Origin of the sequence: Nakamurella sp. A5-74 (assembly GCF_040438885.1) — a bacterium.
Lineage (GTDB): Bacteria > Actinomycetota > Actinomycetes > Mycobacteriales > Nakamurellaceae > Nakamurella.
The window spans coordinates 918008-973932 of record NZ_CP159218.1 but is presented as its reverse complement, the minus strand read 5'-3'; the positions used below and the strand labels follow the sequence as shown (position 1 = coordinate 973932).

Genomic DNA, 55925 nt, shown 5'->3' with positions numbered 1-55925 from the left:
CCGACGGGTGCTGTTGATCGAGGTCGAGGAACGCCAGGGACTCGCGCAGCTGTTCGACCTCCCCCCGCTGCCCTACGAGGAGACCAGGATCGCCGTCACCTCCGGCGGCGGGGAGGTACGGGCACTGGCAGTCGATGTCGAGGCCGCCCTGCTCGAGTACTTCCAGCTGTTCTACAACCTGGGCATGGCCGGCCGGGCGCTGCGCAAGTTGGGTGCCGTCGAGTTCGCCACGACGCTGGCGCCGGGACTGCGCGACGTGTTGTTGACCGGGAAGGCCAAGGAGACAGTCACCCGCTCCCGGAGCGATGGCAGCCGGATCTACGACGCCGTCGTGATGGATGCCCCACCCACCGGACGGGTGGTCAGTTTCCTCGGCGTGACGGTGGCGATGGCCGACCTGGCCCAGCGCGGCCCGATCCGTAACCAGGCGGAAAGCGTTGCAGCACTGCTGCATTCGCCCAACACCGTGGTGCATCTGGTGACGCTGCTCGAGGAGATGCCGGTGACCGAGACGGTCGAGGCCATCGCCGATCTGCGGGCCGCCGGCCTACCGGTCGGCTCGGTGATCATCAACTCGGTCACCGACCCATTGTTGCCGGACACGGTCGTCGACGACGCTGCTGCCGACCGTCTCGATCCCGGACGGATCCGCGCAAGCTTGGCCGCAGCGGGTATCGCGGTCGACGAGGCGGTGGCCACCGGGCTGGCGGACGAGGGCGGCCAACACGCGCGCCGGCTGATCACCGAGTACGACCTGGAGGCGGAACTCGCCGCGACAGGCGCCCCGATGATGAACCTGCCGCGGCTCGTCGACGGCATCGATCTCGGTGGCCTGTACGAACTGTCCTCGATGCTCACCGGTCAGGGCGTCCGTCGCCAGGACCGGGACCCGGCGTCCGGGGCCGGAGCATGAGCGGCCACGTCGACCCCCCACCCCTCGACCTCCGTGCACTGGTCGTGGACCCGACCACCCGGGTCGTGGTGACCTGCGGGTCGGGTGGCGTCGGCAAGACCACGACCGCCGCCGCGATGGCACTCGCCGCAGCGGACGCAGGCCGCAAGGTCGCGGTGCTGACCATTGATCCGGCCAGACGACTTGCGCAGTCCCTGGGTCTCACGGAGCTCGACAACGTACCGAGGCAGGTCGACATCGGCGATCGCCCCGGTCAGCTGTGGGCGATGATGCTCGACACCAGCCGCACGTTCGACGAGATGGTGCAGACGCACTCCACGCCTGACCGTGCCGAGAAGATCCTGGCGAACCCGTTCTACCGCACCATCTCCACCTCGTTCTCCGGAACCCAGGAGTACATGGCGATGGAGAAGCTGGGCAGCCTGTCAGCTTCCGGCGAGTTCGACGTCGTCATCGTCGACACCCCGCCCAGTCGCTCCGCGCTGGACTTTCTCGATGCGCCACAACGACTTTCGTCGTTCCTGGACGGCCGGATGATCCGCCTGCTGGTGTCACCGGGACGCGGCGTGATGAAGATCGTCGGAGCCGGTCTGGCCCTGTTCACGAAAGCGGTGCGCGCAGTGATCGGCGGCCAGATGCTGACCGACGCGGCGCAGTTCGTCCAGCTCTTCGAAGATCTGTTCGGCGGGTTCCGTGAGCGGGCCGAGGCGACCCACCGGTTGTTGCGTCGTCAGGGAACGGCCTTCGTCGTGGTGGCGACCTGCGAGAGCGACGCGATCCGGGAGGCCTCCTACTTCGCCGACCGGCTGCGCGAGGAGTCGATGCCGTTGGCCGGGATCGTGCTGAACAGGATGCATCCGCCGCTGGTGACGATGCCGGGGATCTCGATGGCTGCGCTCGAGTCGGCCGCGGAGTCGATCCGCGGGACCGATGGCGTCACCGCCGGGCTGCTGGACGTCCACACCCGGCGGATGGCGACCCACGAGGGCGAGAAGCGGGCGGTGTCCAGGGTGGCCAGGACGCATCCAGGAGTGCCTGTGCTGCAGGTGCGGGCGCTCGCCACCGACGTGCACGATCTGGACGGGTTGCGCGCGCTGGATCTGTGAACGCACGCGGGTCAGGTGGGGGCAGACCCTTCCGGATCCGCAGACCTACGTGGACTGCGGCTCAGCCGGCGGCCCGGACACCCGTGTCGCGGCCGGTGCTGAGCACGTCGTACCAGTCCGTCACCTCGGGGTTGCGCCGCAGGATGGCTCGGCGCTGACGTTCGGTGAGACCGCCCCAGACACCGAACTCGACCCGGTTGTCGAGGGCGTCCGAGAGGCACTGAAGCTTGACGGGGCAGGTGTCGCACATCCGAGCGGCGTCCCGCTGGGCGGCGCCGGTGACGAACAGCAGATCGGGATCCTCAGTGGCGCAGACAGCTGCGGCGGTCCAGTCGTTCTCCCCGGCGATCCCGTCGGACACCCAGCCGCGATCGGCAGTGCGCGTATTCGTAGGAACCGTCATGGTCATCTCCCCTGGGTCCTGCGCTCGGTCCCGGGCCGGTGGGCTCGGTGTCCGAGGGCTGCGGGGCCGGTCTTGCGTACCGGCTCGGTGGTCGGACGCGGCAAGAACCTCCATCGTTCCCCCCGTTCGGCTGACGTGGCGACCTGCCGACCGACGTCGCAGGTCACCCGCTGTGACCGGGATGACCGGTACCCTGGGGACGTGCGTGTGATGAGCGGTGTCGGTCGACTGTTCCTGGCGACCCTGTTGGCCGGTGTGCTCACCGCCGGCCTGCTGATGCCGTACTTCCTCGGTGCCGGACTCGTCGCCAAGCAGGTGACCACCACGCTGGCCGGAGTGAACGAGGAGAACTTCGATCTCCCCGCGCCCCAGCGGACCGAGATCCTGGCCGCCAACGGCCGTCCGCTGACGTACCTGTACACCCAGAACCGGGTGTCGGTGCCCATCTCCGAGATCGCCAAGTCGCTGCAGCTCGGCGTCATCTCCATCGAGGACCGCCGCTTCATGGTCCACGGCGGCGTCGACGAGTGGGGAACGATCCGCGCGCTGCTGTCCAACAACGGCGGCGCGCCGACCCAGGGCGGATCGACGATCACCCAGCAGTACGTCAAGAACTACCTGTACCTGGTGAAGGCCAAGACCGAGGCGGAGAAGGCGGATGCGATCGAGCAGACGCCGATCCGCAAGCTCCGCGAGATGAAACTCGCCCTGCAGATCGATCGGCCGAGCGGTATGTCGAAGGACGAGATCCTCGAGCGGTACCTCAACACCGTCGCGTTCGGACCATCCACCTACGGCGCCGAGGCCGCAGCTCAGCGGTTCTTCGGCATGCACGCTGCCGAACTGGATGTCGGTCAGGCCGCGATGCTCGCCGGTATGGTCAACAACCCCAACAAGTTCAATCCGCTGCGGGATGCCACGGGAGAACAGGACACCATCAAGCGCAGGAACCTGGTGCTCAAGGCGATGGTCGTGAGCGGAGCGATCTCCCAGACCGTCGCCAACAAGTACATCAATGCGCCGCTGGGACTGAAGGTGTCCCGTCCGCCCAACGGATGCCTGGACGGGACGGACTCGACCACCAACGGTTTCTACTGCCAGTATGTGATCGACTACCTCGAAAAACACGGATTCACTTCACAGCAGCTCGCGACCGGCGGCTACACCATCCACACGAACCTCGACGTGGCCACGATGAGCACGGCCAAGGCGGCCGTGGTCGAGCAGGCGAACCCGACGGACAACAAGAAGATCGCCAACGTGATGGCCGTGGTCGAACCGGGCATGTCCACCCGGAAGGTGACCGCGCTGGTGGCCAACCGGCCCTACGGCCTGAAGGCCACCGCGCGGACCCCGGAGACGGTGCAGCGGCTGACCACGACCTTCGCCCCGTTGGGCGCCGGGTCGACGTTCAAGATCTTCACCGCCGCGGCCGCTCTCAAACTGGGCATGGGCACCCAGAGCCAGCTCGGCGTACCCGCGGAGTACAGCTCTCCGCTGGCCCCGACGCACGTGTTCAGGAACTCGGGCACGTTCCCGTCCCAGGTGAACATGCAGGAGGCGCTGGCCACCTCGCCGAACACCACCTTCGTCTCGCTGTCGGACCAGATCGGACTCGACAAGGTGGTGCAGATGTCCGTCGATCTCGGTCTGCGCGGGTACTCCCTGAACGCTGCCGACGTGTCGCCCCAGTTCGCCGGCTCCGACGTCGACTACGCGCAGGAAGTGCTGCGGCAGAAGGTGGCCTCGTACACACTGGGGGTGTCCCCCGTGAGCCCGCTCGAGCTGTCGAATGTCGGAGCCACCCTTGCCTCATCCGGCTTCTGGTGCCCGCCGACGCCGGTCGACACCGTCACCGACTCGACGGGCAAGCTGGTCGACTACGAGAGCGAAGCGTGCGAGCAGGTGGTTCCCGCGGGCCTGGCCAACACGCTCTCTCAGGCCATGACGAACGACCTGGTCAGCGGAACCTCCTCCGAGGCCGCCAAGGCTGCCGGCTGGACGCGCCTGGCCGCCGGCAAGACCGGCACCACCCAGGACTACAAGTCGTCAGCCTTCCTCGGCTTCACTCCCCAGCACTCGGCGGCAGTCATCGTCTGGGACTACCAGCCACGGCCTTCGCCGATCTGCAAGAACCCCTTGCGCACGTGCACCACCGAGGAGGCACAGGGCGGTCAGGGCATGAACGGCGGTTCCATTCCCGCTGCCACCTGGTTCCAGACGATGACGAAGCTCGAGGCGAACCAGCCCGAGAAGAGCTTCGGCGACCCCGACGTGGCGTACCAGACCGGTTCGTCCCAGGCGCAGGTGCCGTACGTCATCAACACCCTGGCGGACCAGGCCCAGGCGCAGCTGCAGCAACAGGGCTTCCAGGTCAAGATCAACCCGGACGCCAAGTCCACTGCCGCTCGCAACACCGTGATCGAGCAGAGCCCGCGCGAGGGTGAAGCGGCGTTGCCGGGATCGACCATCGTGCTGACGGTGTCGGCCGGCAGCTCGGGCAACTGATGCGCCGCACGACCGCGATCGCGGCCGGGATCGGTGCGACCGGAGCCGCTGTGTTGGGCTGGTCGACGCTGGTCGAACCTCGCTGGTTCACCCTGCGCCGCATCACCATCCCGGTGCTTGTCCGCGGCGCCTGGCCGATCCGCATCCTGCATCTGTCAGATCTGCACATCGTGCCGGGCCAGCGGATTAAGACGGCGTGGGTGTCTTCCCTGGCGGCGTTGCATCCGGACCTCGTGGTGAACACCGGCGACACGCTGTCCCACCGGGAGTCGGTACCGGCGGCGGTGGCCGCGTTCGGCGACCTGTTGGACACCCCCGGCGCATTCGTGATGGGCAACAACGACTACCTGGCGCCCATCTTCAAATTGCCGCACCACTACTTCCTGGGCGGCACTCCGCGTCGCGCCCGGACCCCGCTGCCCTGGGGCGATCTCGCTGCAGCGCAGCGGGAACGCGGCTGGCACGATCTCGACAACGCCAAGCGGACGGTGACCATCAGGGGTCAGCGCATCGCACTCGCCGGGGTCGACGATCCGTACACCCGCAAGGACCGCTACGACGCGATCGCCGGTGCCGCGGACGACGATGCGGTGGTGCGGATCGGCGTGATGCACGCCCCGGAGCCGCGCACCCTCGACCTGTTCGCGGCCGATGGCTACGACCTGCTGCTCGCCGGCCACACCCACGGTGGACAGATCCGGCTCCCCGGGATCGGCGCCTTCACCACGAACTGCTCGATCGACCGGTCGCGGGCCCGCGGGCTCTCCCGCTGGGGCGCGCACAGCCTGCTGCACGTCTCGGGCGGGCTCGGCCACAGCCCGTTCATGCCGTTCCGGCTCTGCTGCCGGCCCGAGGCCACGCTGATCACCCTGGTCACGCGCGCGGAGTAGGCGCTGCGAGTCCGGGAACGAAGATGGACCCCGGCCGCCAGGCCGGGGTCCATCTTCACGCTGTCGGGGTGACAGGATTTGAACCTGCGACCTCTTCGTCCCGAACGAAGCACGCTACCAAGCTGCGCCACACCCCGATCGCTGCAACTGCAGCGGACGAACCGGCTCCGGAGAGCCTCCAACACTCTATCGGATCTGCCGGGGTGGTTTCGACCGCGTGATCAGCCGAACCCGCGACTGTCCTGTTTGAGTGCCGTGTCCACGCACAGCGCGGCGGCGATGCAGAGCGATTTCAGCGGCTCGGTGAGGTGCGGGCTCAGATGGACCGAGTACGTGTCAGCGGTGGTGAACATCGTGGTGAGGATGCCCTCGAACGTCTTGGTGATGCGGCCGACCTCGGCACCGGCGTGGTCCTGGAGCTTGAAGTTCCAGGCGATCCAGTTCTCCGCACTCAACAGGCCGACCTGCTGCCCGCCCGCCTCGAGCGAGAAGCGGATCTTGCCGAACACGTTCTGCTGCACCAGCCGGCCCATCTCGGCGCCGTTGGGGTGGGTCACCACGAGCGTCGACTTCATGATCTTGGCCGGTCGCGTCAGGGTGAAGATCACCTGCGCCGCGGAGTCACGCACCTCGAGACGATGCGTCATGAACTGATCGAGGCTGGACAGGAACCGCGCTGCCTTCTTCAGCCCCGACTGGCCCACCTCCACTACCCTGCCGATCACCTGGCCGTCCGCGCCATAGATGTCGTACTCATTGGTGAGCTCGATGATCTTGCGCTTCTGCGACACCGCCATCGCGTTCTCGGTGTACGGCGAGCGCACCTGGCCGGTCGGCCCCTGCTGCCAGCTCTGCTGCTGCGGCTGGTGCTGCTGGGCGCCGTACTGCTGCTGCTGGGCGCCGTACTGCTGCTGGGGTTCGGCCGGCGGCTGGGGCGCCGTTCCGAAACCGGTGCGGCCGCCGTACTCGGAGCCCGGGATGTGGGTGGAGGTCTGCTGGCCGGCACCCGTCGCCGTCGAATGGGCCGCAACGGCCGGTTCCGCCGCTCGGAGGTGATCGGTCCATTGCGAACCATCCCACCACCGCAGCTGGGCCGGACCGGTGGACGAGGAGGACGCGGCGGGATCCGGATACCACCCGGCAGGAGTCGGTGCAGTCACGCCCCGAGTCTGCCACCCTCGACCGGCTTGGGATCATGTCAGGGACGAACTTCCGCATCAGCGCAGCGAAGAGGAGAACGACATGCAGTTGCAGCGTATCGGCGAGGTCGGCGCAGAACGGCCGGTTGCAGTCGTCGACGGCGTCGCCCGCGACCTCAGCAGCCTCACTGCCGACATCGACGGGCAGTTCCTGGCCGGCGGCGGGATCGCCAGGGTGCGGGATGCCTTCGAGTCGCTCCCGGTCGCCGACATCGCGGGTCGGCGGATCGGGGCCCCGATCGCCCGACCGCAGGCTGTCTGGTGCATCGGCATGAACTACGCCGCGCACGCAGCGGAGTCCGGTTCGGCACCGCCGTCGATCCCGATCCTGTTCTTCAAGACGCCGAACACGGTCGTCGGTCCGAACGACGACATCCTCGTCCCCCGCAACTCGCACAAGACCGACTGGGAGGTGGAGCTGGCGATCGTCATCGGGTCGCGCACCCAGTACCTCGACCGGGTCGAGGATGCCTGGCAGCACATCGCCGGCTACACGGTGTCCAATGATGTCTCCGAGCGCGCCTTCCAGCTGGAGGAGTCCGGCGGGCAGTGGTCGAAGGGCAAGTGCTGCGCGACCTTCAACCCGCTCGGTCCTTCGCTGGTCCCTGCCGACGAGTTGGACCCGTCTTCGCTGCGGCTCCGGTCGCGGGTGAACGGCGAGATCCGGCAGGACTCCAACACCGCCGATCTCATCTTCGACGTGCCGACGATCATTCATCACCTGTCGCAGTACGCCGTCCTCGAGCCGGGCGACGTCATCAACACCGGCACTCCGGAGGGCGTCGCGCTCTCCGGGCGGTTTCCCTACCTGCAGCCGGGGGATGTGGTCGAGGTGGAGATCGACGGGATCGGACTGGGGCGTCAGCAGGTTCGACAAGGCTGACCGTTTCCGTCTCCGTGACCCGGATGACTACGGTGACGTGACCACATCAGCGCCGCAACGACGCGAAAGGGGATCAGGATGGACCTGCGCCCGCCGGACGACGCTTCCGTCGCCACCCCCGATGCCGACCCGACCGCTCACCCGAAGCCCGTCGTTCCCGATGTCCTGTTCGACGACCAGGAGGCGGAGACCCGTTGGCGAGCGCGGTACTCAGCGCCCCGGATCGGGCTGCCCTCCCCGTCGAGGGACGACGAGCAGCGGGCCATCTACCTGTCGAACGAGAGCGGAACCTTCGAGCTGTACTGCTGGGACCTGAACTCCGACAAGCGTTTGCAGGTCACCGACCGACCCGACGGCACGATCAACGGCACCCTCTCGGCGAACGGCATGGGGGTGTGGTGGTTCGACGACACCTCCGGTGACGAGTTCGGCAGTTGGAAAGCGCAGCCCTTCGGCTCCTCACCCGGATCGGGTGACGACGCGATCCCCGGCGTCGCACCCGGATATCCCGCCGGCCTCGAGGTGGGCGTCGGGGTGGTGCTCGCCGGCTTCTCCGACGACGACGGATCGCGCATCCACCTGGTACGACAGGGATCCGAGCCCACCACCGTCTACCGGCACGAGACCGACGCGTCGGTCGGCGCACTCAGCGCGGACGAGACGATCTGGGTGCTGGAGCACACCGAGCACGGCGACTCCCGGTATCCGTCGCTGCGGGCCCTCTCTGTCGCCGACGGCACGACTCTCGGCGAGCTGGACGACAGCCCGGGACGCGGCTTGTCGGCGCTGGAGTTCTCACCGGTCGCCGGTGACCAGCGGGTGCTCGTCGGTCACGAACGGGACGGTCGCGACGAACTGCTGATCTGGGACCTGGCCACCGGAGCCGTCACCGAGATCAGCATCGACCTGCCGGGAGATCTGTCCGGCGGGTTCACCTGCGCAGCGGATGCGCTGCTGGTGCTGCAGGCGCACCACGGGCGCTCTGCCCTGTACCACCTGTCGCTGTCCTCGGGCGTCCTGACGCCGATACCGTCGGAGCTGGCGTCCATCGACGGGCTGGTCGCTCGCGACGACGGCAGCATCTGGGTGCGCGGGTCGAGCGCTGCGACCCCGTCGTCGCTCGTCTCCCTCAGCATCACGCTGCCGGAGGCGTCAGCGCAGGCCGACGCTCGCTCCGACGCGTCCGGTCCCGCCGAGATCGCCGCCGAACCGGATGCGATCGAGATCCTGCGGACCGAGCAGTCGCCGAACGCGGCGGCCGTCGTCAGCAGCGAGCTGTCGCTGAGCCCAGAGACCCGGGCGCCCGCGTCCGAACCCGTCCACGACGTGTGGGTTGACGGGCCGGGCGGCCGGATCCACGCGCTGCTTGCCGTTCCGGCCGGAGTACCGACGCCGCAGCTGGACGGCGGTACGAACGTCCCGGTGCGCACGGTGTTCCTGGTGCACGGTGGTCCGGATGCCGCTGATGACTACTCGTTCGACGCGGAACGCGCCCTGTGGCTCGATGCCGGATTCGCGGTGGTGCAGGTGAACTACCGCGGTTCGTCGGGTTACGGCTCGCAGTGGCGCGACGCACTCACCGCGCGGGTCGGGCACACCGAACTCGCCGACATCGCCGCCGTGCAGGACCACCTGATGTCCAGGGGTCTGATCGCCGACGACCAGTGCGTGATCGCCGGCGGTTCGTGGGGCGGATTCCTCACCCTGCTGGCGCTCGGTGCCCAGCCGAGTCGCTGGATCGCCGGCATCGCCGGGGTCCCGGTGGCCGACTATCCGGCGTCCTACGAGCAGGAGATGGAAGGCCTGCGCGCCTACGACCGGGCCCTGTTCGGCGGATCGCCGCAGGAGGTGGCGGAGAAGTACCTGGACTCCTCGCCGTTGACGTGGGTTTCATCCGTCCAGGCCCCGGTGCTGGTGCTCGCCGGGCGTAACGATCCCCGCTGCCCGTTCGGACAGATCGAGAACTACCTGCAGGAACTGTCGTTGCAGCACAAGGACTATGCGCTGTACAGCTACGATGCGGGACACTCCTCGATGGTGGTGCGGGAACGGATGCGACAGAAGGCGGTCGAGGTGCGCTTCGTCCTCGACGTCTTCGATGCCCGCGCCGCGCTGACCCCGTGACGCCCAGGACCGGGAAACCTGGGACCGCGACCCATGAGACCGCGACCCGCTGGGTCGCGCTGCTGCGCGGGGTCAACGTCGGCGGCGCCACCGTGCGCAGCGCCGACCTGGCAGCGCTGTTCACGGAGCTCGGCTTCGGCGCGGTGAAGACGGTGCTCGCCACCGGCAACGTGGTGTTCGACAGTGATGTCGAGGACAGCGACACCCGCGCCACCGCAGCGCTGCGATCGAAGATCCAGGACGCCCTGTCGACGCGGTTCGGCTACGACGCCTGGATCGTGCTGCTCACCCGAGACGCGCTGGCCGCCGCAGCTCAGGCGTACCCGTTCACCCGGCGGGACGACGTCGAACACCCGTATCTGGTGTTCGGATCGACCGACGCCGTCCTCGACGAGCTGCTCGAGGAGTCCACCGAGGCGATCCGAGGCGGCCGGTCCGGATCCTCGGCCGGCATCGAGGAGATCGCGCGAGGCGACGGGTGCCTGTACTGGCGGCTGCCTCGCGGGCATTCCACGGACACACCGGTCGCGAAGGTGACGGCGAAGAAGAAGTACCGCTCAGGCACCACCACCCGCAATCTGCGGACGGTGGAGAAGATCGCGGTGGCCTGAGCCGTTGCGGTTGTCAGGCCAGGTCCTCCCAGCGGAACTCGGTCGGGACGGTTGCGTCGTCGGTGTGCAGCTGTTCCTCCCGGGCGCGCAGTTCCACCCGACGGATCTTGCCGGAGATGGTCTTCGGCAGCTCGGCGAACTCCAGCCGACGGATCCATTTGTACGGCGCGAGATGCTCCCGCGCGTACTGCAGGATCTGCTTCGCCGTTGCGGCGTCTGCCGCAAAGCCTTGTGCCAGGACCACATAGGCCTTCGGTACCGCCAGCCGGAGTGCGTCCGGTGAGGGAACGACAGCGGCCTCTGCGACCGCCGGATGTTCGATCAACACCGACTCGAGCTCGAACGGCGAGATCCGGTAGTCGGAGGCCTTGAAGACGTCATCGGCCCGGCCGACGTAGGTGACGTACCCGTCGGCGTCCCGGGATCCGATGTCGCCGGTGTGATAGCGGCCGTCGCGCATGGCTTCTGCGTTGCGCTCGTCGTCACCCAGATACCCCACCATCAACCCGACCGGGCGATCGGCGAGGTCGATGCAGATCTCCCCCTCGTCGCCGGCGACACCGGTGGTCGGGTCGACCAGGATGATCGGGTAGCCCGGCAGAGCACGACCCATGGACCCGTCCTTGACCGGTTGACCCGGGGTGTTGGCGATCGCCAGGGTCATCTCCGTCTGACCGAAACCGTCCCGGATCGTGACGCCCCAGGCGGCCCGAACCTGTTCGATCACTTCAGGATTCAGCGGTTCGCCCGCGCCGATCACCTCCCGCGGCGGCGTGGGCAGCTGGGACAGATCGGCCTGGATCAGCATCCGCCAGACGGTGGGCGGAGCACAGAAGGTGGTGACCCGGTGCTCGTGCATCACGCGCATCAGCGCGGATGCGTCGAACCGCTGGTAGTTGTGGATGAAGACGGTGGCGCCGGCGAGCCAAGGGGCGAACACGTTGGACCAGGCATGCTTCGCCCAGCCGGGCGAGGAGATGTTGAGGTGGACGTCGCCGGGCTTCAACCCGATCCAGTAGACCGTCGAGAGATGTCCGATCGGGTAGGAGATGTGGTTGTGCTCCACCAGCTTCGGCAGCGCAGTGGTCCCCGAGGTGAAGTACAGCAACAAGGTCGAATCGGCCCGGGTCGGGCCGTCGGGAACGAAGACCGGATCCGCGTGATGGGAATCGGCCCAGTCGATCCACCCGGCTGCCGGAATGTCTTCGCCGACAGCGATGGTGGTGAGGTCTCCGCGCACGCCGGCGAAGGTGTCGCTGTCGCGGGACCGCGCGATCGCGAACCGAGCTGCGCCGCGGTCGACCCGGTCCTGAAGATCGGAACTGGCGAGCAGCGTGCTGGCCGGGATCACCACGGCACCGAGCTTGATGGCGGCCAGGATCGTCTCCCACAGCTCCACCTGGTTGGCCAGCATCAGGATGATCCGATCGCCGCGCGCGACGCCGAGGCCGCGCAGCCAGGTGGCCACCTGGTCCGATCGGGCTGACAGGCCGGCATAGGTCCAGCTGCCGACGGTGCCGTCGTCCTCGACGATGGTGAGTGCCGGTCGGTCGGGATGCTCGGTGGCGATCACGTCGAACCACTCGAGTCCCCAGTTGAACTCGGTGGGGCGGGGCCAGTGGAAGGTCGCCCTGGCAGCGTCGAGGTCGGTGCGGTGGCGCTCGAGCGTCCGGAGCGACTCCCGGATCTGTTCGGTGGCCAGGGTCTCCTGCGCTGCCATTTCTCGTCCCTTCACACATCGGGTGCGCACCGGCATCGGCGACGGTGCGCGATCTGTTCGCCATTCTGCGCTGCACCGCCGCCGGCGCATCCCCTGGCCTCCGCCCAGCTGCCGAGGTCGCCTTCGTAGGGTCGTCCGGATGGGACGGAGGGGGAAACGTAGAGCTGCGGGCGCAGGACTGATCGCGTTCGCAAACTCGCTCGTCACCGGGTGCAGCCCGCGGGAGCAGGGCAGCTCGTCGGCCGATTCCCGTCCCGCTGTGGGCTCCCTTCCCGCCGCCTCGTCCAGCGGTCCCAGCGTGTCCCGCTCCACCGCCCCGACCGGGCGCAGTTCCCCCGCGTCGACGCGGCCCCTCCAGTCGATACCCGAGGGAAATGTGGTGACGGACGCGGCCCTACAGGTCGGAGCCCGCCGGACCCGGGTCCTGGTGCAGTTCTACGACCAGGTGCTGCAGTACACGGCCCCGGGGCCGTCGTCCGATCCGGCGTTGTTCTTCCGCTGGTCACACGTGGCGCTGGACGACCCTGAGCTGATCCAGGCGGAAGGCATCGCTCCGCTGTCCGACGGATACGGGTTCGCGTCCATCTCAGAAGCAGGTCCCGGTGGCAGGGCGGCCGGTCTGTCGATCGCTCCCTGCCGGTGAGGCGCGAACTTGGGGCGTCCGCTCGTCACTCGCGACGGGTGAGGGCGGGCAGGCCGGTGGCCGATTGTCGTTCGCGGACGTAGCGATGCCCGGTCGGGGTGACGACCAGTGTCGATCCGTCGCCCTGGCGACGGGTCGACCAGCCCGGCATTTCCTTCATCTGGTTGCCCCGCAGGCACAGTCCCTGACCATTGACCAGCGTGGTCGGCCCGCCACGCGCGTAGGGCGTGACGTGGTCCGCATCGCGGATCGGTGCATCGCAGTAGGGCTGACGGCACTGCCGGTCGCGGATCATGATGTGTCGACGCATCGACTCGGGGAACAGCCGGGAGCGCGCGTCGACGTCGACCACCGATCCGTCCACCGGATCCGTGAAGAGCCGACGGATCCGCACCCTGGCGTCGGGAACACCTGTGCAGCAACACTTTTCGGCCGCCGACGACGTTGGCGTGGCGGTCGACCCGTCGTTGGCGGATGGGGCTGCCCGGCCGTGGTGCGTCCCGCTCCCGCGGGGAGGCTCGTCGTGGGGCGGGTCGCCCTGTGATGCGTGCTCGGGGCGCAGCGTGCGCTCGTGCGGCTCACCGCCGCAGCCGACCAACTCGCGCACCACCGCTGCCGGCACCGGTCCGTAGTTGTCCACCCAGCCGGGCGCCGCCCCATCGCCGAGCACCGAGTCGACCGGAAGGGTGACGCGTATCTCGACCGGGACCGCGTCCGCGGTGGCCTGACCGGTGCAGCGCTCGACCAGCAGGTCAGCCATCAGCTGGCCGATTCCGCGACCCTCCGACTCACTGGTGCCGTGCAGGGCGAGCGCTGCAGTCCGGAGGCCGGCGAACACCCCGACACCCTGTGCCATCGGCAGCAGGGCGGAGACGATCGCCATCGAATCGGGTGCGGGGCGTACCCACACCCGTCGATCCTGTTCTGCGGATGCCTTGCGGTCGACGCTGCCACGTGGGTCGAGGGAATAGGCGATGTGGTCGACTGCCTTCTCGGTGGCCGATGAGCTCCAGCCCTGCAGTCGGGGTGCGATGGCCGCGTCGACCAAGGCCGCATCGGTCTCGCTGAGGTGGCTGCTCCGGGTCACCGCGATGCGCGCCTGGATCTCCGAGATCCGGCCGGCGCGAAGCTCCTGGAAGGTCTGCGGCAGCCGCGCCACCAGCGCCTGCGCGAAGCCCAGCTGTCGCGCCGCCGAGTTCGGCGAGATGCGACGAGCGAACCCGATCTGCTCCGCCGTCCCGCGGCCCACGTCGCGGGATCTCACCTTCGCCGCGAGGTGGGCCGCGCGTTGACCGTCGGCGAAGGCAACTTCTTCAGCGGCGCGCAGTCCGCCCGCGGCGCTGATCAGTGCCTCGAGCGCGGCAATGCGGTCGATCGACACCTCAGGTGTCGATGCCGGGGCGGCGCTCGCCAGGACTGCCAGGGTCGACTCGAGAAGGACGAGAAGCTGATCGCCGGCCGGCTCCTGAACCACCGTCGGCTCGTTCACTGCTGGTGGCTCATGAACCGGCTCGTGATCCGCTGTCGGCTCGGATTCCGCGGCTCGCTCCAGCTGATCCAGCTGCTCGGGCGACGCCGCGTGGTCTGCCACCACGACGTCCGGGAGCACCGACAGCGCCGATCCGGTACCCGATGTCAGGAACTCCGATGCCACGAACTCCGATGCCACGAACTCGATCTCGGGGAACCATCCGACGGCTACGGCGGCGTCGTCCAGGATGCGCCGCAGCTCCGCCTCGAGCGCACTGGGAATCGCGGAGCCCCCTGCACCTGTGCGATCAACAACCCCCCAAGTCATTCCTCCATCATAGTCGTCCACTTGTTCGATTCACTGCTCTCATCAGGTGATCTTGTGATTGAACCATTCATCCGTTTGCGCTCCACCATCGGGCATCGGCGAGCGGCCGAGCCGTGGGGGCAGTGACCTGCGCGGGCCGGCACTCCCAGGTGATGCTCACCGGCAGGCAGCAGGACGCATGATGTTCGCGAGACAGCGAGAGGAGACCGGATGTCCGCGACGGGCCATGTCTTCGTGCTCCGGGAAGCCACCGACCCCGCTCGCGCGCCGCTGGTTCTCCTGCACGGCTCGGACGGAACCGAGCGTGACCTCCTCCCGCTGGCCGAGCGCGTGGCGCCGGGCGCGCCACAGCTCGGGGTGCGAGGAACGGTCGCCATGGCCGGCGGGTACGGGTTCTTCCGTCGGTGTCCCGACCGCACCATCGAAGGTGCAGACCTGGCGGAGCGGATTCCGGTACTGGCGCAGTTCGTGCGCGAGACCTGCGGTCACCGGTGGCCGGGTCGGCGACCGCTGGTTCTCGGCTATTCCAACGGAGCGATCATGGGCGCGGCTCTGCTGATGGCCGATCCGCGCTGCTGGCCGGAGCGGTCCTGCTGCGCCCGCTCCGGCCGCCTGTGAATGTGCCCGAGCTCCGGATCGACGGATTCCCGGTCCTCATCGTCGACGGCGAGCATGACGAGCGCAGATCACCCGGAGACGGTCTCGCGCTGGCGGATCAGCTAGGTCGACTCGGAGCAGACGTCACCCACCGCGTCCTGCCCGCCGGGCATCTCGTGTCCGATGCGGATCGCGCCGTCATCCGGGAGTGGCTGCGGTGCAACGGCTTCTGACCAACGATGGTGCCCGCGCCGACAGATCCGGGTGTTCAAGCACCTCCGACAGCCAGCCTCCCCTCTGCGACGGTGAGACCTCCTCCGGAGAGTCGGACGACCCCGCCGGCGACCCCGACGCGCAGACGACTGGGCCGGCCGAGAGCATGTCCCTGGTCGATCACGACCGTGCTGCCGTCTGCGACTCTCCCCTGCTCGACCAACAGTGCAGCGAGTGGTCCGGCAGCGGTGCCGGTAGCCGGGTCCTCGACGATGCCCATCGTCGGGTTGAAGAACCGGGTGTAGGCGTGCGCGCCGTCGTGCGCGGACGGCGTGGCCGTCGTGAAGACATAGCAGCCTTCGCCGCCGCAGGACGCCAGGATCTCCCGCAGCCGGGCGGCGTCGACGCTCACCCGATCGACGCTCTCGCGGTCGACGAGCGGGACCAGCAGGTGCCCCGCTCCGGTGGACACGACCTGGATCGGCAGCGTGCGGTCGAGCTGGTGCTCGCCCAGACCGAGAGCCGCTGCCAGCCCCGGCAGGTCATCGACGTTTGCCCCGAACTGGGGCGCGGACTGCACCATCACCACGTTGACCCGATCGCTTGCGTCGCGGACGATCTCGATGGCCAACACGTCGTCCCCGATCTCCTGATGATGGATCCCAGGGACGAACCGACCGGTGTGGGCGAGCCAGAGCCAGGCGCCGAGAGCGTTGTGCCCGGCACCGCCCACCTCGTGACCGGCAGCAGTGAACGAGCGCAGCCGTAGATCGGCGCGCGCACGGGTCGGCTGCAGCAGGAACGTCGTCTCGGACTGGTTGAACTCGCGAGCGATCTCCCGCATCCGTTCGTCGCTCAGGTGGTCGGCGTCGGGCACCACCGCCAGGGGATTTCCGGTCAGTGGCCGATCCGCGAATACGTCGACCAGTGCGAAGCCGACGTGATGGTCGGAACCGGAACGGTGGGGCTCTGTGGTCATCGTCAGGACCTCCTTTCGAGGTGGTGTGTTCCCTCAACGATGGCCGCTCCCGCTCGGCGGATGAACCCGGTATCCCCGGTTCTTCCACCGCTGCACCGCGAATACCCCGGTAGGTTGCCGACATGGCCGTGGATCTCGATGACACAGACTAGGCGATCGTCAGCCAGCTGCAACAGGACGGTCGGCAGTCGTTCACCGAACTCGCCCGCCGCGTGCACCTCAGCGCATCGGCCACGACGGAGCGGGTGAAACGTCTCGAGTCATTGGGCGTCATCGCCGGCTACAGCGCCCGGATCGATCTCGGCGCGGTCGGCATCAGCCTGATTGCCGTCGTCCGGCTCAAGTACGTCGGCAACCGCCACGATCCGTTCGTCGAGTACCTCGAGCAGGGCCCACAGTTTCTCGAGTGTCTGCGGATCACCGGTGAGGACTGCTACGTCATCACCCTCGCTGCCGTGTCCATGCAGCAGCTGCAACGCTTCGTCGACGATCTCGCCCGGTTCGGTGACACCACAACGAGCGTGGTCTACAGCCACACCCTCGCGCACCGCGGCCTGACCCGGCCGCTGACCGACCTCTGACCCCGGGGCGCAGGTCGAAACTCAGCGCAGCAACGGCGCGACCAGCTCGGCTATCTGGACGGTGTTCAGGGCTGCACCCTTCCGAAGATTGTCGTTCGAGACGAACAGCACCAGCCCGCGACCTTCCGGCGCGCTCTGATCTGCTCGGATCCGCCCGACGAACGACGGATCGGAGCCCGCTGCCTGCAACGGATTCGGCACGTCCGAGAGCTCGACACCCGGCGCGGTCGACAGCAACTCCGTTGCCCGCTCCGGCGAGATCGGTCGACCGAACTCCGCGTGGATGGCCAGCGAGTGACCGGTGAAAACCGGTACCCGCACACAGGTTCCGGCGACCAGCAGGTCCGGGATCCCCAAGATCTTGCGCGACTCGTTGCGGAGCTTCTGCTCCTCATCGGTTTCGAGACTGCCGTCGTCCACGATCGAACCCGCGAGCGGCAGCACGTTGTAGGCGATGGGGGCGACGTACTTCTTCGGTGCCGGGATCGCGACGGCACCGCCGTCGTGGGTGAGTTCCGGCGCCGCCGCACCGATGCCCTGGATCTGCCCGTCGAGTTCTTCCACTCCGGCCAGCCCCGATCCGGACACGGCTTGATAGGTGGCCACCACCAAGCGGGTCAGCGTCGCCTCCGCGTGCAGCGGACACAGTACCGGCATCGCCGCCATGGTGGTGCAGTTCGGGTTGGCGATCACCGCCCCCCGCCCGGCTTCCCGTCCGGCACGCACTGCGGCCAGCGCAGCGGCCGGGTTCACCTCCGAGACCACCAGCGGCACAGCGGGATCCATCCGGAACGCGGACGAGTTGTCGATCACGACCGCGCCGGCCTCGGCGAATCGCTGGGCCTGCGCGCGCGACGTGGTCGCACCAGCCGAGAACAGCGCGATGTCGATCCCGGACAGGTCGGCGGTCGCCGCGTCCTCGACCACGATCTCGTCGTCACCCCAGGGGAGCGTCGTCCCGGCCGAGCGACTGGAGGCGAAGTAGCGGATCCGCGCGACCGGGAATGCCCGCTCGGCGAGGATGGCCCGCATCTTGGCGCCGACCTGACCGGTCGCGCCGACGACGGCCACCGAGAGGCCTGGTCCTGCAGGGGTTTCGGTCATGAGATCTCGACTCGCTTCGCTCGCTCGATCGACGGAAGGGACGGATGGGTGGTTCTGTCGACGGATCGGTGGTTCGGTCCTGGGGTGTCAGCGTCCGGTGCCTGCGTGCACGACGGCCTCGTCGTCGCCGCCGAGTTCGAACGCCGCGTGCAGTGCACGCACGGCGGTGTCGAGCTCCACGTCCCGCACCAGCACGGAGATGCGGATCTCCGAGGTGGAGATGATGTCGATGTTGACCCCAGCGCTGGCCAGTGCCTCGCAGAAGGTCGCCGTGACCCCGGGGTGCGAGCGCATCCCGGCGCCGATCAACGAGACCTTGCCGACGTGATCGTTGTAGATCACCTGGCCGAATCCGATCGAGTCGCGCCGGTTCTCCAGTGCGGCAACGGCTTTCGGGCCGTCGTCCTTCGGCAGCGTGAAGGTGATGTCGGTGAGTCCGTCGGCACCGGCCGAGATGTTCTGCACCACCATGTCGATGTCGATCTCGGTGTCGGCGATGGTCCGGAAGATCCTGGCTGCGACGCCGGGCGTGTCGGGGACCTTGGTGACGGTCACTTTCGCCTCGCTCCGGTCGTGCGCGACACCGGTGATCATGGCCTGCTCCACGGGAATCTCCTCGATCGTGCCTGCGACAGTGGTTCCGATCCGATCGGAATAGGACGAACGGACGTGCACGGGCACGTTGTACCGACGGGCGTACTCGACACAGCGCAGCATCAACACCTTGGCTCCGGAGGCTGCCATCTCGAGCATCTCCTCGTAGGTGATGGTGTCGAGCTTGGTGGCGTTGGCGACGATCCGCGGATCGGCGGTGTAGACCCCGTCGACGTCGGTGTAGATCTCGCAGACGTCGGCCTCCAGCGCCGCCGCCAGGGCCACCGCCGTGGTGTCACTGCCACCGCGGCCGAGGGTGGTGATGTCCTTGGTGTCCTGGCTGACGCCCTGGAAACCGGCGACGAGCGCGATCGCACCGTCGTCCAGCGCGGCCCGGATCCGTCCCGGCGTGACGTCGATGATCCGTGCCTTGCCGTGCGCCGAAGTGGTGATGACGCCGGCCTGGGAGCCGGTGAAGGAGCGGGCCTCCGCACCCAGCGCCGAGATGGCCATCGCCACCAGCGCATTGGAGATCCGCTCTCCCGAGGTGAGCAGCATGTCCAGTTCACGGGCCGGCGGCACGGGGGCGACCTGCATCGCCAGATCCATCAACTCGTCCGTGGTGTCCCCCATCGCGGAGACGACCACGACGACGTCGTGACCGGCCTTCCGGGTGGCGACGATGCGCTCGGCGACGCGCTTGATGCGGTCGGCAGTGCCGACCGACGAACCGCCGTACTTCTGGACGATGAGACTCACCGCCTCAGCCTACCGAGGGGGACCTCACCCGATCTGCACTGCCCGGGCGACACCGTGGGACGCCGGAGGGCCGTCCCACGGTGCGGGACGGCCCTCGGGAACTGCGACTACGACGACCGAGCGGTCAGCCGCCGATCTTCGACTTGACCTGCGAGTCGTAGAGGCTCTGCAGCTTCGTCTGCAGCGCCGTCAGCGAATCCTTGACGCCGGCCTGCGCGGTGAGGACCTTGCCCATCGCAGCGGCGATCTCCTGGTCGGCGCCCGGGATGAACACCCGTGCGTTGTCCTGCTTGCGCACCACGGCGAGCTGGTCGATCGCCGTCTTGCGCAGCGGGTTGTCGGCGATCAGCGCTGTCGTGTCCGCATCCTCACGCACCGGCAGATAGCCGGTCGCCTCGGAGAACTTCACCGTCATCTCCGGGCTGGTGAGGAACTTGACGAACGTCGCGGCAGCGAGCTGGCGGGCCGGCTCGATCCCCTTCGGGATGCCGACGCCGGCACCGCCGGTCGGGCAGACCGGGGACGCGGACGTCGGACCGCCGGGCAGGAACCCGACACCCACCTCGAACTTGCCCTTGGCGCCGTCGAGCACGCCGACCAGTGAGCCGGTCGAGCCGAGCGCCGCGCTGGTCGCCTGGGCGATGAGGTCGTCGGTGGCCGACTTGGAGGAGACTCCCGCCCACTTGCCCGTGTAGACCGAGTCCTGCAGGAACTGGATCGCCTGCACCGACGCGTCCGAGGTCATGATCGACAGGTCGAAGTCCTTCGACCAACCGCCGCCGTAGCCCCACAGGATGTTCTGGAAGGTCCAACCGGCGTAGTCGGCCAGCGCCGCGTGCTGGTACGGCTTCGCCTTCGGGTTGGCCGACGCGAGCTTGGGAGCCCACTCGGCGAACTCGGCCCAGGTCTTGGGCGCGCGGTCCTCGAGACCTGCCGACTTCCAGTGGTCCTTGTTGTAGTAGAACAGCGGCGTCGAACGGGCCCATGGGATCGCCCACTGGGAGCCGTTGTACTGGTAGTCGGCGAGCAGGCCCTGGCGGTACGCGCCGGTGTCGATCTTGGTGGCCGCGATCAGCGGGTCCATCGGGGTGATCGATCCGGCCAGGAAGTACCGGAACCACCAGACGTCGGAGAACACCACGAGCTCCGGCAGCGACGCCGCTCCGGCCGCCTGGGCGGTCTGGAACTTCGTCGCGACCTCTTCATAGTTCGCACCGGCGGTGACGAGCTTGACCTCGATGCCCTTGCCCTCGTCGGTCGCGTTGAAGGCCTTGATGATCTCCTTCGTCACGTCCTCGGAGCCGCCCGGGTGGTTCGACCAGAACGAGATCGACGCGGCCGGTTTGACACCGGTGAAGTCGACGGCGGCGGCGGCCGACGACGTCGCGCCGCCGCTGCCGGCGGGCGCGGTGGTCGGTCCGCCGCAGGCGGCCAGCGCCATCGCGCCGGCGCCCAGTCCGGCGAGACCGAGGAAGCGACGACGGTCCACCGCCTTGGAACCGAGAGCGGCCAACGGATCGGGAAGATTCAGCGACATCCGAGATTTCCTTTCCAGCAGTGCAGGGTCCGCCACCCGAGTGGTGGGCGGATGGGGTGGGACGGGAGAGGCTGGGTGAGCGGTCACTTGACGGCTCCCTGGGTGAGTCCGGCAACGATGAACCGCTGCAGGGCCGCGAAGACGATCAGCACCGGGAGCAGCACGAGCACGGCGCCCGCCATCAGCACGGGGTAGTCGCCGGCATTGCCCTCGCTGTTGCGCAGCAGGGTCAGGCCGACCGGGAGTGTCATCATCCGGGACTGCGTGGTGATGATCAGCGGCCAGATGTAGTCGTTCCACTCGTTGACGATCGTCACCAGCGCCACGGTGGCGATGGTCGGGCCGGAGATCGGCACGATCACCCGGAACAGCCGCTTGAAGTGACCGGCGCCGTCGATCTCGGCCGCCTCGGTGATCTCCTTGGGCAGCGACATGAAGTGCTGACGGAGCAGGAAGGTGCCGAACGCCGTACCGAGCCCGGGAAGGATGATGCCCCAATAGGTGTCAACGCCGCCGAGGCCGGCGATCAGCACGTAGTTGGGCAGCAGGGCGACCTGCGGCGGCACCATCAGCGCCACCAGGATGCCCATGAAGATGACCCGTTTGAACGGGAACCGCACGAACACCAGCGCGTAGGCGGTGGTCACGGCCAGCAGCACCTTGATGCTCGCTCCGACGACCGTCACGATCGTGGAGTTGAGGAACATCCGGCCGATGCTGATCCGCTCGGAGACCTGTTGGTAGGCACCGAGACCGGGATCCTGCGGGAAGATCTTCGGCGTGGTGGTGACGATCTCGCCGGGGGTCTTCAGTGATCCGAGCACCATCCAGATCAGCGGCAGGGCGATCACCAGGGTGGCCAGGATCAACGGCAGGTAGCCACCAACGATGGTGCCGACGATGTTGGAGCGGGTGAACGGTCCGTCCGGCTTTCCGGTCCTCCGACCACCGGTCGAGGAGTCGATGATGTCGTCGACGGCTGTCGGCATCGGGACACTCATGAGTAGTGCACCTTCCGCTCGAGCACGCCCAGTTGGACGACCGTCATCACCAGCAGGATGGCGAACAGGATGGTCGACACGGCGGCGGAGTAGCCGGCCCGCCCGACCTGGAACGCCTGCAGGTAGGACTCGTACATCAGTGTGGTGGTGCCGTTGCCCAGCGGCGTCATGATCTTGATCAGGTCGAAGGCCTGCAGGGAGTTCAGCATCGTGGTGAGCAGCAGGAAGAAGGTGGTCGGCGACAGCAGCGGCAGGATGACCGAGAAGAACGCCCGTTTGCCGGACGCCCCGTCGATCGCGGCTGCCTCCAGCAGGTCCTTCGGGACCGCCTGCATGGCGGCCAGGTAGATCACCGCGCAGTAGCCGAGGTTCTTCCAGACATAGACGATGACGACCATCCACAACGTGAGGTTGTCGTTGTTGAACCACTCCGGACTCGACGCGCCCAAGCTGCGCAGGATCGCACCGAGCACCCCGACCGTCGGGTCGAAGATGAACACCCAGATCAGGCCGACGCCGACACCGGACAGCACATACGGCGCGAAGATCGTCGCCCTGGCGAAGGTGCGTCCGGCCAGCTTGCGGTTGAGGACGGTCGCGAGCAGCAGTCCCAGAGCCATCGATCCGGCCACCGTGACCACGGTGAACACCAGGGTCACCCGCAGGACACCGATCGCTTCCGGATCACCGAAGAACTCCTGGTAGTTCGCCAGCCCGATGCTGGTGGCCGAGGTGCTGCCGGTCGTCCAGTCGAGCGTCGAGTAGTAGAAGTTCTGGATGACCGGGCGGTAGATGAACGCGACGATCAACGCGATGTTGGGCAACGCCAGGACCAGGAAGATCGGGAAGTCCCGCTTGTCCCTGGCGGTGAACTGCCGAACCCGCTTGCGACGTGCGGGTGGCTCGGAGCTGTCGGGTCCGGATCGGCTCCGGGTTGCGGCGACCTCGTCGGTCGCGCTCACCACTGCCACTGCTGACCTCCTTCACCTCGGTCCGACGATGTCTGGATGGAATTCCAGTACCGCGTCCGAGGTGACGGCGCCAGGACGTTTGCGAAACGTACATGTCCTGACAACCCGTGTTGCTCGTACGACCGCACAGACGCTCCGCCGACGAGGTGTCCGGGCAGCGTCCCTGCGGTTACCGGCGGTCGAACACTAACTGCCTCCAGTGGCACCTGTGACCCAGCCCACGGAAATCGTTTCCGATCGGTGACCCGGGCCGGCGTCCGGTCCGCCCTCCTGGTCCGCCCTCCTGGTCCGACCTCCTGGTCGGCCATCGTGCGACCTCGGGTACAGTCCTGCGTGTGGTGAGCATCGCAGCTCCGTCCCCCCGGACGGCCCTGCTTCTTAGTCGCCGCGACGGAGCCTGATCCTCGAGACAACCGGCTCCTCCGTCGCGGCGATCAGCATGCGTGCGTGCAGCCGGTTCCCCCTCAGCTCCTGAACGGAACCCCTCATGACCACCTCCCCTGCCACCCCCGACGTGGCCACCAGCAACACCCCCGCCGGCGAGATCCCCGCCGACCAGCCGTCGTGGAACCGCCAGCGCCCCTCGCAGATGCCGCACCGCCGGTACCAGCCGTTCACTCCGATCGACCTGCCCGACCGCACCTGGCCCGAGAACATGATCACGAAGGCGCCGCTGTGGTGCGCGGTCGACCTGCGTGATGGCAACCAGGCCCTGATCGACCCGATGTCGCCCGCGCGCAAGCGCAAGATGTTCGACCTGCTGGTGGCGATGGGCTACAAGGAGATCGAGGTGGGCTTCCCGGCTGCGAGCCAGACCGACTTCGACTTCGTCCGCGAGATCATCGAGCAGGACGCGATCCCGGACGACGTCCGGATCCAGGTCCTGACCCAGGCCCGGCCCGAGCTGATCGCCCGCAGCTACGAGGCCTTGGAGGGGAGCCACTCCGCCGTCGTGCACCTGTACAACTCGACCTCCACCCTGCAGCGGCGAGTGGTGTTCGGCCAGGACCGCGCCGGCATCAAGGGCATCGCGACCTCCGGCGCCGAGGAGGTGCTGCGCTGGTCGGAGAAGTACCCGCACACCGACTGGCGCTTTGAGTACTCGCCCGAGTCCTACACCGGCACCGAGCTGGAGTACGCGGTCGAGGTCTGCAACGCGGTGTCCGAGCTGTGGCAGCCGACCCCGGACCGGCCGATGATCGTCAACCTGCCGGCCACCGTCGAGATGGCCACCCCCAACGTCTATGCGGACTCCATCGAGTGGATGCACCGCAACCTGGCGCGGCGCGATTCACTGCTGCTCTCGCTGCACCCGCACAACGACCGCGGGACCGGGGTCGCGGCCGCCGAACTGGGCTACCAGGCCGGCGCCGATCGGATCGAGGGCTGCCTGTTCGGCAACGGCGAGCGCACCGGCAACGTCTGCCTGGTCACGTTGGGGCTCAACATGTTCAGCCAGGGTGTCGACCCGCAGATCGACTTCTCCGACATCGACGAGGTGCGCCGGACGGTCGAGTACTGCAACCAGCTGGCCGTGCCGGAACGCCATCCCTACGGCGGCGACCTGGTGTTCACCGCGTTCTCCGGTTCGCACCAGGACGCGATCAACAAGGGCTTCGACCACCTCAAGCGGGATGCCGATGCTGCCGGAGTCCCAGTGCAGGACTTCACCTGGCAGGTCCCGTACCTGCCCGTCGATCCGAAGGACCTCGGCCGCTCCTACGAGGCCGTCATCCGGGTCAACTCGCAGTCCGGCAAGGGCGGAGTTGCGTACGTCATGAAGACCGAGCACGGCCTCGACCTGCCGCGCCGTCTGCAGATCGAGTTCTCGAAGGTCGTGCAGGGCGTCACCGAGTCAGCCGGCGGTGAGGTTTCGCCGCAGCACATGTACAGCTACTTCGCCGACGAGTACCTGCGCCGGACGGCTCCGGTGGAACTGGTGCGCGCGCGCGTCCAGAGCCCCGACGACGAGGGGCCCGACGAGGTCGCCGCCCGGGTCGTGGTGAACGGCCAGGACCAGGTGATCACCGGCTCCGGCAACGGCCCGGTTGCCGGTTTCTGTGCGGCCCTGCACGAGATCGGCTACGACGTCCGGGTTCTCGACTACGTCGAGCACGCTCTCTCGGCCGGCGGCGATGCGACGGCTGCTGCCTATCTCGAGTGCGTCATCGATGGTGAGGTGTTGTGGGGCGTCGGCGTCGACTCGTCGATCACCACCGCATCGCTGCGGGCCGTCGTCTCCGCGGTGAACCGCGCCGCCGCCCGGGGTATCGAGTTCGCAGCAGATCGGGTCTGACGCCGGACCGACGCAGGATCCGGCTGGGCAGGGCTCCGATGTCCTGGAGTTCGCCGCCCCGATCACCCGGTAGATCGACAAGGTCGACCTCGGCCCGTTGAACGTACGGACCCAGCCGCCTACGAGGCCCGCTGACCCGCCCCGCCACGACTGCAACGAAGGCCCCGTCCGAGAGGTGATCTCGGGGCGGGGCCTTCGCATGGCCGGTGCCGGTCTGGGCACACTGTGGGGATGATGACGCGCGGAGCCCGGCATGCCTGAAGGCCACACCCTGCACCGGATGGCGCGTACCTACACGCGCAGGTTCGCCGGCCACCCGACCCACTCGTCCAGCCCCCAGGGGCGTTTCGCACCGGACGCCGCAGTGCTCGACGGCCTGATGATGCTGCGGGCGGAAGCCTGGGGCAAGCACCTGTTCTGCCACTTCGGCACCGAGCACCTGCCGACGACCGTGCACGTCCACCTCGGGCTGCTGGGCAAGGTGACCTACACCGACGGTGAGCCCGCCGAACCTCGCGGCGCGCTCCGGTGGCGGTTGAGCACCGACCCCGTCGAGCTCGGTGGGACAGCGGACCTCCGCGGGCCCACCGACTGCCGGATCGTCGACGAGGCGCAGGTCGATGCGATCCTGGCTCGGCTCGGTCCCGACCCACTCCGGGTGGACGATCCCGCGACCGACCCGGACCTCGCCTGGCAGCGGATCAGCCGGTCCCGGGCGCCGATCGCCGGTCTGCTGATGGACCAGTCGGTGATCGCGGGAGTCGGAAACGTCTACCGCGCCGAAGTGTTGTTCCGCCACCGACTCGATCCGCTGATGACGGGTCGGCAGCTCAAGCGCCGCGAGTGGCACGCGATCTGGTCCGACCTGGTCGAGCTGATGGCCGTCGGCCTACGGGTGGGCCGGATCGAGACGTTGCGGCCCGAGGACGTCGAGTCCCCCCGCGTCCGCAGAGAAGAAGGGCGACGAAGTCCGCAGTACGTCTATCGCCGAACCGGCGAGCCCTGCCTGCTCTGTGGGACGACGATCCGAAAGTCCGAGCTCGCGAACCGGAACCTGTTCTGGTGTCCTGGATGTCAGCGACGCACGCGGCGAGCGGGGTGACCACGACGCCGGCAACCAACCCGTCGATCGCGGATCTGGTCGCCAGGGCCCACATCGCAGCAGCCACGGTCGGACAGGTGTGTGTCATCGGCATCGACGGACCGGCCGGGTCGGGCAAGACCACTCTGGCGGATCGGCTGGGCACTGCGCTCCCCGACGCCGGCGTGGTGCACCTCGACGATCTCGTTCCTGGTTGGGACGGCCTCGCCGAGGCGGCGGGGAAGCTCGTCACCCAGATCCTGCAACCGTTGTCCGCAGGACGGGACGGACGGTACGAGAGCCACGACTGGACAGCGGGTGCCGCGGGTCCCTGGCGGGACGTCCCGGCCCAGCGGTTCGTCGTCGTCGAAGGCGTGAGCTGTGGAACCCGTGCTGCGGCAAGGCATCTGGGCCTGCTGCTGTTCGTCGAGGCACCGCTCGCGCTGCGCTACGAGCGCGGCATCGCCCGGGACGGCGAGACGTTCCGACCACATTGGGAGCGGTGGGCGGCCCAGGAGGTGCAGCTGTTCGCCCGCGAACGGACCAGGGAGCGAGCCGACGTGATCATCGACGGCTCGCTCCCGGTTCCGGACTGACGCGGTGCCCACGGGGGCGATCAGAGCGCGGCGAGCTCCGGCTTCCCGGTCAGGGCGGCGAAAGCCATCCGGTCCTCCGACGCCTGCTGGGCGCGCCGCAGCGAACCGAGCACGGCCAGCACGACGACGAACGCGCCGATCGCGCAGCCGGACAGCACCCAGTACGACTGCTGCGCAGGCGCACGGTCGGAGATGTACCCGGCGGCCGGCATCGAGATGGCCAGACCCACGGCCATCCCGGAGTTCGCCCAGGACAACGACTCGGTGAGCCGATCCGCCGGAACGAGTCGCTGGAGCAGCGACATGCCCGAGATCAGCGCCGGCGCCGCTGCCAGGCCGGCGACGAACAGGCCGCCGCCGAGCAGCCACATCGAATCCAGGAACGTCAGCGGCAGTGAGACGACGGCCAACGCCGCCGTCGAGAACACGAACTGTCGCAAGAGCGATGCCCTGAGCTCCAGCACACCGAACACCAGACCGGACAGCAGCGAACCGACCGAGTAGAGAGCCAGCATGATCCCAGCCGTGCCAGGAGCACCGGCTTCCTTCGTGGTCGCCACGGTGGCCACCTCGAGCGAACCGAACACCCCGCCGAGCAGCAGGAAGACCAGGGCAACCCCGGCGACGCCGGGCAGCAGCAGGGCGGGACGCCCAACAGCGCGATGCGACGCGCCGGACGGAACCGGCTCGGTACGCACCTGGCTCAGGAGGAAGACCAGCCCGACGGTCAGGAAGATCGCGGCGAACACCAGCGCAGCCGACGGGAAGAGCTGCAGCGCCAGCACGGTGGCGAGTACCGGACCGAGGATGAACACCATCTCGTCGATCAAGGACTCCCAGGCGAACGCCGTCCGCAGCATCGGGGTGCCGGACAGCAATTTCGACCATCGCGCGCGCACGAGCGTGCCGACGCTGGGGACGCCGGCGCCGGCCAACACCGCGAGCACCAGGATCGGCCAGGTGAGCTGGGTGAAGACGCCGAACCCGATCATTGCGGCGAGCGCCGGCAGATGCAGCGCCAACTGCCACGGGACGACCCTGCGCTGACCGCGGGAGTCGATCAGGCGCGACACGACCGGACCGGCCACCGCCGCCGAGATCGCGAAGGTCGCCGAGACAGCTCCGGCGAGCCCGTACGACCCGCGGACGTCGGAGATCAGCAGGACCGCGCCGACGCCGGACATCGACATCTGCATGCGGGCGAGCGCTCCGGCAGCGCTGAACCGGGCCGCGCCGGGGAGACGGAGGACATCGAGGTAGGGGCCGAACATGGGTGCTGCTCCGTTCGAAGCCTGCCGAGACATGCACGGTGCTTCGTCGTGGGGAAAGGACGTGCCATGACGGTACGTCCAACTAAACCGTCCAGCCGGTACAGTTTATTCCATCCTGCCGCGTCCGGACACCCCTTTTCGACAACCGTCGGTACGGTTCGGCTGACACAGGAGGCACGGATGGCACGCGACACGCGAGATCGCATCCTGGGGGCGCTGCGCGTCGTGCTCGCCAGAGGCGGCAGCTCGGCAGCAACGCTGGAGGCTGTCGCGGCGGAAGCAGCCGTGTCCAAGGGCGGGTTGCTCTACCACTTCCCCAGCAAGCAGGCGCTCTACGAGGGGCTCGTCGCCCAGACCAGGGCGTCGGTGGAGGCGGAACTGGGGACGCTGATGCATCCCGAGGAGGTGGTGCGCCGCTACCTGGAGTATGTGGCCCCGCGGGACGAACACGAACGCGGCTTCATCCTGGCGCTGATCAATGCGTTGCAGGAGACCCGCACCGGTTCCGGGGTCGTCACGGACGAACCCGATCTTTCCGACGTCTTCGGCCAGATCTTCGCCGCCTGGGAGGAGCCGGTCCGGGCAGCGATCGGCGACCCGATCACTGCCGAGATCGTCCTGCAGGTGGGCAACGGCTGGTATCTGTCGGCGATCGCCGGCCTGCGGCACCCCCCTGCCGAGGTCTTGACCGGCACCATCGACCGACTGGTGTCGGTGGCGTCGGCGGCACACACTCCACCGGAAGGTCCCAGATGAGTGACACGCTCGCGGCACACGTCGAGTACCTGGCAGTTCCGGTCCCCACCGCGGACCGTCCCGGACCCTGGCCCGGGGTGGTCCTCATCCACGACATCTTCGGGCTCGGCGACGACATGCGCGAGCAGGCCGACTGGCTCGCCGCTGCCGGCTACCTGGTGGCTGTCCCGGATCTGTACGACGGCAGATCGATGGTGCGCTGCATCAGGAGCATGTTCAGCCAGCTCGCCTCCCACCGCGGATCGGTCTTCGACAAGGTCGAGACGGCCAGAGCCGTGCTGGCAGCCGACGAACGGTGCACCGGCACCGTCGGCGCCATCGGATTCTGCCTGGGCGGAGGGTTCGCGCTGCTGATGGCCTCCGACCCCGGCTGGTCGGCGATGAGCGTCAACTACGGGATGATCCCGGACGACGCAGCCGAGGTGCTTGCCGGCGCCTGTCCGATAGTCGCCGCTTACGGCGCCAAGGACAGGGAGATTCCGCAGGGTGCGGCGAAGCTGTCCGCGGCCCTCGACGCGGCCGGGGTGGTCGCTGACGTGAAGGAGTACCCGAAGGTCGGCCACGGCTTCATGAACCGGTACAACCCGCCCTCACCGCTGACGACCCTCGCCAAGGTCGCCGGTGTGGGCTATGACCATGCCTCGACGGCCGACGCCAGGCGTCGCATCCTCGCGTTCTTCGACGTCCACCTGCGCGCGGACCCGAGGGCGGTCAGTCCGACCTGACGTCCCGGCAGGACCCTGCTCCGACGTCAGACCTCGACGGTCCGCCGCCCGGAGAATGCTCGTCCGAGGGTGATCTCGTCGGCGTACTCCAGATCACCACCCACCGGGAGACCGGAGGCGAGCCGGGTGATCGTCAATCCGGGGAACGTGTGCAACAACCGGACCAGATAGGTGGCGGTCGCCTCACCCTCGAGATTCGGGTCGGTCGCCAGGATCACCTCGGAGACACCGGGTTCGGCGATCCGGCGCAGCAACTCGGCGATCCTCAACTGATCGGGACCGATCCCGTCGATCGGCGAGATCGCCCCGCCCAGCACGTGGTAGCGACCACGGAACTCCCGGGTGCGCTCGACCGCGGCGACGTCCTTGGACTCCTCGACCACGCAGATCAGGGTCGCATCGCGACGCGGATCAGCGCAGACCCGGCACAACTCTCCTTCGGAGACGTTGCCGCAGACAGAACAGAACGTGACTTCGTCCTTCACCCGGCGCAGCGCGTTCTGCAGCCGATCGATGTCGGTCGGATCCACCGTGAGCAGGTGGAAGGCAATGCGCTGGGCGGATTTGGGACCGATCCCGGGGAGTCGGCCGAGCTCGTCGATCAGATCCTGTACCGGACCTTCGTACACGTCTGTCAGCGCTCGCCGGGCGCGGCCGGCGGCAGTGGCAGACCCATGTCGCCCAGCCCGAGCGCGTCCAGGTCGAACCCGCCGGTGGCATCACCGACGATGGCGTCGCGCTCCTCGGCTACCTGTCGCTGGGCATCGCGTACGGCGGCGACCACCAGGTCACCGAGGGTCTCGACGTCGTCAGGATCGATGGCGGCCGGATCGATGGTGACGGCTCGGAGCTCACCGTCGCCGGTGACCTCGGCGCGGACGAGGTTGCCGCCCGCGGTACCCGTGAAGCTCTGCTCGGCCAACGCAGCCTGGGCGCGTTGGACGGCGTCACCCATCTGCTGGGCCTTGAGGACGATCTGGGCCAGGTCTGGCATTCCGGGCTGCATCCGACTGACTCCCATCCGGCCCTCCCGGCGGAAGGGACTCGCCCTCCACAGTAGGAGATCCGGCCGACACGCGTGGTTTCGACACGGTACGACCCCGCAGGGCTGGCACTCTGGGCTCCATGCGTGTCCGCGTGGTGCCTGCTGCCCTGATCCCCGTCCTTGCTCTGGCCGTCGTGCTGAGCGGCTGTGGTACCTCGACATCGGCGGTGCCCGATCCGAGTGCGCTGCCGTCGGCGGTCTCCAGCAGCTCCGCGCCATCGGCGCCCGTCTCACCCACCATCACCGTGCCCGGCCTGAGTTCCCCGGCCTCGTCGAAGCCTTCCTCCAGCGCTCCGGCGAAGCCCTCGGCGTCGTCCTCCGCCAGCTCGTCGGCGTCCTCCGCCAGCTCGGCGTCGTCCTCCGCCAGCTCGTCGGCGGTCCCGCCGAGCACCAGGACCAGCCGGTCGACGATCCCGCCGGCCTCCACTCCCACGTCCACTCCCACGTCCACTCCCACGTCCACTCCCACGTCCACTCCCACGTCCACTCCCACGTCCACTCCCGCGACCACTCCCACGTCCACTCCGGCGACCACGAGTCCGACGAGCGCCCCGCAGCAGACCACCACCACCGAGACGACGACACCGACGCAGCCGACCACTGAACCTCCCGCGGAACCGACCAGCACTCCGCAGCCGCCCGCCACCCCCGCCGAGCCGATCAGCACGCCGGTCAAGCCCACCAGCACCGGCGGCGGCAGGATGACGAAGAAGATCGTCGTCATCGATCCTGGCCACAACGGTCAGAACTTCGAGCACCCGGAGATCATCAACAAGCAGGTGGACGCCGGCTTCGGTCAGCGCAAGGCCTGCAACACCACGGGCACCGAGACGAACGCCGGGTACACCGAGGCACTGTTCAACTGGAAGGTCTCCCTGCAGCTCAAGGCGGCACTGGAAGCCAGGGGGATCACGGTGGTGATGACCCGCGACTCCAACGACGGCGTCGGTCCCTGCGTCAACGACCGGGCGGCGATCGGCAACAACTCGGAGGCGGCCGCTGTCGTCTCCATCCACGGCGACGGTGACGACGCCTCGGCCAACGGTTTCTACGTGATGACCGCCGAACGTGACCCCGCCGGTTCGGCCACCGCTGCCCAGTCGGCGCGGCTGGCGGACGACGTCCGCAGCGGGCTGGTGAACACCGGTTTCTCCCCCAGCAACCACCTCGGTTCAGACGGGCTCTGGAAGCGTGGCGATCTCGCCGGCCTCAACCTGTCGCAGAAGCCGACCGTGATGGTCGAGATGGGCAACATGCGCAATGCGGGTGACGCCGAGACCATGTCGTCGGCGGACGGCCAGCAGCAGTACGCCGACGGTATCGCCGCCGGTGTCGTGCAGTACCTGATCGGCCGCTGAGGCGACGATGGCGCGGTCCTCGACGAAGAGGGCGGTAGCGGTAGCGCCGATCGTCGCGGGCGCGGCGATCACGGCCTACGACCTCATCCAGCGCAAGCACGCGATCCTCCGCAATTTCCCGGTGATCGGTCACCTGCGGTACCTGCTGGAGAAGGTCGGGCCCGAGCTGCGGCAGTACATCGTCACCGGTAACGACGAGGAGCGCCCGTTCTCCCGCGACCAGCGGCGGTGGATCTACGCCAGCGCGAAACGGGAGAACAACTACTTCGGTTTCGGTACCGACAACGATGTCGAACGTACCCCCGGCTACCCGATCATCAAGCACCGCACGCTGTCTGCGGTCGGCCCGCACACCGGCGTGCACGCCGGTGAGGACGTGGTCCTCCCGTCGGCGAAAGTGTTGGGAGCAGCCAGGAAGCGGGCGGGCGCGTTCCGTCCGCAGTCGATCGTCAACGTCTCCGGCATGAGCTTCGGGTCGCTGTCGGCGGCGGCGGTGACCGCACTCAACCGCGGAGTGGCCAAGGCCGGCTGCCTGCAGGACACCGGCGAGGGCGGACTGTCGCCCTACCATCGCAGCGGCGGTGATCTGGTGTTCCAGATCGGCACCGGTTACTTCGGGTGCCGCGACGAGCACGGTCGCTTCGACCTGCAGCGGCTGGTCGATCTGGTGGCGTCCGCACCGGTCAGGGCGATCGAGATCAAGCTCAGTCAGGGAGCCAAGCCCGGCCTCGGCGGACTGCTCCCCGGAGTCAAGGTGACCCAGGAGATCGCGGACATCCGCGGGATCCCGGTCGGCGTCGACTGTGCGAGCCCGTCCCGACACGCCGTCTTCAGCACCGTCGACGAGATGCTCGACTTCACCGAGACCGTCGCTGCCGCAACTTCACTGCCGGTGGGCATCAAGTCCGCTGTCGGAGACACCGAGTTCTGGGACCAGCTCGTTGCAGCGATGATCCCGGGTGACCGCGGGGTCGATTTCGTCGTGGTGGACGGCGGTGAGGGTGGCACCGGCGCCGCCCCCCTGGTCTTCACCGACAGCGTCTCGCTTCCCTTCCGCCTGGGCTTCCCGCGAGTCTTCCGCGCGTTCGCCGAGGCCGGGATCGACGACCGGGTGACGTTCATCGGCTCCGGCAAGCTCGGCCTGCCGGAGAACGCGATCGTGGCTCTGGCACTGGGCTGCGACATGGTCAACGTCGGCCGCGAGGCGATGATGGCGATCGGCTGTGTCCAGGCGCAGCGCTGCCACACCGACCACTGCCCCACCGGTGTGGCCACCCAGAACCGTTGGCTGCAGAGGGGTCTGGACCCGACGGACAAGGCGGAGCGCCTCGCCGACTACGTGCGCGCGCTCCGCCGGGACCTGCTCAAGGTGTCGGAGGCCTGCGGGGTTCCGCATCCGGCACTGATCCCGTTGGACGCCATCGAGATCCTCGACGGGCAGTCGAAAGCTGTACCGGCACCCGAGGTCTACGGGTATCGGCCTGGATGGGGCCTCCCGAGGGGGGCGCAGATGGACGCGTTGCTGGCGGCGCTCACCCACGACGGCGACGAGAACGCGACCACCCAGCACACGGACTGAGTCTGCGCCGACGGGGCGGTTCCATGACCAGGAGATAGCGCTCGATCGACATTCCGGCAGGACGTCCTGCCGGAATGCACATCGACGGGAACTTCCTCGTCAGTCACTCGCTCGCTCGGCAGAGCTGCCCGTACTCGTCCGCCAGGATGCCCATCAGCGTCTCGCCGTGGAAGGCACCGGCATGGAAGGTTGCTGCGCGGCGCTCACCCTCGATCACGAAGCCCGCCTTGGTGTAGCTGCGGATCGCGCGCCGGTTGTACGACCAGACCTGGAGTTCGATCTCGTGCAGACCCAGTTCCTCGAAGCCATAGCGAACCATCATCCGAGTGGCTTCGGTGCCCAGACCCTGCCCGACGTGGTCCGGACCCATCACGATCGCGAACGTCGCGATCCTCGCCGGTTGGTGTCGGCCATGCAGGGTGACGTGCCCGACGAGTTCTCCGCTGGTGGCCAGCGGTGACGCTGAAGCCAACACCCAGCTCACCGCCGGCATTCTGACTCCAGGTGCGGAACATCTCGACGGTCGACACCGAGGGCCTGGGCTGAACCACGAGCTGTTGTAGGGCAGCCCATTCCGGCTCCGCCCACCACTGCGCGAGCGCCGCCAGATCGTCGTCAGTGGTGGGGCGCAACACGATCCGCTCTCCGCCCAGCAGCGAGGCGCCGTACCGTTGAGCTTGCTCCGGTGTCGTCCATTGCGGCTGGGTCATCGACGGAGTCCAGATCTGGCCCGGATTCCCGGCGGACCGCACGGCTGCGCCCTGCTCACTTCAACCGCACTTGCGCGAGATCGACGATGCCGAACGGTCCCGTCGGCCAACTTCTCACCCGGGCAGCCACCCAGTCCGCCCGAGGCGCACCGGCGATCGGCACCATGACGGACGTGTCCACCAGCTTCTCGAGCATCACCGTGGCACCGGCGCGGCGCGAGCGGGGATCTCCCGCAGCGAACGTCCGGTCCGACATCTCCTCCACCTCTGAACGGTCCGCAACGGGCAGCAGCGACCGGTAGGCACCCCGGGGATCGAACCCGGAGACGTACTCCGCAGGGTCGAGATTGTCCGCGTAGAACGTCTCGACAGTGACGTCGTACCGGCCGGCGCGCAGCTTCTCGTAGAACTCGTCCGGGTCAGCGGCACTGGAGATGCTGGCACTGACTCCCACCCGGTCGAACTGACGCTGGACGACCCGCGCCTGTTCCAGATCGACCTCCCCGGTGTCACCCACCCCGATCACCAGAGGCTCGACCTTGCTGCCCTTCAACAGCTTTCTCGCCGCGGCGGCGCCGCCGCCAGGATGGTCGTAGGCCCCCAGACCCAGCACGCCGGGAGCGAGCGTCAGGCTCGGACGGGCCCCCATCAGGTCCGAGAGCGCCGTCGGGTCCAGAGCAGCGACCAGCGCACGGCGCACCTTCGGATCCCGAAGTCGCTGTCCGCCGGCCAACAGGTTGACGGTCGTCATGGTGTCCTCGGCCGCGACGATCCGACGCACCCCGGTGTCGCCGCCCATCTCGTCGCCGGCGGCCCCCACGACCACGTCGAGTCGACCGGCCCTCAGGTCCGAGACCGCAGCAGAGACCGTGGAGGTTTCGACCATCTCGATCACGTCCGGTCCGGCCGCCCCGGGATCCACGGCGGTGAGCCGGATCGTCCCGTCCTGGACCCCTGCGTAGCGGTAGGGCCCGGAGCCCACGGGGTCGTCGGTTCCGATCGAGTCCGGAGCGACGATGGAGAACGACACCTCGGAGAACAGATGCGGGAGGTTGGCAACACCCTCCTCGAAGCGAACCGTGACGGTCTGCTCGACCGCATCGCAGCCCAGGTAGTCGTTCCCCGAGAGGTACCAGTCCCAGCCGAGGTGGTCACCCTGCTCGGCCCAGGCATCAATGTTGGCGCAGATGGCCGACGCATCCACCGGGGTGCCGTCCTGGAACGTTCTCCCGGGCGCCAGGTGGAACATCCAGGTGCGTCCGCCGGACACCATCGACCAGGACGTGGCGAGATCGGGCCGGAGTTCGAGCGAGCCGGACTCGTACCGGGTCAGCGTGCGGAAGACCTGGCGCCACGCCAGGCCGGTGGGTCCGGCACCGGCAGTGGTCGGGGAGGTCTCGTCGGCGTAGAGGGCCGGGTTGCCGATCCTGAGGAGTTGGGACTCGTCGAGCGCCGGGGACGGCGACGGGGCCGGCCGCTGGGCCGCCCCGGTCGACGCGGTGACGGGCGGTGTCGCAGAACCGCCGCTGCTCACCGCGACAGCAGAGCGTGCCACCCCATCCACCACCGGTCCCGCGGCCACTCCCGCCACGAGAGCGGCAGCGGCGACCATCGCTACCACCCCACCGACCACCCAGGCTCTGCTGGCGCGCACCGATCTCCTCCCCCTGCCTCTGGTCCGGGATCCCGGCACACAGGTCCGGTCGTGATCAACACTCCCGCCCCGCCGGGTCAGTCCCGGTCGAGGAGATCCTGGACGAAGTATCGCAGCTCACCCACGTAGTCGTCCGGCACTTCGAGAGCTGCGAAGTGACCCCCTCGCGGCATCTTCGTGTAGCGCACCACCGTCGCCTGCCGCTCGCACCACTCCCTGGGTGACTGCGCCTCACGCGGGAAGATCGCGAAGCCGGTCGGCACCTCCACCCGCGCCGGCGTTGCACCCCAGGCACTTCCCGCCGACTGCGCCCAGTAGGCATCGGCAGCGGAGGCCGCGGAGTTGGTGAAGTGGTACAGGCTGAAGTTGACGAGCAGCTCGTCCCGTCCGCCGAACGCCGCCTCGACGTCATGCGCGTGGGCACCGGTGTCGATCAGGCCGAGCATGAATGCGGCCAGGCCGGCCGGCGAGTCCGCCAGACCCGGACCGACGATCTGCGGCTTCGTCGACTGCACCGCCGCGTACCCGCCCTGGGTGAACCACCATTGCTGGATGAAGTCGGCGTAGGCCCGTTCGTCAGCAGTCAGGCCGGGTTCGTTGCCGCTCGGATAGTCCGCATTGGTCAGGTGCAGCCCGATCAGTCGGTCGGGATGCCGCCGACCCATCGACAGGCCCACCCCTGACCCGATGTCGCCGCCGGCGAGCACGAACTTCTCGTGACCGAGCTCGGTCATCAAGGCTGCGAACAGATCGGCGACCGCGTCAGTGTGCAGCGCCGTGTTCCCGGAGAAGTGGAAGCCCGGCAACGAGGGTGCGATCACCTCGAAAGCCGGTCCCGACGTCGTGGGTTCGGTGAGCAGCGGGATCGCCGTCCGGAAGCGGAAAGGACTGTCCGGCCAGCCGTGCACCAGCAGGATGGGGATCGCCTCCGGGTCCGTGCTGGTGGCGTGCAGGTAGTGGATCCGAGACGGCTCGCTCGCGTCCCCGCCGGCCGACACCTCCGCGACGAACTGCGGGATCTCGTTCAACCGAGCCTGCGCTGCAGGCCAGTCGAAATCGTCCGCCCAGGCGCTGACCAGCTCACGCAGGTACTCCCCAGAGGTCCCGCGGGCGAAGTCGGTGTTGGGTGGGACCTCGGGGAATCGGGTCGACCTGAGTCGACGCTGCAGTTCGCTGACGTCGGTGGCGGGAATGTCGATGGTGAACGGTCTCGGGGTCATCACGTCGTCCTTCGGTCGGTGTTCAGGCAGTTCGTCCACCACCAACGCTAGGACCGAACCCGGTCAGCATCTGGCCAGGTTCAGCGGCAGAATGACGGGATGGACCGCATCACGCGCATGCTCGATCTCCTGCGCGCCAGGGAACGCACGACGACGGGCGAGCTCGCCGAGCAGCTCGGTGCGAGCGAGCGGACGGTGCGGCGCGATCTGGGGCAGATGTCGGAGCGCGGCGTCGAGGTGGCCGTCACCCCCGGGCGACATGGCGGGGTGCGGCTCGTACGGGATTCGAGCCTGCCGGCCCTGCGGTTCACCGACGAGGAGGCTCTCGCCCTCGCCCTCGCCCTCGCGCTCGGTGCCGCCGCCGGTGACTCCCGGCTGGCAGCTGCCGTGGCCGGCGCCCGGACCCGACTGAGCAGGGTGCTCTCCGACAAGTACGGGGCGGCGCTCGCGTCACTCGCCGATGTCGTGGCCGCGCAACAGATCAGCCTGTTGGGTGACGATCCCGTCGCCGACGCCCAGCTGCTCGCGTTGGCGCTGGCGACCGCACGTCGCCACCACGTGCAGATCGACTACCGCGGACCGACCGGGACTGCCAGCCGCCCGCTCGACCCGTACGGGGTGGTGCAGATGGCCGGGCATTGGTACGTCACCGGGTTCTGTGGTCTGCGACGCGCAGTCCGGACATTCCGGATCGACCGGATCACCCGTGTCCACGAGACCGATCTGCGGATCGTCGTACCCCCGGACTTCGACGCGCAGGCGACGGTCGCCGCCGGCATCCGCGGTTCGGGGACGGCAACACTGCGCTGCGAGGTGCTGTTCCTCGCCGCTGCCGAGGACGTTCGCGCGTTGGCTCCCGCACACCGGATGGAGATCCTGCCCGCACCCGCCGGAACCCCGGCGCCGGCGGTCGTCGGGGTGATCCGCGCCGAGCCCCGTCACCTGCGGGCAGTCGCGCTCATGCTGCTCGGAGCCGACCTCCCGCTGGAGATCATCGTTCCGGATGCCTTGCGGCAGAGGCTGTCTGCGGTCGCTCGTGATGCGGCGGCGATGGCCGGCAAGCGAGGAACGAGCGCGTCGGGACCCTCGCCGGCCTCCGGCCCACTCCTGCTGACGGATCTGGCCTAGATCACTTCCAGCGCCAGCTCATTCGGCTTGAGCTTCCCGGAGGCGATGTCGACCGCGTAGTGACAGGCAACCCGATGGCCCGGTTTGAGCTCGGTGAGCACCGGACGCTCGGTGTCGCACAGGGTGTCCTGCTTCCAGGGGCACCGGGTGTGGAACCGGCAGCCGGTGGGCGGGTTCGCCGGCGACGGGAGATCGCCGCGCAGGATGATCCGCTCGCGGCTGTCCTCCAGCACCGGATCGGGGACCGGGACAGCCGACATCAGCGCGCGGGTGTACGGATGCAGCGGTTCGGCATAGACGCTGGCCGACGGCGCCTCCTCGACCAGCGCACCGAGGTACATCACGCCGACCCGATCGGAGATGTGCCGGACGACGGCCAGGTCGTGGGCGATCACCAGATAGGTCAGGTTGCGCTCGATCTGCAGGTCCTCGAGCAGGTTGATCACCTGGGCCTGTACCGAGACGTCCAGCGCCGACACCGGTTCGTCGGCGACGATCAGATCGGGGTTCACGGTGAGCGCGCGGGCGATCCCGATCCGCTGACGCTGGCCGCCGGAGAACTCGTGGGGATACTTGCGCAGCGAGGAGGACGGCAGGCCCACCGAGCCGAGCAGCTCCCGCAACGCCTTGGACGTCTGCTGCTTGGTACCGGCCAGGTCGTGGGCCTTGAGCCCTTCCGTCAGGATGGATTCGACGCTCTGCCGCGGATCGAGCGATCCCAGTGGATCCTGGAAGACCATCTGCATCCGGCGGCGGGCCCGGCGCAGCTCCTCGTTCTTCAGACTCGCGATGTCGGTGCCGTCGAAGATCACCTTGCCGGACGTGGGTTCGGTGAGACGGAGGATGCCGCGACCCAGAGTGCTCTTGCCACAACCGCTCTCGCCGACCAGGCCGTAGGTCTCGCCCTTGCGCACGGCCAGCGAGACGCCGTCGACGGCGTAGACGTAGCCGATCGTGCGATCGAAGATGGCGCCGCGTTTGATGGGGAAGTGCACCTTGAGGTCATCGACCTCGAGCAGGATGTCCTCGGGCTTCAGATCGGCAGTGAGCGCCGACAGGGCGGCAGCACCCACCGACCCCTCGGCCACGTCTGCCTCGGTGGGCGCATCGGTCGGCGCCAGGCCCTCCACGTGCAGATCCGCGATGCGCTGTTCGAACTGCGGCTCGACCTGCTCCTCGTCCGGGCCGCTCATGCCGGCCCTCCCTTCGTCAGGACCGCGGTGCCGGCCGCGCTGTGACCGTCCGGTGCGACCGGGTTGTAGCAGCGCAACTGGTGCTCCAACCCGACGGGTGCCGGCTCCAGCGCGGGCGAGGAGACCCGGCAGGCCTCCACAGCGTTGTCGCACCGCGGAGCGAACGCGCAACCGGTGGACCACGGGATGTTGTCGGAAACGCTGCCGCGCACCGGGTTCAGTCGCTCGCCGACATCACCGTCCAGTCGCGGGATCGAGGCCAGCAGTCCGTTGGTGTACGGGTGCTGTGGGTGCGCGAAGAGCTCGTGCCGGTCGGCCCGCTCCACGATCCGGCCGCCGTAGAGCACGTTCACCTCATCGCACAGCCCGGCGACGACCCCGAGGTCGTGGGTGATCATGATCATCGCCGTCCCGTGCTCCCGCACGAGAGTGCTGAGCAGTGCCAGGATCTGCGCCTGGATGGTGACATCCAGTGCGGTCGTGGGTTCGTCCGCGATCAGCAGTCGTGGACGGCAGGCGAGCGCCATCGCGATCAGCGCCCGTTGACGCATGCCGCCGGAGAGTTGGTGCGGATACTCGCGCAGCCGACGGGCCGGGTCCGGGATGCCGACCTGCTCCAACAAATCCTTGGCTTCGCGTTCTGCCGCAGCACCTCTCATCCCCCGGTGCCGTTTGAGCACCTCGGTCACCTGCAACCCGATCGACACCACGGGATTGAGGCTGGACAGCGGGTCCTGGAACACCATCGCGACGTCGGCGCCGCGCTTGTCCCGCATCTGCGACTTCGACAGCGTGAGCAGATCGGTGCCGTCGAAACGTACCGAGCCCGTCACCTGGTTGCCGCGGCTGGGCAGCAACCGCATGATCGCGAGGCTGGTGACCGACTTGCCGCAGCCGGATTCGCCCACCAGGCCGACGGTGCGACCGGGATCGACGTCGAAGCTCACCCCGTCCACGGCGGTGAACGGCGCGACGCCGCGACGCCGGAACTCCACCTTCAGGTCTTCCACGGACAGCAGTGCCATCTCACTCACCGCCGGTTCTTGGGATCGAGGGCTTCACGCATCGACTCGCCGAGCAGCGTGAAACCGAGTGCCACGAACACGATGCAGCCGGCCGGCCAGAAGGCCAGCGACGGATAGGAGTCGATCCGCTGCTGCGCCTCGCCGAGCATCTGGCCCCATTCGGGTTGGGCGACGTCTTGGGAACCGAGACCGAGGAACGACAGCGCGGCCGCGTCGATGATCGACACCGCGACCACCAGGGTGGCCTGCACGATCACCGGGGAGAGCGAGTTGGGCAGCATGTGCCGCAGCACGATCGGGGTCCGCTTGACCCCGAGCGCCCTGGCTGCGAGCACGTGGTCGGACTCCCGCTGGGCGAGCATCTGTCCGCGCAGCAGCCGGGCGAACACCGGTACCTGCACAGTGGCGACGGCGATGATCACGCTGGTCTGGCTGGGGTTCTGGAACAGCGCCGCGACCGACACCGCCAGCAGCAGGCTGGGGATCGACAGCATCACGTCGACCAGGCGCATCACGACGGTGTCGACTGCGCCGCCGAAAGCGCCGGCCAGGGTTCCGAGGATGAGCCCGCCGGTGAGCCCGATCAACGTCGCCACCACGCCGACGATGAGCGTCTGCCTCGACCCGAGCACCAACCGGGAGAAGAAGTCGCGGCCCAGGGTGTCGCCGCCGAGCAGGAACCCCGGCTGCGGCGGTGCGAGTTGGTTGCGCGCCAACCGGGTCTGGCTGCGCAACAACAACTGTCCGGGATCGTGCGGGGCGATCAGGTTGGCGAAGATCGCCACCAGCACGAACAGCGAGATGATCACCGCGCCCACCCAGAACACCGGGTTGACCCGCAGTCGACGCCAGGCGTCCGCGATGATCGAGCCGCCGTCGGCGATGTCCTCGGGGTCGACGACGGCGGTGGCGGCCAGCGCGTCGATCTTGTCGCGCTTGTGGGTGATCAAGTTCTTCTGCTCCGGAGCCATGGTCCGCCTCACCGGGTCCTGATGCGCGGATCGATCAGGGCATACGACAGATCGACGAGCAGGTTGACGAGCATGTAGGTGGCGGCCGAGGCGAGCACCAGGATCTGCAGCACGGCGTAGTCGCGCTGTTGGAAGGCGATCGCCGTCGCCTGTCCGAGACCGGGGAAGGCGAACACGGTCTCGGTCAGCACCGCGCCGCCGAGCAGCGCGCCGACCTGCAGGCCGGCGACCGTGACGACCGGCAGCAGGGCGTTGCGCAGGATGTGGCGGCTGCGGATGGTGGAGGTCTTGAGCCCCTTCGCTTCCGCGGTACGGACGTAGTCCTCGTTCTGGACGTCCAGCACGGCACCCCTGGTGATCCGGAACAGCACCGCGAACGGAATGGTCCCGAGCGCGATCGAGGGCAGCAGCAGGTGCTTGAGGGCGTCCCAGGAGGCGTCCCACTCCCGGGTCAGCACCCCGTCCAGGACGAAGAACCCGGTCACGTCCGTCGCGTGGATGCCGGTGGTCGACCGGCCGCTGTCAGGCAGCCAGCCGAGCTTCACCGCGAAGATGTACTTGAGCAGGTAGGCAAGGAAGAACACCGGCACCGCGATGCCGACCAGCGAGCCGATGATCCCGACGTTGTCGAAGATGCTGCCCTTGCGGCGGGCGGTGAAGTAGCCGAGCGGAATACCCAGGACGAGCGCGAAGAGCAGTGCCCCGATCGTCAGTTCGATGGTGGCCGGGAGGCGGTGCAGGAAGACGTCGATGGCATCGCTGCCGGCCTCGACCGCCGAGGAGGTACCGAAATCGCCGCCGAGGATGCGGCCGACGTACTTGAAGTACTGGGTGGTGAGCGGCTGGTCGAGCCCCATCGCCGCGCGGAGAGTTGCGCGCTGCTGGGCGTTGCAGCGGTCGCCGCAGATGGCGCTGTCGGGACCACCCGGCAGCGACCTGAGCCAGAAGAACAACAGAACCGACAGGACGATCAGCACGACGACCAGTTGGGCCAGTCGCCTCACGGTGTAGCGGAGCAAGAGCGCGACACTCCTTCGTCAGGGTCGCGGTGGGTGCTGACCTGTCGGGGTCAGCACCCACCGCACTCAGATTGAGTTTCTACCCTGGAGTTCTCAGCCGGCGACCACGACGTGCGCGTAGTCCTCGTCGGTCAACGGCGAGGCGACGACCCCGCTGATGTCCTTGCCCAGGACGAGCGCGGGCGGAGCGTGCGAGATCGGGATGGCCGGAAGGTACTCGGCCATCAGCTTCTTGTTCAGCGCGACGTACAGCTCGTTGCGCTTGGTGGCGTCCGGCTCGGTGTCGGCCGCCGCGATCTCCGCGGAAAGCGTCGCACCCCAAGGGGCTGCCTTGGTGTAGAAGCGCGACAGCGGATCGGAGAAGAAGCTTCCGATGAAGTTGTCCGGTGTGTTGTAGTCACCGGTCCAGCCGAGCAGGAACAGGTCCGGGCGGTTGGCGTCGACATCGTCGAGGTAGCCACCGTTCCACGGCTTGGAGGTGACGTCCAGCTTGATGCCGACGGCCTCCAGATCGGCCGAGAACGCGGTGAAGACGTCCTTGGGGCTGGGCATGTACGGACGGGAGACCTCGGTCGGCCAGTAGAACTTCAGCGTCAGATCAGTGGCGCCGGCCTCCTGCAGCAGCTGCTTGGCCATGTCCGGGTTGTAGTCGTACTTCTGGACGTCCTCGGTGTATCCGTCGACGGTGTCCGGGTAGTACTCGAGCGCGACCTTGGCGCCCTCGGGCAGCTGCGAATCGACGAAGTCCTGCCGGTTCAGGGCGTAGGCGATCGCCTGCCGCACCTTGAGATCCTGCAGTTTGGGGTTGTTCTTCTGGTCGATGCCCAGGTACAGGACGTTGAAGGCCGGACGGATCAACAGGTTGTAGCCGTCCGCCTTGAGCGAGTCCCAGTCGGCCGGGTTGGGCAGGTCGTAGCCCTGGATGCTGCCGGACTGCAGAGCCTGCTTGCGGGCGGTCTCGTCCGGGATGATCTTGAAGATCAGCTTGGCGACGGTGGCCTTGGTACCCCAGTAGGCGTCGTTGCGGACCAGGGTGATCTCGCCGTTGGCCTTGTCGTAGCTCTCGAACTTCAACGGGCCGGTGCCGGTCGGGTGATCGGTCGCGTACTCGGGGTAGGTGAAGGCCTCGCCCGATGCCTTGACGTCGTTCGCCTTGTACTTCTCCAGCGCGGCCGGCGACTGGATGGAGTACGACGGCAGACCCAGGATCGCCGGGAACTTCGACGTCGCCCGGTTGATCTTGACCACGGCGTTGTCGCCGTCAGCGGTACACGAGACGTACAGCGACGGGACCTCCTTGCCGTCCTCGCCCTTCTGTCCCTTGAAGCCGCCCATGTTGTCCGACCAGTACTGCGCCTGCGTGGCGCCGGCACCCGTCTGGGTGTACATGCGGTCCAGGTTGTAGCAGACCGCCTTGGAATCCAGCGCGGTGTCGTCGGAGAACTTGACGCCCTGACGGATCTTGAAGGTCCAGGTCTTGCCGTCGGCCGTCTGCTCCCACGACTCGGCCAGCCTGGGCTCGATGTCGGCGGTGCCGGACTTGAAGCCGACCAGGCCCTCCATCATCTGCCGGACCGGGCGGAAGGTCTCGCCGTCGGTGGCGTACAGCGGATCGAACATCGAGGGGGCTGCAGCTGCACCGAAGATGAAGGTCGCATCGGAGTTGCCGGTGCCGCCTCCCGAGCTGGGGGGCGCGCCGGTTTCGGAGCCGCCGGTCGCCGATCCGCTGGTCTCCGATCCGCCGGTCGCCGATCCGCTGGTCTCCGATCCGCCGGTCTCGGATCCGCTGGTGGCTGGGCTGCCGGTTCCCGAATCGGCCGTGGTGGCCGTGCTGGAGCCGGTACCGGGAGCAGGGGTGTTGGAGCTGTCCGCATTCCGATCGGAGCTCGCACAGCTGGCGAGGCTGACAGCAACAGCCGCCACCATCCCAGCCGTGAGGATCCGATGACGCTGGGTTCTGAGCACTGTCGCTGCAACCTCTCGGTTCGGGCCGGCACGTCGGGTCACGGTGAACCGGCAGTGGACAGAACCTAAACGTCCTTCTCACCGATCTCCTAGCGCCCGCCCATCCCCGACACAGGATCGTTACGATGCCTGCGTGACCTCCACCCCCACTGCGCCCGCCGCCAGAGACCACACCGATCCCGGTCCGACCCAGGCGTGGCCTGGTCTGGACGCCGACCTGGCCGTCGCCGACCCCGAGGTCGCGGCGCTGATCGGGCAGGAACTGCACCGTCAGCAGTCGACCCTGGAGATGATCGCCTCCGAGAACTTCGCACCGCTCGCCGCCATGCAGGCGCAGGGCAGCGTGCTCACCAACAAGTACGCGGAGGGCTACCCGGGCCGCCGCTACTACGGCGGGTGCGAGTTCGTCGACCAGATCGAGACGCTGGCCATCGCACGGATCAAACAGATCTTCGGTGCCGGCTTCGCGAACGTCCAGCCGCACTCGGGAGCACAGGCCAACGCCGCCGTCATGCAGGCCCTGATCAAGCCGGGCGACACCATCCTCGGGCTCTCGCTCGCCCACGGCGGGCACCTCACGCACGGCATGCGGATCAACTTCTCCGGCCTGCTCTACAACGTGGTCGCCTACGAGGTGTCCAAGGAGGACCACCGGATCGACATGGACGCGGTGGCCGAGCTGGCCCGGACGCACCAGCCGAAGCTGATCATTGCCGGTTGGTCCGCCTACCCGCGGCAGCTCGACTTCGCCCGGTTCCGGGAGATCGCCGACGAGGTCGGTGCCTATCTGATGGTCGACATGGCGCACTTCGCCGGGTTGGTCGCTGCCGGGGTCCACCCGTCACCCGTGCCACACGCCCACGTCACCACCACGACCACGCACAAGACACTCGGCGGCCCCCGCGGCGGCGTCATCCTGACCAACGAGGCCGACCTCGCCAAGAAGATCAACTCGGCAGTCTTCCCCGGCCAGCAGGGCGGGCCTCTCGAGCACGTGATCGCCGCCAAGGCCGTGGCCTTCAAGATGGCGCAGGACCCGTCGTTCATCGAGCGCGCCCAACGCACGCTCGACGGCGCGAAGGCGCTCGCGGAGCGGCTGTCTGCGGACGACGTCAGCGCGGCTGGGGTGTCCGTGCTGACCGGCGGCACAGAGGTGCACCTGGTGCTGGTCGATCTGCGCCACTCCGACCTGGACGGCAAGCAGGCCGAGGACCGGCTGCACTCGGTCGGCGTCACCGTCAACCGCAACGCGGTGCCCTTCGACCCCCGTCCGGCGATGGTGACGTCCGGCCTGCGGATCGGCACGCCGGCGCTGGCCACCCGCGGACTGGACGACGCAGCGTTCGCCGAGGTCGCCGACATCATCGCCACCGCACTCATCGCCCCGGCCGGTGAACTCGACGACGCTCTCGCGAATTCGTTGCGGGCCAGGGTGAGTGCCGTCGCCGCGCGCTTCCCGCTGTACCCGACCCTGGGCTGAATCGTGCCGGGCGACGAGATCTGGCCGGCACCGGAGGATGAACGACATCCGGTCGATCCGGTGGTCCGGGCCCGGATCATGGACACGCTCGCCCGAGTCGAACGGGATCACGACGTCCGGATCCTGTTCGCCTGCGAGTCCGGCAGCCGCGGTTGGGGTTTCGCGTCCCCGGACAGTGACTACGACGTGCGTTTCCTGTACGCCGGTCGACTGGATGAGTACCTGCGGGTGTCCGCCCGCCGTGACGTGATCGAACTGCCGGTCGATGCCACCTATGACGTCAGCGGGTGGGATCTGCGCAAGGCCCTTCGCCTGCTCGGCCGCGGGAACGCGACCCTGTTCGAGTGGCTGCACTCACCGATCCGCTATCGCGCCGATGAGCAGTTCGTGGCTGAACTCGTGGCGGCAGCGGAGACCGCGCACCGGCCGGATCGGACCTACCACCACTACCTGCACATGGCCCGCAAGCACCTGCGCTCGGTCGTCGGCGTCGAGCAGGTCAAGTTCAAGCGGTACTTCTACACGCTGCGTCCGTTGCTGGCCGCCTCGTGGATCCAGCAGCACGGGACGCGGGCGCCGATGGTCTTCGAAGACCTGGTGGACCGACAGGTGACCGATCCGGTCGTGCTGGCGGCCATCCGAGAACTGCTGCAGCGAAAACGACGCGCCGGCGAGGCCGAGGTCACTGCGCCCGTCCAGGTGATCGAGGACTTCCTCGTCCGCACGGTGGCCGAGGTCGAAGCGGCAGCACCCCACCGGTCCCTCATCGACGTCGCGCCGCTGGACGGCCTGCTGGCCGGCACCCTCCGCCGACTGGACGACGCCGGCCGGCCCGGCGGAGGCGAGGATCCGGATGACCAGTTGGAGTGACGTCAGGAGCATCGTCAGCGCGTTGCCGGAGACCGACGAGCAGCCGTCCTGCGGCGGGCTGCCGAGTTGGCGGGTTGCGCGGCAAGCAGTTCTGCTGAGAGCGCGCGCTGTCCGGGCGGGATCGTCGGTATCTCGGTGCGGAACGGGCGCGGGCACTCGACCTCGCCGACCTGGTCGACCTCCCGGAACGGGAGCTGTTGGCGATCCACGGGGTCGGTCCGACGGCCGTCCGGATCCTGCTGGAGGGGGTGCAGCGCCGCACCTGACGGTGAGGGCCTCCCGGTCTCGTCGACCGGGAGGCCCTTCCAGTGCGGGTTCAGAGCATCAGGTCATCGCGGCTGGATGATCGCAAGATCGGCGACGTCGGCCAGCAGGAAGCGGCCGACGGTCTGCAGCCTGCCGGTTCCGAGATCGATCTTGTAGAGCGTCGAGTTCTTCGCCTTCGGCGCGCGCAGGGTGACCCAGCCGGCGTTGCCGACAGCGGCCCCGGCCGAGTCGACGGTCGTCGCAATGTCGAAGCCGGCGACGGACCCCGCTGACGTGCGCAACGCGCCGAGGGTCTTGAGGGTCCCGTCGTTCGCCGGGGTCTGCTCGACGAGCGTGTCATTGCGGGTGTCGATGTCGTAGAGCACGGTCGCCGTGCTCGCGACCAGATCATTGTTGACATACGCGGCCGCGGTGACGCCGGTGGCCGCGGCGCCGTTCAGGGTGAGGGGGACGTCGATGAGCGTGACGCCGCCAGCGTTCACGTTGTGCCTCAGGTTCTGTCCGGTGTCGCTGATCACCCGCAGGCGGTCGGCCGACGGGTTGAAGTCGACGCCGAAGTGCGTGCCGACCAGCGGAACGGTCAGCTGGAAGACCTTGCTGGCCTTGGTCTTCCGCAGGGCGAAGGTGTAGATGCCGCCGCGGTTGCCGACGCCGTAGACGGTGTTGTCCTGGACGCGGTAGTCGATGCCCACCAGGCGACTGTCGCCGCTCAGACCGCTGATCCGGCCGAGCGGAAGGGCCAGCGTCGGGAGGGACAGGGCGAAGACGGAGAGAGACTTACCGCTCGCCGAGAGACCGATGGCGGTACCGGTCGTGGTGAAGGTGGTCGGCGTGCTGGAGGCCGGCTGTGCTGCCGGGCTCGCTGCTGCCACGGGTGCCACGGCGCCAGCCAGCACGGCAGCGGCGCAGACGGCGGTGGCCTTGCGGATCAACGTGGACATGGGAAAACCTCCCGATCGGGGTCGGCAACTGTTGCCGGCGTCAGGAGTGGATACGGCTGGCACGGCGAGACCGTTCAGCGCCGGTCGATTGCGGGGCAATGGACGCACCCACGCCCGTCCGCCGATGGTCCTCACCGCGGTGTGAGCCGGTTGTCGACGACGTGTCGGTGGGACGTCCTAAGCTGCAGGACATGGGTGGACGATGAGCAAGAGCGATGCCATGCGCGCGATGCGGGAAGCGAAGTACGCCCGGACCAGCCTCAGCGCCCCGAGCCGCCGTGAATCCCCGGCCCCTGATGAGGTGCCTGCCGCGGCGGCGGTTCCTGGAGCTGCGGTCACCACTTCGCCGAAGACCGGGCAGGCTCGGGCCAAGGCTGCGCCGTCAGCGAAGGCAGCTCCCGCTCCGACGCCCCCGACTTCCGCTGCCGCGCCCGAGGAGGAGCGCTGCGGCCACAAGTCGATGAACGGTCGGGCATGCACCCGCGAGTCAGGTCACCCCGAGAAGAGTCACCGCTACAGCTGAGCCGGTGTCACCGGGGACTGCTCGCGTCCTGCCACGAGCACCAGGGCGAGCAGTCCACCCAGGACGCAGAGCCCACTCGAGATCAGCATGGCGTGGTGGAACCCGGCGGACAGCTCGGACGGCCGGTCGTAGGCAACGGGAGTGATGCCGGCCAGCCCCGGCAGTACGGCCACCGCGAGCAACCCGGCGACCCGCGCGATGTCGTTGTTCACAGCAGACGCGATGCCCACCTGCCGGGGCGGGGCAGAGGCGAGGGCGGTGGCCGTCAGCGGAGCGACGGTGGCCGCGAGTCCCAGGCCGAAGACGATCACGGCGGGCAGCACGTCGGCCCAGTACGACGCGTCGATGTCGACCCGGAGCAACAGCACGAGGCCGATTCCCGCGGCGATCGGTCCGACCGTCATCGGAACACGAGGTCCGATCCGGGTGGCCAGCCTGCCCGCCCGTGCCGAGAGCAGCAGCATGATCACCGTCACCGGCAGTAGCGCACTCCCTGCGGCGACCGGTGTGAAGCCTGAGACCCGTTGCAGCTGAACCGGAATCAGGAACAATGCTCCACCGAGCGCGCCGTACACCACGAAGGTGACGACGTTGGCGGCGGTGAACTGCCGTTCCCGGAACAGCGACAGCGGCATCATCGGGTGACGCCCGCGCGCCTCGACCAGGACGAACCCGGCGAGCAGCACGACGCCGGCGACGAGCAGCACGACGAGGACGGACGGCCACTGTCTGCTCGCGCCCTCGGTGAGGGCATAGACGGTGAGCCCGAGGCCCGCGGCAGCGAGCAGGACGCCCCGGACGTCGTAGTGCGGGTCCGCCTCGTCGTCCCTGGTCTCGGGAATGTGGCGCCCCGCCAACCAGATGACGATCACCGCCAACGGGATGTTGATCAGAAAGATCAGTCGCCAGCCCCAAGGCGCCACCCCGACCAGCACCCCGCCGACCACCGGACCGATCGCGGTGGCGATGCCGCCGAGCCCGGACCACGACCCGACAGCGGCCGCCCGATCCTCCCGTCGGAACACCGCCTCGAGAATCGCCAGCGAGCCGGGCGTGAGCAGCGCCGCCCCGACTCCCTGGAGCAACCGCATCCCGATCAGCACGCCCACGTTCGGGGCCACCGCACACCCGATCGAGGCGATCGTGAACCACACGATCCCGATGACGTAGACCCGGCGGCGACCCAGATGATCGCCCAGCGAGCCGCCGAGCAGCAGCAGCCCGGCAAGGCTGAGGGTGTACGCGTTGACCGTCCACTGCAGCGCGGTGAGTCCGGCACCCAGGTCGCTGCCGATGCGGGGCAGCGCGACGCCCACGACGGTGCCGTCGAGCATGGCCATCCCGCTGCCCAGGATGGTCGCGGCCAACACCCCACGACCCTGTCGGGATCTCAGGACCAGACCACCGTCGTTGGCGCTCACGCTGATCCGACCGCACCGGCGCGGGCCGTGGCGTCGAGGTAGGCGGCCTCGAGCTGCGCCGCCACCGACGGCCTTGTCGGATCCGGTCGGGCGATCCCGAGATGCCGTTCCCGGAGTTCCGCCATGAAGTCGTCCCACAGCGGACGGCCGCCGAGATACAGCAATTCGGCGCGGACCCGCAGCGCCTCGCTGGTCGGCAGATGCCGCACGCCCCACCAGCCCAGCTCGGCCAGCACGGGGACGAGCTCGATGGCAGCATCCGCCAGGCTGTACGCCGCACGTCGACCGGCGCCGGCGTCGGCACGGGTGAGCAGGCCGGCTGCCACGAGCTCGCGCAATCGGGCCGCGAGGATGTTCGACGCGATCCCCTCCTCCGACTCGCGCAGGAGCTCGCGGAAGTACCGACGGTCCCCGAACATCACGTCGCGCACCACGATGAGCGACCAGCGGTTTCCCAGCACTTCGACCGCCGCGTTGATCGGACATCCCGAGCGTGGCTCGTCGACCATGGAGCATCCTTTCGACGGCTGACTGGTTGCAAACTACCATCAGTCGTTCTACGGTACTGATTGCAATCCGCAAGCACTGTGCCCACCCGAAGGAGCGCCATGATCACCCAAGTTCTCGCCCAGGCCACCGTCACCGATCTCGACCGTGCACGGAACTGGTACGACCGTCTCTTCGAGCGCAGCCCGGATGCGAATCCGATGCCGGGCCTGCTCGAATACCACCTCGGCGAGTCGTTCGGCGTCCAGGTGTGGCTCGAACCCGACCGCGCCGGCCACTCGTCCGTCGTGCTGACCGAGACCGACCTCGACGGGGCCGCCGCCCGGCTGCGGGAGGTCGGCCTCACCGACTCCGATGCGGGGCCGATCAGCTCGGGTCGCGCCCTGATGTTGACCGATCCCGACGGCAACCGTGTCGTGCTCGTCGGCGCCTGAGCTTCCAGCGGCACAGCGCCCGGCGCTGCACTGGGATCAGATCCGGTCAGCGCCGCGAATCGATGACCCCGGTGTCGAAACCGGCCAGGTGCAGGCCGCCGTGGAAGCGCGCGTGTTCGATCTTCAGGCAGCGGTCCATGACGACGGCCATCCCGGCCTTCTCGGCACCGGCCGCGACGCCCTCGTGCCACAACCCGAGCTGCAGCCAGATGGTCCCGGCTCCGACGTCGATGCTCTCCTGCAGCACGGTCGGCAGATCGTCGTGCTTGCGGAAGACGTCGACGATGTCCGGCGTGACACCGGATTCTCTCAATGCGGCCAGGCTGGGAAGGACCTCGCGTCCGAGGATCTGCTTGCGCCCTGCCAGCACCGGATTCACGAAGTGCACCTCGAAATCCGTGGACGAGAGCAGGTACGTCGACACGAAGTAGGACGCCCGCTCCGACTTGTCGCTGGCCCCGACGATCGCGATCGACTTCGCTCCCTGCAGGATCTGCAGGCGGCGCTGCGCCGACGGCCCCTGCCAGCTGCGTGCGTGCTCGCTCATACCGATTCCTGTCCCAGCTCGTGGTTCGCGGACCCAGCGGTCGTTTCTGGCCAGGAGTTCGCGGACCCAGCGGTCGTTTCCGATCCCGTCGCCACCGTGAGGGCCTGGTCGATGTCCCAGAGGATGTCGTCGACGTCCTCGAGGCCGACGGACAACCGGATCAGGTCCTCCGGGACGCCGGCCGCCGAGAGCTGCTCGGGTGAGAGCTGGCGATGGGTGGTCGACCCCGGGTGCAGCACCAGCGTGCGCGAGTCGCCGACGTTGGCCAGGTGCGAGCAGACCTGCAGCGCCTCGATGAACCGCTCTCCCGCAGCTCGTCCGCCGCGGACGCCGAAGGAGTAGACGGATCCCGGGCCCTGCGGGAGGTACCGCTGGGCCCGCTCGAAATGCGGATGGTCCTGCAGTCCGGCGTAGTTGACGTAGGACACCCGCTCGTCGGCGGCCAGCCAGCGGGCGACGGTGGCAGCGTTGGCGATGTGCTCGTCCATCCGCTGCGGCAACGTCTCGACGCCCTGCAACAGCTGGAACGCCGACTGCGGCGACAGCGCAGGGCCGATGTCACGGAGCTGCTCGCTGCGCAGTTTCGTCAGGAAGCCGTACTCGCCGAAGTTGCCCCACCAGGACACGCCGCCGTAGGAGGCGACCGGTTCCGTCATCTGCGGGAAGCGGCCGTTGTCCCAGGGGAACCGGCCGGATTCGACCACCACGCCGCCCAGCGTGGTGCCGTGCCCACCCAGGAACTTGGTGGCCGAGTGGATGACGATGTCGGCTCCGAACTCGATGGGCCGCAACAGGTACGGGGTGTTGAGCGTCGCGTCGACGATCAACGGCACACCGGCAGCATGGGCGACTTCGGCGAGCGCCGCCAGGTCGGCGATCTCACCCGACGGGTTGGCGATCACCTCGGTGTAGACGGCCTTGGTGTTCTCCCGGATCGCGGCGGCGTAATCCGCCGGGTCGGTCCCCCGGACGAAGGTGGTCTCCACCCCGAACCGTCGAAGTGTCACATCCAGCTGGGTGATGGTTCCGCCGTAGAGCTGCGCGGCGGCGACGATGTGGTCGCCCGCACCCGCCAATGCGGCAAAGACCAGGAACTCGGCACTCATCCCGGACGCCGTGGCGACCGCCCCGATGCCACCCTCCAACGACGCCATCCGCTCCTCGAATGCAGCCACTGTCGGATTGCTGATCCGGGAGTAGATGTTGCCGTACTTCTGCAGGGCGAAGAGGTTCCCGGCGTCGGCGGTGTCGGCGAAGACGAACGAGGTGGTCTGGTAGATCGGGACCGCTCTGGCCCCGGTCGTCGGATCCGGCCGCCCGCCGGCGTGCAATGCCCGGGTACGGAAGCCGAACTGCCGGTCTGCCATCGTGGGCCTCTCGATCGGGGACCGCGGCGCCCTGACCGCCGGTCTCTGCTTCCAGTGTAGGAAGCGCGCCGCAGAACCTGCTCGCGCACCCCGGCGGTCCGGCCGGCCCTGGGTGTCCGCGAACCGTTCCACGACTACCGGTTCGGACGTCGATCCGTGCTGTGTACCGAACTTCCGTGCGGACCAGCGGGCCCCCTGGCACCTACCCGGCCGTGAACTCGACGATGCGGCAACGAAGTTCCTCCAGCGCTCGCTTGGCGTCCGCATCGAGGGGTCGGAAGGGTGCCCTGCAGTCACCGGTGGGCAGGTCGGGAGCCCCGGCCAGGTACTTGGCGGCAGGGAAGATCCCATGACGTACTGCGATCTCGACGGCGCAATTGATCTGGGTCTGGATCGTGCGCGCCTCCGCCAGATCTCCGGCGACGAATCGTTCCCGGACCCGGAGGAACAACTCCGGCTGGAAGTTGACGGTGGTGCCCACCGTCGCCGTCGCGCCGGCCGCCAGTGCCGAGAGGTAGATCTCGTCGAACCCGTTCAGGAACACCTTCTCCGGGTACTGGGTGACGAGCCGCTCGAGGGTGTACAGGTCGTGGGCCGTGTGCTTCATACCCACCACCTGCGGATCGGCGAAGAGGTCGCCGACATTCGAGACGTCGAAGGATATCCGGGTGAACTGCGGGATGTTGTAGAGCACCACCGGCACCTGCACCGCGGCGACCACTGCGCGGTAGTACCCCAGAACCTCGGCTGCCGTCCAGTGGTAGTAGTACGGCGGGATCAGGGACACCGCTGTGACCCCGTCGGCGGCCGCCGCCCGTGCGAGGTCGATGGCGTCCTGGGTACGGATCGTCCCCACATGGGCGATGGTGGGCACGCGCCCAGCAGCCTGCTCTACCACGGTGCGGACCACATCGCGGCGCTCCTGATGACTCAGGAGCAGGCCCTCGCCGGAAGATCCGCAGCAGTAAAATCCCTCCACGCCGCGACTGAGCTGTCGCTCGACCAGTTCCCGTAGGACTCCGAGGTCCACGGACTCGTCCGACCGCATCGGCGTGACGAGAGCCGAGAACACCTTGCGCAAGGAAGACATGTCGCTCACCATGCGGTCCATCCACCGTCGACCACGAGGTTGGATCCGGTCATGTAGGTCGACGCTGCGGATGCGAGAAAAACGGCCGCTCCGTTGAACTCGTCCGCCGTCGCCATCCGACCGATCGGCATGCGCTCGATGTAGTTCGCCTGGAATCTCGGGTCCTGGGTGTCTCGTCCGACCCCGGACGGGGTGAGGGTGTTCACCCTGATTCCTTCCCGACCCCAGTAGGTCGCACAATACCGAGTCAGGTTGTACAGGCCCGATTTGGCGGCGCTGTAGGCCACGGGTTTGACGAACCGGTCGCCGTCGTCGGCTGTGAAGGCGTAGATCGGTTGCTGCGGAGAAACCATGCCGTAGATGGAGCCGATGATGATGATCGAACCGCCGCGCCGGGCCGCCCGCATCCGCTTGCCCACTGCTTGGGTCATCAGGAAGGTTCCGACCAGGTTGACTTCCACGACTTCCCGGAAGATTTCCTCCGGGAAATCCTCGAACGGCCCGGACACCTCCGGTGGCGCACTCGGTTGGGTGTCGATGCCGGCGTTGTTGATCAAGACATCGGGTGTACCCCATCGATCCCCGATCGTATCGAGGGCCGCCTCGATGGACCGCCGGTCACAGATGTCGGCCGCCACGACCAGCAGATCCGGCGCACCGGCGGCGTCTCCGAGAGCCTGCTCGGCGCGAGACCCCGTTGCAGTGCGCGAGATTGCTGCCACTTTGGCGCCGCGGTTGAGAAACTCCCGCGTGAATTCTGCGCCGATCTGACCCAGAGCCCCGGTGATGACCACGACCTTCCCGGCCACCGAGAACAACGGATCCTCGGTGCCCGGGGCAGGCATGGCGCTCATCGGGCGTGCTCGTTCAACCAGGGCCAGTTGAACTCGAGCCCGTGACCGGGCACATCACGTGGCGCCAGGAACCCGTTGCGGTGCGGCTGCGGTTCGATCACCTGCAGGTCGGTCATCGTGCCGCCGTCGGTCATTTCCCCGCACAGAGCATTCGGGGTGGCACACAGGATGTGCGCGGCCAGCTCGAGGGTGAAGTGCGGTGCCATGGGGACGTTGAAACTCCGTGCCAGCGCGGCGATGTCCAGCCACGGAGTGATACCGCCGACCCTCCCGAAATCCGCTTGGACGAAGTCCACGGCGTCCGAGGCCAGATACTGGTTGAACTGGTTGAGGGTGTAGACGTTCTCACCGAGACCGATCGGAGTTCGGGTCCGGGCACGCAGCCTGGCGTGGCCGAGGACGTCGTCACAGGGCAGTGGTTCCTCGATCCAGTAGAGGTCGAGGTGCTCGAACCGCTGGAAGGCCTGGACTGCCGCGGGGTAGGACCATCCCTGGTTCGCGTCGACCATGAGCGGGAACCGGCCGACAGCCTCCCGGATCTTGGTGAGCCGCTCGACATCTTCCTCGAGGTCGGGCTTGCCCACTTTGACCTTGGCGGCGAAGAACCCGTCCGCCTTCCAGCACCGGACCTGTTCCACGACTTCTTCAACGGACAGGTGCAGGTTGATGCCACTGCCGTACAACTGCACCCGATCCCGCTGTCGACCGATGACGTCCACCAGTGGCTGGCCCCGCTCCTTTCCCACGAGATCCCACAACGCGATGTCGATCGCGGCCAGAGCCAGGGTGGTGACTCCCCCGGGTCCGTTGTCCCGGAGGTAGCGCCAGGCGTCGTGCCAGACACCGCGCGGGTTCACCTCGCGACCGTCAAGGATGGGCAGCAGCTCGGTCAGCATGG

54 protein-coding genes and 1 tRNA gene (2 of these 55 running past the window's edge) are annotated in these 55925 nt (G+C 68.2%); 24 read left to right on the top strand and 31 right to left on the bottom strand.

Annotated features, from left to right (window positions below):
- Together ABLG96_RS04430 and ABLG96_RS04425 are read left to right on the top strand one after the other, a co-directional pair.
- Positions 1-913, top strand: partial view of an ArsA-related P-loop ATPase gene (locus ABLG96_RS04430; RefSeq protein ID WP_353651380.1) — the 3' portion only. The gene continues 125 nt to the left of window position 1, outside the view; 913 of the gene's 1038 nt are visible here — the last part of the coding sequence; its start codon lies beyond the left edge, outside the window; the stop codon is at positions 911-913.
- On the top strand, positions 910-2019 hold the full coding sequence (locus ABLG96_RS04425) for an ArsA-related P-loop ATPase (protein ID WP_353650199.1): 1110 nt from the start codon (positions 910-912) through the stop codon (positions 2017-2019). Before ABLG96_RS04430 ends, ABLG96_RS04425 begins: the two co-directional genes overlap by 4 nt.
- A gap of 61 nt (positions 2020-2080) precedes the next feature.
- Here ABLG96_RS04425 and ABLG96_RS04420 read toward each other — a convergent pair whose 3' ends face one another.
- Positions 2081-2368: a WhiB family transcriptional regulator gene (locus ABLG96_RS04420; protein ID WP_353651379.1), complete on the bottom strand. Its 288-nt coding sequence runs from the start codon at positions 2366-2368 to the stop codon at positions 2081-2083.
- 264 nt (positions 2369-2632) lie between these two features.
- Here ABLG96_RS04420 and ABLG96_RS04415 point away from each other — a divergent pair, with 264 nt between their 5' ends.
- A complete protein-coding gene (locus ABLG96_RS04415) occupies positions 2633-4930 on the top strand; it encodes a transglycosylase domain-containing protein (protein WP_353651378.1) in 2298 nt (765 codons plus the stop codon).
- Entirely contained in the window at positions 4930-5820 is an 891-nt protein-coding gene (locus ABLG96_RS04410) for a metallophosphoesterase (RefSeq protein ID WP_353650198.1), read from the top strand. The genes ABLG96_RS04415 and ABLG96_RS04410 overlap by 1 nt, the downstream gene beginning before the upstream one ends.
- Positions 5821-5883: 63 nt before the next feature.
- Here the strand turns inward: ABLG96_RS04410 and ABLG96_RS04405 are convergent.
- Positions 5884-5957 (bottom strand) — tRNA-Pro (locus ABLG96_RS04405).
- An 84-nt stretch (positions 5958-6041) separates the two neighbouring features.
- Positions 6042-6980 carry a phospholipid scramblase-related protein gene (locus ABLG96_RS04400; RefSeq protein WP_353650197.1) on the bottom strand — a complete coding sequence of 313 codons (939 nt, stop codon included), beginning with the start codon at positions 6978-6980 and terminating at the stop codon, positions 6042-6044.
- A gap of 82 nt (positions 6981-7062) precedes the next feature.
- On the opposite strand from ABLG96_RS04400, the gene ABLG96_RS04395 reads away from it, so the two are divergent.
- From ABLG96_RS04395 to ABLG96_RS04385, 3 genes are all read left to right on the top strand, one after another.
- Positions 7063-7902 (top strand): fumarylacetoacetate hydrolase family protein, encoded by an 840-nt coding sequence (locus ABLG96_RS04395; RefSeq protein ID WP_353650196.1) that lies wholly within the window; start codon positions 7063-7065, stop codon positions 7900-7902.
- A gap of 78 nt (positions 7903-7980) precedes the next feature.
- Positions 7981-10026, top strand: a complete 2046-nt coding sequence (locus tag ABLG96_RS04390) for a prolyl oligopeptidase family serine peptidase (RefSeq protein ID WP_353650195.1) — start codon at positions 7981-7983, stop codon at positions 10024-10026.
- Positions 10023-10637: a DUF1697 domain-containing protein gene (locus ABLG96_RS04385; protein ID WP_353650194.1), complete on the top strand. Its 615-nt coding sequence runs from the start codon at positions 10023-10025 to the stop codon at positions 10635-10637. Before ABLG96_RS04390 ends, ABLG96_RS04385 begins: the two co-directional genes overlap by 4 nt.
- 13 nt (positions 10638-10650) lie before the next feature.
- Here the strand turns inward: ABLG96_RS04385 and ABLG96_RS04380 are convergent, their stop codons facing one another.
- A complete protein-coding gene (locus ABLG96_RS04380; RefSeq protein WP_353650193.1) occupies positions 10651-12357 on the bottom strand; it encodes an AMP-binding protein in 1707 nt (568 codons plus the stop codon).
- A 379-nt stretch (positions 12358-12736) separates the two neighbouring features.
- Between ABLG96_RS04380 and ABLG96_RS04375 the strand changes: the two genes are divergently transcribed.
- Complete coding sequence (locus ABLG96_RS04375; RefSeq protein WP_353650192.1) at positions 12737-13000, top strand: hypothetical protein; 264 nt, start codon at positions 12737-12739, stop codon at positions 12998-13000.
- 25 nt (positions 13001-13025) lie between these two features.
- Here ABLG96_RS04375 and ABLG96_RS04370 read toward each other — a convergent pair whose 3' ends face one another.
- Positions 13026-14798 carry a DUF222 domain-containing protein gene (locus tag ABLG96_RS04370; RefSeq protein WP_353650191.1) on the bottom strand — a complete coding sequence of 591 codons (1773 nt, stop codon included), beginning with the start codon at positions 14796-14798 and terminating at the stop codon, positions 13026-13028.
- 210 nt (positions 14799-15008) lie between these two features.
- Here ABLG96_RS04370 and ABLG96_RS04365 point away from each other — a divergent pair, with 210 nt between their 5' ends.
- Positions 15009-15416: a hypothetical protein gene (locus tag ABLG96_RS04365; protein ID WP_353650190.1), complete on the top strand. Its 408-nt coding sequence runs from the start codon at positions 15009-15011 to the stop codon at positions 15414-15416.
- Between the two features lie 2 nt (positions 15417-15418).
- Positions 15419-15628 (top strand): hypothetical protein, encoded by a 210-nt coding sequence (locus ABLG96_RS04360; protein ID WP_353650189.1) that lies wholly within the window; start codon positions 15419-15421, stop codon positions 15626-15628.
- Between the two features lie 35 nt (positions 15629-15663).
- Here the strand turns inward: ABLG96_RS04360 and ABLG96_RS04355 are convergent, their stop codons facing one another.
- Positions 15664-16587, bottom strand: coding sequence for a PhzF family phenazine biosynthesis protein (locus ABLG96_RS04355; RefSeq protein ID WP_353650188.1), 924 nt, complete (start codon positions 16585-16587; stop codon positions 15664-15666).
- Between the two features lie 155 nt (positions 16588-16742).
- On the opposite strand from ABLG96_RS04355, the gene ABLG96_RS04350 reads away from it, so the two are divergent.
- Positions 16743-17168: an Lrp/AsnC family transcriptional regulator gene (locus ABLG96_RS04350; RefSeq protein ID WP_353651377.1), complete on the top strand. Its 426-nt coding sequence runs from the start codon at positions 16743-16745 to the stop codon at positions 17166-17168.
- Between the two features lie 21 nt (positions 17169-17189).
- Here the strand turns inward: ABLG96_RS04350 and ABLG96_RS04345 are convergent, their stop codons facing one another.
- From ABLG96_RS04345 to ABLG96_RS04325, 5 genes are all read right to left on the bottom strand, one after another.
- Positions 17190-18272: an aspartate-semialdehyde dehydrogenase gene (locus ABLG96_RS04345; RefSeq protein ID WP_353650187.1), complete on the bottom strand. Its 1083-nt coding sequence runs from the start codon at positions 18270-18272 to the stop codon at positions 17190-17192.
- Positions 18273-18359: 87 nt separating this feature from the next.
- The gene (locus ABLG96_RS04340; RefSeq protein WP_353650186.1) at positions 18360-19625 is read right to left on the bottom strand and encodes an aspartate kinase; all 1266 of its coding nucleotides are present in this window, start codon (positions 19623-19625) and stop codon (positions 18360-18362) included.
- 124 nt (positions 19626-19749) lie between these two features.
- Entirely contained in the window at positions 19750-21162 is a 1413-nt protein-coding gene (locus tag ABLG96_RS04335; protein WP_353650185.1) for an ABC transporter substrate-binding protein, read from the bottom strand.
- Between the two features lie 83 nt (positions 21163-21245).
- Positions 21246-22151, bottom strand: coding sequence for a carbohydrate ABC transporter permease (locus tag ABLG96_RS04330; RefSeq protein WP_353651376.1), 906 nt, complete (start codon positions 22149-22151; stop codon positions 21246-21248).
- 8 nt (positions 22152-22159) lie between these two features.
- Positions 22160-23128, bottom strand: coding sequence for a sugar ABC transporter permease (locus tag ABLG96_RS04325; RefSeq protein ID WP_353651375.1), 969 nt, complete (start codon positions 23126-23128; stop codon positions 22160-22162).
- A 493-nt stretch (positions 23129-23621) separates the two neighbouring features.
- Here ABLG96_RS04325 and leuA point away from each other — a divergent pair, with 493 nt between their 5' ends.
- From leuA to ABLG96_RS04310, 3 genes are all read left to right on the top strand, one after another.
- Positions 23622-25430 carry a 2-isopropylmalate synthase gene (gene leuA, locus ABLG96_RS04320; RefSeq protein ID WP_353650184.1) on the top strand — a complete coding sequence of 603 codons (1809 nt, stop codon included), beginning with the start codon at positions 23622-23624 and terminating at the stop codon, positions 25428-25430.
- Positions 25431-25683: 253 nt separating this feature from the next.
- On the top strand, positions 25684-26532 hold the full coding sequence (locus ABLG96_RS04315) for a DNA-formamidopyrimidine glycosylase family protein (RefSeq protein ID WP_353650183.1): 849 nt from the start codon (positions 25684-25686) through the stop codon (positions 26530-26532).
- Positions 26502-27107 (top strand): hypothetical protein, encoded by a 606-nt coding sequence (locus tag ABLG96_RS04310; protein ID WP_353650182.1) that lies wholly within the window; start codon positions 26502-26504, stop codon positions 27105-27107. Before ABLG96_RS04315 ends, ABLG96_RS04310 begins: the two co-directional genes overlap by 31 nt.
- Positions 27108-27127: 20 nt before the next feature.
- Here ABLG96_RS04310 and ABLG96_RS04305 read toward each other — a convergent pair whose 3' ends face one another.
- Positions 27128-28378 (bottom strand): MFS transporter, encoded by a 1251-nt coding sequence (locus ABLG96_RS04305; protein ID WP_353650181.1) that lies wholly within the window; start codon positions 28376-28378, stop codon positions 27128-27130.
- A 180-nt stretch (positions 28379-28558) separates the two neighbouring features.
- Between ABLG96_RS04305 and ABLG96_RS04300 the strand changes: the two genes are divergently transcribed.
- Entirely contained in the window at positions 28559-29134 is a 576-nt protein-coding gene (locus tag ABLG96_RS04300) for a TetR family transcriptional regulator (RefSeq protein WP_353650180.1), read from the top strand.
- Entirely contained in the window at positions 29131-29859 is a 729-nt protein-coding gene (locus ABLG96_RS04295) for a dienelactone hydrolase family protein (RefSeq protein ID WP_353650179.1), read from the top strand. Before ABLG96_RS04300 ends, ABLG96_RS04295 begins: the two co-directional genes overlap by 4 nt.
- Positions 29860-29885: 26 nt before the next feature.
- Here the strand turns inward: ABLG96_RS04295 and recR are convergent, their stop codons facing one another.
- Genes recR through ABLG96_RS04280 form a run of 3 tightly spaced genes read right to left on the bottom strand, consistent with a single transcriptional unit; the run spans position 29886 to position 31628 of the window.
- Positions 29886-30488, bottom strand: coding sequence for a recombination mediator RecR (gene recR, locus ABLG96_RS04290; RefSeq protein ID WP_353650178.1), 603 nt, complete (start codon positions 30486-30488; stop codon positions 29886-29888).
- Positions 30489-30493: 5 nt separating this feature from the next.
- Positions 30494-30853, bottom strand: a complete 360-nt coding sequence (locus ABLG96_RS04285; RefSeq protein ID WP_353650177.1) for a YbaB/EbfC family nucleoid-associated protein — start codon at positions 30851-30853, stop codon at positions 30494-30496.
- Positions 30807-31628: a hypothetical protein gene (locus ABLG96_RS04280; protein ID WP_353650176.1), complete on the bottom strand. Its 822-nt coding sequence runs from the start codon at positions 31626-31628 to the stop codon at positions 30807-30809. The genes ABLG96_RS04285 and ABLG96_RS04280 overlap by 47 nt, the downstream gene beginning before the upstream one ends.
- Here ABLG96_RS04280 and ABLG96_RS04275 point away from each other — a divergent pair.
- On the top strand, positions 31606-32262 hold the full coding sequence (locus ABLG96_RS04275; RefSeq protein WP_353650175.1) for an N-acetylmuramoyl-L-alanine amidase: 657 nt from the start codon (positions 31606-31608) through the stop codon (positions 32260-32262). The two genes, ABLG96_RS04280 and ABLG96_RS04275, sit on opposite strands and share 23 nt — an antisense overlap.
- A 7-nt stretch (positions 32263-32269) precedes the next feature.
- Positions 32270-33841 carry an FMN-binding glutamate synthase family protein gene (locus ABLG96_RS04270; protein ID WP_353650174.1) on the top strand — a complete coding sequence of 524 codons (1572 nt, stop codon included), beginning with the start codon at positions 32270-32272 and terminating at the stop codon, positions 33839-33841.
- 103 nt (positions 33842-33944) lie between these two features.
- Here ABLG96_RS04270 and ABLG96_RS04265 read toward each other — a convergent pair whose 3' ends face one another.
- The 3 genes from ABLG96_RS04265 to ABLG96_RS04255 all read right to left on the bottom strand — a co-directional run bounded on the left by ABLG96_RS04265 (position 33945) and on the right by ABLG96_RS04255 (position 37425).
- On the bottom strand, positions 33945-34325 hold the full coding sequence (locus ABLG96_RS04265) for a GNAT family protein (RefSeq protein WP_353650173.1): 381 nt from the start codon (positions 34323-34325) through the stop codon (positions 33945-33947).
- 281 nt (positions 34326-34606) lie between these two features.
- Positions 34607-36205, bottom strand: coding sequence for an ABC transporter substrate-binding protein (locus tag ABLG96_RS04260; protein ID WP_353650172.1), 1599 nt, complete (start codon positions 36203-36205; stop codon positions 34607-34609).
- Between the two features lie 77 nt (positions 36206-36282).
- Positions 36283-37425, bottom strand: coding sequence for an epoxide hydrolase family protein (locus ABLG96_RS04255; protein WP_353650171.1), 1143 nt, complete (start codon positions 37423-37425; stop codon positions 36283-36285).
- A 99-nt stretch (positions 37426-37524) separates the two neighbouring features.
- Here ABLG96_RS04255 and ABLG96_RS04250 point away from each other — a divergent pair, with 99 nt between their 5' ends.
- On the top strand, positions 37525-38553 hold the full coding sequence (locus tag ABLG96_RS04250) for a WYL domain-containing protein (RefSeq protein ID WP_353650170.1): 1029 nt from the start codon (positions 37525-37527) through the stop codon (positions 38551-38553).
- Here the strand turns inward: ABLG96_RS04250 and ABLG96_RS04245 are convergent.
- The 5 genes from ABLG96_RS04245 to ABLG96_RS04225 form a co-directional block, all read right to left on the bottom strand.
- On the bottom strand, positions 38550-39575 hold the full coding sequence (locus ABLG96_RS04245; RefSeq protein ID WP_353651374.1) for an oligopeptide/dipeptide ABC transporter ATP-binding protein: 1026 nt from the start codon (positions 39573-39575) through the stop codon (positions 38550-38552). The two genes, ABLG96_RS04250 and ABLG96_RS04245, sit on opposite strands and share 4 nt — an antisense overlap.
- 167 nt (positions 39576-39742) lie before the next feature.
- Positions 39743-40771: an ABC transporter ATP-binding protein gene (locus ABLG96_RS04240; RefSeq protein ID WP_353651373.1), complete on the bottom strand. Its 1029-nt coding sequence runs from the start codon at positions 40769-40771 to the stop codon at positions 39743-39745.
- A gap of 5 nt (positions 40772-40776) precedes the next feature.
- A complete protein-coding gene (locus tag ABLG96_RS04235) occupies positions 40777-41742 on the bottom strand; it encodes an ABC transporter permease (RefSeq protein WP_353650169.1) in 966 nt (321 codons plus the stop codon).
- An 8-nt stretch (positions 41743-41750) separates the two neighbouring features.
- Entirely contained in the window at positions 41751-42761 is a 1011-nt protein-coding gene (locus ABLG96_RS04230; RefSeq protein WP_353650168.1) for an ABC transporter permease, read from the bottom strand.
- 93 nt (positions 42762-42854) lie between these two features.
- The gene (locus tag ABLG96_RS04225) at positions 42855-44381 is read right to left on the bottom strand and encodes an ABC transporter substrate-binding protein (RefSeq protein ID WP_353650167.1); all 1527 of its coding nucleotides are present in this window, start codon (positions 44379-44381) and stop codon (positions 42855-42857) included.
- Between the two features lie 25 nt (positions 44382-44406).
- Between ABLG96_RS04225 and ABLG96_RS04220 the strand changes: the two genes are divergently transcribed.
- The 3 genes from ABLG96_RS04220 (at position 44407) to ABLG96_RS04210 (ending at position 47076) form a co-directional block, all read left to right on the top strand.
- Complete coding sequence (locus tag ABLG96_RS04220) at positions 44407-44709, top strand: hypothetical protein (RefSeq protein WP_353650166.1); 303 nt, start codon at positions 44407-44409, stop codon at positions 44707-44709.
- A 222-nt stretch (positions 44710-44931) separates the two neighbouring features.
- Positions 44932-46206: a serine hydroxymethyltransferase gene (glyA, locus tag ABLG96_RS04215; protein WP_353651372.1), complete on the top strand. Its 1275-nt coding sequence runs from the start codon at positions 44932-44934 to the stop codon at positions 46204-46206.
- 3 nt (positions 46207-46209) lie between these two features.
- Entirely contained in the window at positions 46210-47076 is an 867-nt protein-coding gene (locus tag ABLG96_RS04210) for a nucleotidyltransferase domain-containing protein (RefSeq protein ID WP_353650165.1), read from the top strand.
- Positions 47077-47405: 329 nt separating this feature from the next.
- On the opposite strand, the gene ABLG96_RS04205 is transcribed toward ABLG96_RS04210, so the two are convergent.
- Positions 47406-48284, bottom strand: a complete 879-nt coding sequence (locus ABLG96_RS04205; RefSeq protein ID WP_353650164.1) for a DUF4394 domain-containing protein — start codon at positions 48282-48284, stop codon at positions 47406-47408.
- Between the two features lie 202 nt (positions 48285-48486).
- On the opposite strand from ABLG96_RS04205, the gene ABLG96_RS04200 reads away from it, so the two are divergent.
- A complete protein-coding gene (locus tag ABLG96_RS04200) occupies positions 48487-48807 on the top strand; it encodes a hypothetical protein (protein WP_353650163.1) in 321 nt (106 codons plus the stop codon).
- On the opposite strand, the gene ABLG96_RS04195 is transcribed toward ABLG96_RS04200, so the two are convergent.
- Together ABLG96_RS04195 and ABLG96_RS04190 are read right to left on the bottom strand one after the other, a co-directional pair.
- Positions 48798-50228, bottom strand: coding sequence for an MFS transporter (locus tag ABLG96_RS04195; RefSeq protein WP_353650162.1), 1431 nt, complete (start codon positions 50226-50228; stop codon positions 48798-48800). The genes ABLG96_RS04200 and ABLG96_RS04195 overlap by 10 nt on opposite strands.
- Positions 50225-50737, bottom strand: coding sequence for a helix-turn-helix domain-containing protein (locus ABLG96_RS04190; RefSeq protein WP_353650161.1), 513 nt, complete (start codon positions 50735-50737; stop codon positions 50225-50227). The genes ABLG96_RS04195 and ABLG96_RS04190 overlap by 4 nt, the downstream gene beginning before the upstream one ends.
- A gap of 99 nt (positions 50738-50836) precedes the next feature.
- Between ABLG96_RS04190 and ABLG96_RS04185 the strand changes: the two genes are divergently transcribed.
- Positions 50837-51169, top strand: a complete 333-nt coding sequence (locus ABLG96_RS04185; protein ID WP_353650160.1) for a VOC family protein — start codon at positions 50837-50839, stop codon at positions 51167-51169.
- 46 nt (positions 51170-51215) lie between these two features.
- On the opposite strand, the gene ABLG96_RS04180 is transcribed toward ABLG96_RS04185, so the two are convergent.
- The 5 genes from ABLG96_RS04180 to ABLG96_RS04160 all read right to left on the bottom strand — a co-directional run.
- A complete protein-coding gene (locus ABLG96_RS04180) occupies positions 51216-51716 on the bottom strand; it encodes a CoA-binding protein (RefSeq protein WP_353650159.1) in 501 nt (166 codons plus the stop codon).
- Entirely contained in the window at positions 51713-53083 is a 1371-nt protein-coding gene (locus tag ABLG96_RS04175) for an O-acetylhomoserine aminocarboxypropyltransferase/cysteine synthase family protein (RefSeq protein WP_353650158.1), read from the bottom strand. Before ABLG96_RS04175 ends, ABLG96_RS04180 begins: the two co-directional genes overlap by 4 nt.
- Positions 53084-53285: 202 nt before the next feature.
- The gene (locus ABLG96_RS04170) at positions 53286-54173 is read right to left on the bottom strand and encodes a dihydrodipicolinate synthase family protein (protein WP_353650157.1); all 888 of its coding nucleotides are present in this window, start codon (positions 54171-54173) and stop codon (positions 53286-53288) included.
- Between the two features lie 5 nt (positions 54174-54178).
- Positions 54179-55027, bottom strand: coding sequence for an SDR family oxidoreductase (locus tag ABLG96_RS04165; RefSeq protein ID WP_353650156.1), 849 nt, complete (start codon positions 55025-55027; stop codon positions 54179-54181).
- Positions 55024-55925, bottom strand: partial view of a mandelate racemase/muconate lactonizing enzyme family protein gene (locus tag ABLG96_RS04160; protein WP_353650155.1) — the 3' portion only. It continues 157 nt past the right edge of the window; 902 of the gene's 1059 nt are visible here — the last part of the coding sequence; its start codon lies off the right edge, out of view — the gene reads right to left on this strand; it ends in the stop codon at positions 55024-55026. Before ABLG96_RS04160 ends, ABLG96_RS04165 begins: the two co-directional genes overlap by 4 nt.

What these genes read in the sequence shown, in the direction of transcription:
- ABLG96_RS04425 (WP_353650199.1), top strand. Translation starts at nt 910, where the DNA reads ATGAGCGGCCACGTCGACCCCCCACCCCTCGACCTCCGTGCACTGGTC.
- ABLG96_RS04415 (WP_353651378.1), top strand. Translation starts at nt 2,633, where the DNA reads ATGAGCGGTGTCGGTCGACTGTTCCTGGCGACCCTGTTGGCCGGTGTG.
- ABLG96_RS04410 (WP_353650198.1), top strand. Translation starts at nt 4,930, where the DNA reads ATGCGCCGCACGACCGCGATCGCGGCCGGGATCGGTGCGACCGGAGCC.
- ABLG96_RS04395 (WP_353650196.1), top strand. Translation starts at nt 7,063, where the DNA reads ATGCAGTTGCAGCGTATCGGCGAGGTCGGCGCAGAACGGCCGGTTGCA.
- ABLG96_RS04390 (WP_353650195.1), top strand. Translation starts at nt 7,981, where the DNA reads ATGGACCTGCGCCCGCCGGACGACGCTTCCGTCGCCACCCCCGATGCC.
- ABLG96_RS04380 (WP_353650193.1), bottom strand. Translation starts at nt 12,357, where the DNA reads ATGGCAGCGCAGGAGACCCTGGCCACCGAACAGATCCGGGAGTCGCTC.
- ABLG96_RS04370 (WP_353650191.1), bottom strand. Translation starts at nt 14,798, where the DNA reads ATGACTTGGGGGGTTGTTGATCGCACAGGTGCAGGGGGCTCCGCGATT.
- ABLG96_RS04365 (WP_353650190.1), top strand. Translation starts at nt 15,009, where the DNA reads ATGTCCGCGACGGGCCATGTCTTCGTGCTCCGGGAAGCCACCGACCCC.
- ABLG96_RS04355 (WP_353650188.1), bottom strand. Translation starts at nt 16,587, where the DNA reads ATGACCACAGAGCCCCACCGTTCCGGTTCCGACCATCACGTCGGCTTC.
- ABLG96_RS04345 (WP_353650187.1), bottom strand. Translation starts at nt 18,272, where the DNA reads ATGACCGAAACCCCTGCAGGACCAGGCCTCTCGGTGGCCGTCGTCGGC.
- ABLG96_RS04335 (WP_353650185.1), bottom strand. Translation starts at nt 21,162, where the DNA reads ATGTCGCTGAATCTTCCCGATCCGTTGGCCGCTCTCGGTTCCAAGGCG.
- ABLG96_RS04330 (WP_353651376.1), bottom strand. Translation starts at nt 22,151, where the DNA reads ATGCCGACAGCCGTCGACGACATCATCGACTCCTCGACCGGTGGTCGG.
- leuA (WP_353650184.1), top strand. Translation starts at nt 23,622, where the DNA reads ATGACCACCTCCCCTGCCACCCCCGACGTGGCCACCAGCAACACCCCC.
- ABLG96_RS04315 (WP_353650183.1), top strand. Translation starts at nt 25,684, where the DNA reads ATGCCTGAAGGCCACACCCTGCACCGGATGGCGCGTACCTACACGCGC.
- ABLG96_RS04310 (WP_353650182.1), top strand. Translation starts at nt 26,502, where the DNA reads ATGTCAGCGACGCACGCGGCGAGCGGGGTGACCACGACGCCGGCAACC.
- ABLG96_RS04305 (WP_353650181.1), bottom strand. Translation starts at nt 28,378, where the DNA reads ATGTTCGGCCCCTACCTCGATGTCCTCCGTCTCCCCGGCGCGGCCCGG.
- ABLG96_RS04300 (WP_353650180.1), top strand. Translation starts at nt 28,559, where the DNA reads ATGGCACGCGACACGCGAGATCGCATCCTGGGGGCGCTGCGCGTCGTG.
- ABLG96_RS04295 (WP_353650179.1), top strand. Translation starts at nt 29,131, where the DNA reads ATGAGTGACACGCTCGCGGCACACGTCGAGTACCTGGCAGTTCCGGTC.
- ABLG96_RS04285 (WP_353650177.1), bottom strand. Translation starts at nt 30,853, where the DNA reads ATGCCAGACCTGGCCCAGATCGTCCTCAAGGCCCAGCAGATGGGTGAC.
- ABLG96_RS04275 (WP_353650175.1), top strand. Translation starts at nt 31,606, where the DNA reads ATGACGAAGAAGATCGTCGTCATCGATCCTGGCCACAACGGTCAGAAC.
- ABLG96_RS04280 (WP_353650176.1), bottom strand. Translation starts at nt 31,628, where the DNA reads ATGACGACGATCTTCTTCGTCATCCTGCCGCCGCCGGTGCTGGTGGGC.
- ABLG96_RS04270 (WP_353650174.1), top strand. Translation starts at nt 32,270, where the DNA reads ATGGCGCGGTCCTCGACGAAGAGGGCGGTAGCGGTAGCGCCGATCGTC.
- ABLG96_RS04255 (WP_353650171.1), bottom strand. Translation starts at nt 37,425, where the DNA reads ATGACCCCGAGACCGTTCACCATCGACATTCCCGCCACCGACGTCAGC.
- ABLG96_RS04250 (WP_353650170.1), top strand. Translation starts at nt 37,525, where the DNA reads ATGGACCGCATCACGCGCATGCTCGATCTCCTGCGCGCCAGGGAACGC.
- ABLG96_RS04240 (WP_353651373.1), bottom strand. Translation starts at nt 40,771, where the DNA reads ATGGCACTGCTGTCCGTGGAAGACCTGAAGGTGGAGTTCCGGCGTCGC.
- ABLG96_RS04235 (WP_353650169.1), bottom strand. Translation starts at nt 41,742, where the DNA reads ATGGCTCCGGAGCAGAAGAACTTGATCACCCACAAGCGCGACAAGATC.
- ABLG96_RS04225 (WP_353650167.1), bottom strand. Translation starts at nt 44,381, where the DNA reads ATGTTCGATCCGCTGTACGCCACCGACGGCGAGACCTTCCGCCCGGTC.
- ABLG96_RS04220 (WP_353650166.1), top strand. Translation starts at nt 44,407, where the DNA reads ATGAAGGTCGCATCGGAGTTGCCGGTGCCGCCTCCCGAGCTGGGGGGC.
- ABLG96_RS04205 (WP_353650164.1), bottom strand. Translation starts at nt 48,284, where the DNA reads ATGTCCACGTTGATCCGCAAGGCCACCGCCGTCTGCGCCGCTGCCGTG.
- ABLG96_RS04200 (WP_353650163.1), top strand. Translation starts at nt 48,487, where the DNA reads ATGAGCAAGAGCGATGCCATGCGCGCGATGCGGGAAGCGAAGTACGCC.
- ABLG96_RS04190 (WP_353650161.1), bottom strand. Translation starts at nt 50,737, where the DNA reads ATGGTCGACGAGCCACGCTCGGGATGTCCGATCAACGCGGCGGTCGAA.
- ABLG96_RS04185 (WP_353650160.1), top strand. Translation starts at nt 50,837, where the DNA reads ATGATCACCCAAGTTCTCGCCCAGGCCACCGTCACCGATCTCGACCGT.
- ABLG96_RS04180 (WP_353650159.1), bottom strand. Translation starts at nt 51,716, where the DNA reads ATGAGCGAGCACGCACGCAGCTGGCAGGGGCCGTCGGCGCAGCGCCGC.
- ABLG96_RS04175 (WP_353650158.1), bottom strand. Translation starts at nt 53,083, where the DNA reads ATGGCAGACCGGCAGTTCGGCTTCCGTACCCGGGCATTGCACGCCGGC.
- ABLG96_RS04170 (WP_353650157.1), bottom strand. Translation starts at nt 54,173, where the DNA reads ATGTCTTCCTTGCGCAAGGTGTTCTCGGCTCTCGTCACGCCGATGCGG.
- ABLG96_RS04165 (WP_353650156.1), bottom strand. Translation starts at nt 55,027, where the DNA reads ATGAGCGCCATGCCTGCCCCGGGCACCGAGGATCCGTTGTTCTCGGTG.